The sequence below is a fragment of the Pseudomonas cichorii genome (genome assembly GCF_019719005.1).
In the GTDB taxonomy this organism is placed as follows: Bacteria; Pseudomonadota; Gammaproteobacteria; order Pseudomonadales; family Pseudomonadaceae; genus Aquipseudomonas; species Aquipseudomonas cichorii_E.
The window spans coordinates 1-57,671 of record NZ_JAIGPJ010000016.1; the positions used below are offsets into that span (position 1 = coordinate 1).

General features: G+C 59.4%; 46 protein-coding genes and 2 tRNA genes (1 of these 48 running past the window's edge). 12 read left to right on the forward strand and 36 right to left on the reverse strand.

Features of this window, described 5'->3' with window-relative positions; translation table 11 throughout:
- Positions 1-320: 320 nt before the first annotated feature.
- Positions 321-1,451 (forward strand): AGE family epimerase/isomerase, encoded by a 1,131-nt coding sequence (locus K5D32_RS13645; RefSeq protein WP_221593955.1) that lies wholly within the window; start codon positions 321-323, stop codon positions 1,449-1,451.
- Between the two features lie 131 nt (positions 1,452-1,582).
- Here K5D32_RS13645 and K5D32_RS13650 read toward each other — a convergent pair whose 3' ends face one another.
- The 6 genes from K5D32_RS13650 to K5D32_RS13675 all read right to left on the reverse strand — a co-directional run bounded on the left by K5D32_RS13650 (position 1,583) and on the right by K5D32_RS13675 (position 8,194).
- Positions 1,583-2,347 carry an SDR family oxidoreductase gene (locus K5D32_RS13650; protein ID WP_221593956.1) on the reverse strand — a complete coding sequence of 255 codons (765 nt, stop codon included), beginning with the start codon at positions 2,345-2,347 and terminating at the stop codon, positions 1,583-1,585.
- A 742-nt stretch (positions 2,348-3,089) separates the two neighbouring features.
- Complete coding sequence (locus tag K5D32_RS13655; RefSeq protein ID WP_221600615.1) at positions 3,090-3,806, reverse strand: ABC transporter ATP-binding protein; 717 nt, start codon at positions 3,804-3,806, stop codon at positions 3,090-3,092.
- Positions 3,803-4,678 carry an ABC transporter ATP-binding protein gene (locus K5D32_RS13660; RefSeq protein ID WP_221593958.1) on the reverse strand — a complete coding sequence of 292 codons (876 nt, stop codon included), beginning with the start codon at positions 4,676-4,678 and terminating at the stop codon, positions 3,803-3,805. Before K5D32_RS13660 ends, K5D32_RS13655 begins: the two co-directional genes overlap by 4 nt.
- A complete protein-coding gene (gene livM, locus K5D32_RS13665) occupies positions 4,675-5,976 on the reverse strand; it encodes a high-affinity branched-chain amino acid ABC transporter permease LivM (protein ID WP_221577925.1) in 1,302 nt (433 codons plus the stop codon). The genes K5D32_RS13660 and livM overlap by 4 nt, the downstream gene beginning before the upstream one ends.
- 2 nt (positions 5,977-5,978) lie before the next feature.
- The gene (locus tag K5D32_RS13670; protein ID WP_221577926.1) at positions 5,979-6,893 is read right to left on the reverse strand and encodes an ABC transporter permease subunit; all 915 of its coding nucleotides are present in this window, start codon (positions 6,891-6,893) and stop codon (positions 5,979-5,981) included.
- Positions 6,894-7,057: 164 nt separating this feature from the next.
- Positions 7,058-8,194 (reverse strand): branched-chain amino acid ABC transporter substrate-binding protein, encoded by a 1,137-nt coding sequence (locus tag K5D32_RS13675; RefSeq protein WP_221600617.1) that lies wholly within the window; start codon positions 8,192-8,194, stop codon positions 7,058-7,060.
- Positions 8,195-8,757: 563 nt separating this feature from the next.
- Here K5D32_RS13675 and pncB point away from each other — a divergent pair.
- The gene (pncB, locus tag K5D32_RS13680) at positions 8,758-9,981 is read left to right on the forward strand and encodes a nicotinate phosphoribosyltransferase (RefSeq protein WP_221600620.1); all 1,224 of its coding nucleotides are present in this window, start codon (positions 8,758-8,760) and stop codon (positions 9,979-9,981) included.
- Positions 9,982-10,008: 27 nt separating this feature from the next.
- The gene (gene nadE / locus K5D32_RS13685) at positions 10,009-10,836 is read left to right on the forward strand and encodes an ammonia-dependent NAD(+) synthetase (RefSeq protein ID WP_221577928.1); all 828 of its coding nucleotides are present in this window, start codon (positions 10,009-10,011) and stop codon (positions 10,834-10,836) included.
- Between the two features lie 106 nt (positions 10,837-10,942).
- On the opposite strand, the gene azu is transcribed toward nadE, so the two are convergent.
- The 13 genes from azu to rnr all read right to left on the reverse strand — a co-directional run bounded on the left by azu (position 10,943) and on the right by rnr (position 28,574).
- Positions 10,943-11,389, reverse strand: a complete 447-nt coding sequence (gene azu / locus K5D32_RS13690; protein WP_221577929.1) for an azurin — start codon at positions 11,387-11,389, stop codon at positions 10,943-10,945.
- A 107-nt stretch (positions 11,390-11,496) separates the two neighbouring features.
- On the reverse strand, positions 11,497-11,781 hold the full coding sequence (locus K5D32_RS13695) for a hypothetical protein (protein ID WP_221593961.1): 285 nt from the start codon (positions 11,779-11,781) through the stop codon (positions 11,497-11,499).
- Complete coding sequence (locus K5D32_RS13700; protein WP_221577930.1) at positions 11,747-12,667, reverse strand: transglutaminase family protein; 921 nt, start codon at positions 12,665-12,667, stop codon at positions 11,747-11,749. The genes K5D32_RS13695 and K5D32_RS13700 overlap by 35 nt, the downstream gene beginning before the upstream one ends.
- A complete protein-coding gene (locus tag K5D32_RS13705) occupies positions 12,667-15,165 on the reverse strand; it encodes a circularly permuted type 2 ATP-grasp protein (protein ID WP_221577931.1) in 2,499 nt (832 codons plus the stop codon). Before K5D32_RS13705 ends, K5D32_RS13700 begins: the two co-directional genes overlap by 1 nt.
- 101 nt (positions 15,166-15,266) lie before the next feature.
- Entirely contained in the window at positions 15,267-18,539 is a 3,273-nt protein-coding gene (locus tag K5D32_RS13710) for a DUF2126 domain-containing protein (RefSeq protein WP_221600622.1), read from the reverse strand.
- 247 nt (positions 18,540-18,786) lie between these two features.
- Complete coding sequence (locus K5D32_RS13715) at positions 18,787-21,096, reverse strand: YgiQ family radical SAM protein (RefSeq protein ID WP_221539499.1); 2,310 nt, start codon at positions 21,094-21,096, stop codon at positions 18,787-18,789.
- A 240-nt stretch (positions 21,097-21,336) separates the two neighbouring features.
- The gene (dnaB, locus tag K5D32_RS13720) at positions 21,337-22,731 is read right to left on the reverse strand and encodes a replicative DNA helicase (RefSeq protein WP_025258307.1); all 1,395 of its coding nucleotides are present in this window, start codon (positions 22,729-22,731) and stop codon (positions 21,337-21,339) included.
- A gap of 124 nt (positions 22,732-22,855) precedes the next feature.
- On the reverse strand, positions 22,856-23,302 hold the full coding sequence (rplI, locus tag K5D32_RS13725; RefSeq protein ID WP_025258306.1) for a 50S ribosomal protein L9: 447 nt from the start codon (positions 23,300-23,302) through the stop codon (positions 22,856-22,858).
- 20 nt (positions 23,303-23,322) lie between these two features.
- On the reverse strand, positions 23,323-24,219 hold the full coding sequence (locus K5D32_RS13730; RefSeq protein WP_198724389.1) for a hypothetical protein: 897 nt from the start codon (positions 24,217-24,219) through the stop codon (positions 23,323-23,325).
- Positions 24,220-24,258: 39 nt separating this feature from the next.
- Positions 24,259-24,489, reverse strand: coding sequence for a 30S ribosomal protein S18 (rpsR, locus tag K5D32_RS13735; protein ID WP_002551829.1), 231 nt, complete (start codon positions 24,487-24,489; stop codon positions 24,259-24,261).
- 28 nt (positions 24,490-24,517) lie between these two features.
- Positions 24,518-24,943: a 30S ribosomal protein S6 gene (rpsF, locus tag K5D32_RS13740; RefSeq protein WP_002551828.1), complete on the reverse strand. Its 426-nt coding sequence runs from the start codon at positions 24,941-24,943 to the stop codon at positions 24,518-24,520.
- Between the two features lie 257 nt (positions 24,944-25,200).
- The gene (gene rlmB, locus K5D32_RS13745; protein ID WP_201001774.1) at positions 25,201-25,962 is read right to left on the reverse strand and encodes a 23S rRNA (guanosine(2251)-2'-O)-methyltransferase RlmB; all 762 of its coding nucleotides are present in this window, start codon (positions 25,960-25,962) and stop codon (positions 25,201-25,203) included.
- Entirely contained in the window at positions 25,959-28,574 is a 2,616-nt protein-coding gene (gene rnr / locus K5D32_RS13750) for a ribonuclease R (RefSeq protein ID WP_221593962.1), read from the reverse strand. Before rnr ends, rlmB begins: the two co-directional genes overlap by 4 nt.
- 225 nt (positions 28,575-28,799) lie before the next feature.
- Between rnr and K5D32_RS13755 the strand changes: the two genes are divergently transcribed.
- Together K5D32_RS13755 and K5D32_RS13760 are read left to right on the forward strand one after the other, a co-directional pair.
- Positions 28,800-28,886, forward strand: a tRNA-Leu gene (locus tag K5D32_RS13755).
- Between the two features lie 165 nt (positions 28,887-29,051).
- Positions 29,052-29,138 (forward strand) — tRNA-Leu (locus tag K5D32_RS13760).
- Between the two features lie 138 nt (positions 29,139-29,276).
- Here the strand turns inward: K5D32_RS13760 and K5D32_RS13765 are convergent.
- The 12 genes from K5D32_RS13765 to K5D32_RS13820 form a co-directional block, all read right to left on the reverse strand.
- Positions 29,277-31,211, reverse strand: coding sequence for a methyl-accepting chemotaxis protein (locus K5D32_RS13765; protein ID WP_221593963.1), 1,935 nt, complete (start codon positions 31,209-31,211; stop codon positions 29,277-29,279).
- Between the two features lie 173 nt (positions 31,212-31,384).
- Complete coding sequence (locus K5D32_RS13770; protein WP_221600623.1) at positions 31,385-32,677, reverse strand: adenylosuccinate synthase; 1,293 nt, start codon at positions 32,675-32,677, stop codon at positions 31,385-31,387.
- A gap of 54 nt (positions 32,678-32,731) precedes the next feature.
- On the reverse strand, positions 32,732-33,919 hold the full coding sequence (locus K5D32_RS13775) for an ATP phosphoribosyltransferase regulatory subunit (protein ID WP_198724385.1): 1,188 nt from the start codon (positions 33,917-33,919) through the stop codon (positions 32,732-32,734).
- A 271-nt stretch (positions 33,920-34,190) separates the two neighbouring features.
- Complete coding sequence (gene hflC / locus K5D32_RS13780; RefSeq protein WP_221577934.1) at positions 34,191-35,060, reverse strand: protease modulator HflC; 870 nt, start codon at positions 35,058-35,060, stop codon at positions 34,191-34,193.
- Entirely contained in the window at positions 35,060-36,238 is a 1,179-nt protein-coding gene (gene hflK / locus K5D32_RS13785) for an FtsH protease activity modulator HflK (RefSeq protein ID WP_025258298.1), read from the reverse strand. The genes hflC and hflK overlap by 1 nt, the downstream gene beginning before the upstream one ends.
- Before the next feature lie 96 nt (positions 36,239-36,334).
- On the reverse strand, positions 36,335-37,636 hold the full coding sequence (hflX, locus tag K5D32_RS13790; protein WP_221577935.1) for a ribosome rescue GTPase HflX: 1,302 nt from the start codon (positions 37,634-37,636) through the stop codon (positions 36,335-36,337).
- Between the two features lie 12 nt (positions 37,637-37,648).
- On the reverse strand, positions 37,649-37,909 hold the full coding sequence (gene hfq, locus K5D32_RS13795) for an RNA chaperone Hfq (RefSeq protein ID WP_025258296.1): 261 nt from the start codon (positions 37,907-37,909) through the stop codon (positions 37,649-37,651).
- Between the two features lie 92 nt (positions 37,910-38,001).
- On the reverse strand, positions 38,002-38,973 hold the full coding sequence (gene miaA / locus K5D32_RS13800; protein ID WP_221600625.1) for a tRNA (adenosine(37)-N6)-dimethylallyltransferase MiaA: 972 nt from the start codon (positions 38,971-38,973) through the stop codon (positions 38,002-38,004).
- On the reverse strand, positions 38,974-40,914 hold the full coding sequence (gene mutL / locus K5D32_RS13805) for a DNA mismatch repair endonuclease MutL (RefSeq protein ID WP_260407382.1): 1,941 nt from the start codon (positions 40,912-40,914) through the stop codon (positions 38,974-38,976).
- The gene (locus K5D32_RS13810; protein ID WP_025258293.1) at positions 40,914-42,329 is read right to left on the reverse strand and encodes an N-acetylmuramoyl-L-alanine amidase; all 1,416 of its coding nucleotides are present in this window, start codon (positions 42,327-42,329) and stop codon (positions 40,914-40,916) included. The genes mutL and K5D32_RS13810 overlap by 1 nt, the downstream gene beginning before the upstream one ends.
- A 14-nt stretch (positions 42,330-42,343) precedes the next feature.
- On the reverse strand, positions 42,344-42,814 hold the full coding sequence (gene tsaE, locus K5D32_RS13815; RefSeq protein WP_025262626.1) for a tRNA (adenosine(37)-N6)-threonylcarbamoyltransferase complex ATPase subunit type 1 TsaE: 471 nt from the start codon (positions 42,812-42,814) through the stop codon (positions 42,344-42,346).
- The gene (locus tag K5D32_RS13820; protein ID WP_221600627.1) at positions 42,802-44,298 is read right to left on the reverse strand and encodes an NAD(P)H-hydrate dehydratase; all 1,497 of its coding nucleotides are present in this window, start codon (positions 44,296-44,298) and stop codon (positions 42,802-42,804) included. The genes tsaE and K5D32_RS13820 overlap by 13 nt, the downstream gene beginning before the upstream one ends.
- Positions 44,299-44,361: 63 nt before the next feature.
- Between K5D32_RS13820 and queG the strand changes: the two genes are divergently transcribed.
- Positions 44,362-45,468 (forward strand): tRNA epoxyqueuosine(34) reductase QueG, encoded by a 1,107-nt coding sequence (gene queG, locus K5D32_RS13825; RefSeq protein ID WP_221600630.1) that lies wholly within the window; start codon positions 44,362-44,364, stop codon positions 45,466-45,468.
- Between the two features lie 67 nt (positions 45,469-45,535).
- On the opposite strand, the gene K5D32_RS13830 is transcribed toward queG, so the two are convergent.
- Positions 45,536-46,144, reverse strand: a complete 609-nt coding sequence (locus tag K5D32_RS13830; protein ID WP_221593967.1) for a trimeric intracellular cation channel family protein — start codon at positions 46,142-46,144, stop codon at positions 45,536-45,538.
- 99 nt (positions 46,145-46,243) lie between these two features.
- The gene (gene orn, locus K5D32_RS13835) at positions 46,244-46,777 is read right to left on the reverse strand and encodes an oligoribonuclease (protein ID WP_221600632.1); all 534 of its coding nucleotides are present in this window, start codon (positions 46,775-46,777) and stop codon (positions 46,244-46,246) included.
- A 107-nt stretch (positions 46,778-46,884) separates the two neighbouring features.
- Between orn and rsgA the strand changes: the two genes are divergently transcribed.
- Positions 46,885-47,916, forward strand: a complete 1,032-nt coding sequence (rsgA, locus tag K5D32_RS13840; protein ID WP_025258289.1) for a small ribosomal subunit biogenesis GTPase RsgA — start codon at positions 46,885-46,887, stop codon at positions 47,914-47,916.
- 55 nt (positions 47,917-47,971) lie between these two features.
- Here rsgA and motB read toward each other — a convergent pair whose 3' ends face one another.
- Positions 47,972-48,988, reverse strand: coding sequence for a flagellar motor protein MotB (gene motB / locus K5D32_RS13845; RefSeq protein WP_221600634.1), 1,017 nt, complete (start codon positions 48,986-48,988; stop codon positions 47,972-47,974).
- Between the two features lie 3 nt (positions 48,989-48,991).
- On the reverse strand, positions 48,992-49,843 hold the full coding sequence (gene motA / locus K5D32_RS13850) for a flagellar motor stator protein MotA (RefSeq protein ID WP_025258287.1): 852 nt from the start codon (positions 49,841-49,843) through the stop codon (positions 48,992-48,994).
- A gap of 200 nt (positions 49,844-50,043) precedes the next feature.
- On the opposite strand from motA, the gene K5D32_RS13855 reads away from it, so the two are divergent.
- From K5D32_RS13855 to K5D32_RS13870, 4 genes are all read left to right on the forward strand, one after another.
- Entirely contained in the window at positions 50,044-51,579 is a 1,536-nt protein-coding gene (locus tag K5D32_RS13855; RefSeq protein ID WP_221600635.1) for an HDOD domain-containing protein, read from the forward strand.
- Positions 51,580-51,623: 44 nt separating this feature from the next.
- Entirely contained in the window at positions 51,624-52,439 is an 816-nt protein-coding gene (locus K5D32_RS13860; RefSeq protein ID WP_221600637.1) for a rhodanese-like domain-containing protein, read from the forward strand.
- A gap of 48 nt (positions 52,440-52,487) precedes the next feature.
- On the forward strand, positions 52,488-53,351 hold the full coding sequence (gene asd, locus K5D32_RS13865) for an archaetidylserine decarboxylase (RefSeq protein WP_025258284.1): 864 nt from the start codon (positions 52,488-52,490) through the stop codon (positions 53,349-53,351).
- Between the two features lie 259 nt (positions 53,352-53,610).
- Positions 53,611-55,395 (forward strand): molecular chaperone, encoded by a 1,785-nt coding sequence (locus K5D32_RS13870; protein WP_221593969.1) that lies wholly within the window; start codon positions 53,611-53,613, stop codon positions 55,393-55,395.
- A 48-nt stretch (positions 55,396-55,443) separates the two neighbouring features.
- Here the strand turns inward: K5D32_RS13870 and serB are convergent, their stop codons facing one another.
- Positions 55,444-56,658, reverse strand: a complete 1,215-nt coding sequence (serB, locus tag K5D32_RS13875) for a phosphoserine phosphatase SerB (RefSeq protein ID WP_221600639.1) — start codon at positions 56,656-56,658, stop codon at positions 55,444-55,446.
- Positions 56,659-56,787: 129 nt separating this feature from the next.
- Here serB and K5D32_RS13880 point away from each other — a divergent pair, with 129 nt between their 5' ends.
- A protein-coding gene (locus tag K5D32_RS13880; protein ID WP_221593970.1) for a histidine kinase crosses the window boundary here: on the forward strand, positions 56,788-57,671 show its 5' portion. Its footprint extends 661 nt past the window's final position; only the first 884 of its 1,545 coding nucleotides appear in the window; its start codon is at positions 56,788-56,790; its stop codon lies beyond the right edge, outside the window.

Here is a 57,671-nt window from a genome sequence, read left to right on the forward strand (position 1 = left end):
ACGGCGTGAGTCAGAGAGAACTGATCACAGGTTATCCACAGAAAAGTGCGCAACTTCTTGCGCATAATGGCCATATGAAATTACTCAAATAAAAAACACCTCCGGGTTGCGGGTTTTAAGGCCGGATTGAAGGCTGACTTAATCTATCAACCTGCTTTTATTAAGGGATTGGCAGCCTTACGATTCTCTCCAGCACAATTTCTGTCTATGGCAGCTTGTCCCGGAGAATTTCCGAGCGACAAAAGTCCCCCCGACTCACACACGTCCGAGCGCCTCCTGCTAACATGTCGCGCATCTCGACACTGCCGTGACGCCAGCCGATGCCCCATGCTTCCAGTTCTGCCTCAAGGTCTGAGTTGACCTCCAGCTTCACCCGCCTTCAGGAACACTTCTTCAAAGTCGTCGTGCCGCTCTGGCAAGGTCCTGGCTGGAATGCGCAACTGGCGTTGCCTTATGAAGCGCTGGATGCGCAGCACCATCCTCTGCCGCCACAACGCTACAGGGCCATGGCCTGCGCCCGGCAGTTGTTCCTGTTTTCCAGCCTGATCGGTCACCCGGACTTTCCGGATGCCGCGACTCGCGCTGGAGCGCTGTTTCGCTCCATGCAGCAACACTTTCATGATGCGGAACATGGCGGCTGGTTTTACAGCATCGATCCACAAGGCCAGCCGCTGGATCGCCGCAAGGATCTCTACACCCATGCCTTCATCATCTTTGCCTTCGCCCATTACTGGGCCAGGGTCAAAGCGCCGCTGGCCGAGTCGGCACTCAATGCGGCGCTGAACGTTGTCGCTGAGCGCTTCGACGATGGTGCCGGTCTTTACGAAGCGAGCCTGGATGAAGACTGGTCCACGCTGGGCTGCGGGCCTTTGCAGAACCCGTTGATGCATCTGGCTGAGGCGTTTCTGGCAACGCTGTCGGTACGCCCGGACCCCGATACCCAATCGGCCCTGAATGGGCTGGTCACTCACATGCAGCGCCGTTTCATCGATCCGGCGACGGGGGTGATGCTGGAGAAACCGCTGGGGGCTGTGGATAACTGGTACGAACCGGGACACCAGTTCGAGTGGTTCTTCTTGCTGCATACCTCTGCGGAGCTGCACAGCACTGAACTGTATGCCTCGTTGAACCGGGCATTCATGCTTGCAGAGGCTCAGGGTGTCGATCAGCAAACCGGTGCGGTGACCGCGATGCTGACCTGTGAGGGTGTGGTACGTGATGGCACCCAGCGAATCTGGGCACAGGCCGAATACCTGCGGGCTTTGGCGCTACGGCCAGATAGCGATAACCGCCTGGCCGGTCAGATGGTCGCGCTGCAGCAACGATTCCTGCACGCCGGTGGCTGGCATGAATGCCTGGACACCGAGGGCAAGGTCAGCCGCAGCGATATGCCCTCAACGACCCCGTATCACCTGGCTACCTGCTACATCGGCCTGGCCGAACATCTGTAGGAGCCTCCGCTTATTCGCGAGAGTCCCATACATCCGAAGAGAATGTATCGCCTTCAATGACGTCTCGCGGATAAATCCGCTCCTACGCAGCGACCGGGGTAGGAGCGAATTCATTCGCGAAGAGGTTTCGCTCAACCGCGATTGCGGTCGATCGCAAAGCCGGCCCAGGTCTGGCTGACGGGCATCAGCTCAAGGCTGTTGATGTTGACGTGCGCCGGGGTGTTCATGATCCAGAAGATCGTCTCGGCGATGTCCTGTGGCTGGATAGGCTCGGCACCGGCATAGGTCGCATCGTACTTGGCCTGATCACCACCGAAACGCACCAGCGAGAACTCGCTTTCGCACAGACCCGGCTCCAGATTGGTCACACGCACGCCAGTGCCGATCAAGTCGTTGCGCAGGTTCAGCGAGAACTGGCCCACAAATGCCTTGGTGCCGCCATAGACGTTGCCGCCCGGATACGGGTAGTTGCCCGCAACAGAACCCAGGTTGACGATACTGGCACCACGGCCGTGGCCGATCAGGCGCGGCAGCAGCAGGCGGGTCGTGTAGACCAGACCTTTGACGTTGGTGTCGATCATGGTGTCCCAGTCATCCAGATCGCACTTGGGTGCAGGGTCGATCCCCAGCGCCAGGCCTGCGTTGTTGATAAGTCCACGAATGGTCGAGAACTCTTCCGGCAGATCAGCGATGGCGCTTTCCATGGCGGCGCGATCACGCACATCCAGCACCAGTGTATGAACCTTGGTTTGCGCTGACAGCTCGGCGCTCAAGGCGTCCAGGCGCTCCTGGCGGCGACCGGTCAGCACCAGCGACCAGCCAGCCTCGGCAAAGCGACGAGCGCAAGCTTCGCCAAACCCGGAAGTAGCGCCCGTGATGAATACGGTGGAAGTCATTTCGTTCTCCTGACATGGCGCCCTGAAAGCGCAGCCTGTTAATAAGTATTGAGCAAGACCGGCAGGATGCCCGCCCCAGACCTGCTGGATCAAGCCTGTGGGTAAATCAGCGCCGAAAAAACCAAAACTGTACAAAAAACGAACAACACCAGCAAAGCCACGCATCACAAGGCCTGCAAGGGGTTTTGCCCACCTTATCCACAGTCAGGCCCACAATCTCTGGGGGCAAGTGTAAATCCCTTAATGGCTTGCATTTCAAGGGCTGCAGCGCATCGAGAGAAGTTTTCCCCTTGACTTTGTAACCAACCTCCAAGCCCTGTAACAGCAGGTAAAACCCTGTGTTTCCCTCCAGACCAATAACAATGCCGCTTACCCGACTATTTCCAACGCTTGCCCACAGACTTATCCACAGGCTTGCACACCACACGGACTGTATGAACAACCAGGTATCAAGGCGTTGACAAAAGCCTGTAGAGAACGTCCAAAAATGACTGATCAAAAAACAACCACTGCGCTATAGCCCTTATATCTAAAGGCCTCCAGCCAAATACTCCCAAGTTATTAACAGTCAGTTCCACAGTAAACCTGAACAAGTCAAAACCGTGACAAAACAACCGTTTGCAGCGGCTTTATGTCGCGCTCGAGTGGCCTGTCAAAATTGTTTTCCACAATTTGAAAAAACAGCGCCCCGAGTGAAAGACACCCGGGGCGCATGGATAAACGCTGCTGCTTTTTGACGGAATCAGTGCCCGCCCAGATAAGCGCTCCTGACCTCTTCATTGACCAGCAACTCCTGCCCGGTGCCTGACAGGCGGATCTCACCGTTGACCATCACATACGCACGGTCGGACAGCTTGAGTGCGTGGTTGGCATTCTGCTCGACCAGGAAGATCGTCATGCCGGTGGCCGCCAGTTCGCGCAGGGTCGAGAAGATCTGCTTGACGATGATCGGCGCCAGGCCGAGGCTCGGCTCGTCGAGCAGCAACAGTTTCGGGCGGCTCATCAGGGCTCGGGCGATGGCCAGCATCTGCTGCTCGCCACCGGACATGGTCATGGCGCGCTGGTTACGGCGCTCCTTGAGGCGCGGGAACAGGTCGAACATGCGCTGCATGTCTTCGGCAGAATGCTTGTCGCCGATGGGGATGGTGCCCATCAGCAGGTTTTCCTCGACCGACATGTCAGGGAATACCCTGCGCCCTTCCGGCGACTGCGCAATGCCGTTGGAAGCGATGTAGTGCGACGACTTCTGCGTGATGTCGGTGCCCTGATAGAGGATCTGCCCGCTGGCAGCACGCGGCTGGCCGAAGATCGACATCAGCAGCGTGGACTTACCCGCGCCGTTGGAGCCGATCAGGCTCACGGTTTCGCCTTCATTGATGTGCAGCGAGACTTTCTTGAGGGCCTGGATCGGCCCGTAATACACATCGATCTCTTTCATTTCGAGGATCGGCTTGCTCATACCAATTCCTCTTCATCAGCGCCCAGATACGCGGCGATCACTTTCGGATCGTTACGGATCTGCTCCGGCCCGCCAGCGGCAATCACGTTGCCGTGGTCCAGCACCACAATATCGTCGGAAATGTTCATGACCATGCCCATGTCGTGCTCGATCAGCACGATGGTCATGTCATGTTCGTCCCTCAGCAGGCGGATCATGCCGCTCAGGGCTTCGGTTTCCTGAGGGTTGAGGCCGGCGGCAGGCTCGTCGAGGCAGATCACCTGGGGCCGCGTACACATGGCCCGGGCAATTTCCAGGCGGCGCTGCTGACCGTAGGACAACTCACCCGCAAGGCGGTTGGCGCAGTCCACCAGATCCACCACTTCCAGCCAGTAGAACGCCGTGTTGAGCGCGTCTTCCTCGGCCTTGCGGTAGCCTTTGGTATTGAGAATGCCGCTGAGCAGGCTGCGATTGACCCACATGTGCTGGGCCACCAGCAGGTTTTCCACCACCGACATTTCCTTGAACAGCCGAATGTTCTGGAACGTGCGCGCCAGCCCGGCCCGGTTGACCAGATGGGTACCGCCGAACATCTTGTAGTACACGCGGCTTAAGAAGCTCTTGGGCGAGACGAAGTCTGTCGCGGCAAACGATTCGCCCAGCAGCTTGATCACATTGGTGGTCTTGCCACGGGTATGCAGCTCGATACGTCCGCCCGTGGCCTTGTAGAAACCGGTCAGGCAATTGAAGACCGTGGTCTTGCCAGCACCGTTCGGGCCGATCAGGGCGAAGATCGAGTTGCGACGAACTTGCAGGCTGACATCGCTCAACGCCTTGATGCCGCCAAAATGCATCATCAGATGCTCGACCGAGAGAATGACTTCATTGCTCATGACGCCACTCCTTCTTTAACCAGTGCGCCTTTGCGCGGCATCACACCGGTACGGCTGATACGAATCAGGCCACGTGGCCGCCAGATCATCATCAACACCATCAGGATTCCGAAAAGCAGTACCCGATACTCTGAGAAACTGCGCAGCAGCTCGGGCGCAACCGTCAGCACGAAGGCCGCGATCACCACACCCACCGTCGAGCCCATCCCGCCCAATACCACGATGGCCAGGATCAGCGCCGACTCGAAGAAGGTGAAGGAAGTCGGGTTGACGAAGCCCTGATAACTGGCGAAAAACACACCGGCCAGACCCGCCGTCGAAGCACCGATGGTGAACGCTGAAAGCTTGACGAGCACATGGTTGAGGCCCATGGAGCGGCAGGCAATCTCGTCTTCGCGAAGCGCTTCCCAGGCGCGACCGATAGGCATGCGGGTCAGGCGATGCTTGATGAACAGCACGGCCAGCACCACGATGAACAGCACGGTGTAGATGAACAGGAATTTCAGGTCCGGGTTGTAATCGAAGCCGAAATATTCGTGAATCGGAATACCGCCCTCTTTGGCACGACGTCCGAACTCCAGGCCAAAAAAAGTGGGCGCTGGCACGGGAACACCATTCGGGCCGCCGGTGAAGGACAGCCAGTTATTGAGCACCAGACGGATGATCTCACCGAAACCCAGGGTCACGATTGCCAGATAGTCGCCATGCATGCGCAACACCGGAAACCCCAGAATGCACCCGGCCAACGCCGCAGCAATCGCCGCCAGAGGCAGCGCCGACCAGAAACCCAGGCCCAGATACTGATAACCCAGAGCCAGACCATAGGCACCGATGGCATAGAACGCCACGTAACCCAGGTCCAACAGACCGGCCAGACCGACCACGATGTTCAGCCCCAGCCCGAGCAGGACGTAAATCAGCCCGAGGATGACCACGGTCAGCAGGTACTTGTTGGCAAAGATCGGAAACACGATGGCGATCACGATCAGCAGCGGGATGATCCAGTAGAGGTTCGACTTGTGATCGGGCTTGAGCACATGCACGCCCGAGCCGGAACTCTCGAAACGCTGGCTGATGCGAATGCCGTCGGGCGTTTGCAGGAACAGGCTCATGAGGAAACGACCCGCCATGACCACCGCCACCAGCACGGTGACCCGGGCCGGTTGCAGGTTGAAGCTGTAGCCGTCAAGCACGATGCCGACAATCGGGCCGAAGACAATCAGCGCCAGCAAACCGGCAACAACGGCGTCGATCAGGCTTTTCTTGATATCGATAGGTTTAGCGATAGGAGCAGACATACTTATACCTTCGCCACGAGTGGGCGACCCAGCAGGCCTTGGGGACGGAAAATCAGGATCACTACCAGCAGGCCGAAACTGAACACGTCTTTGTAATCGGAGTTGATCAGACCGGAGAACTGCGACTCGGCAACCCCCAGGATCAAGCCACCCAGCATCGCGCCCGGCAGCGAGCCGATCCCGCCAAGAACCGCAGCAGTGAATGCCTTGATGCCGATGACGAACCCGGCATAGAAATCGAAGGTGCCGTAGTTCATGGTGATCAGCACACCCGCCAGCGCAGCCATTGCAGCACCGATGATGAACACGTAGGAAATGACCCGATCCGTGTTGATGCCCAGGATCGACGCCATCTTGCGATCCTGTTGCGTGGCGCGGCACATACGGCCCAGCTTGGTGTACTTGATGATGTAGGTCAGCAGCGCCATGCCGGCGAAAGCGGCGATGAGGATGAAGATCTTGGTGTAGGTGATCTGCACGAAGCCGGTTCCGACCTCGAAGCGCCACGCGCCTTCAAGAAGCGTGGGCACACCCTGCTGCCGGGCGCCCTGACTGATCTGCGCGTAGTTCTGCAGGATCAGGGAAATACCGATGGCGCTGATCAACGGTGCCAGACGGGTCGAGTTGCGCAGCGGCTTGTAGGCCACCCGTTCGATGACAAAACCATAGACGCCTGTCACCACGACGGTGAAGACCAGTGTGCCCAGAATCAGGAATGGAAAGGACTCCAGACCGAAGAAAGAAAGGACCGCCAGGCCGATTGCGGCCAGGTAGGCGGAGATCATGTAAACATCGCCGTGGGCGAAGTTGATCATGCCGATAATGCCGTAGACCATCGTGTAGCCGATGGCAATGAGGCCGTAGACAGACCCGAGGGTCAGCCCGTTGACCATTTGCTGCAGGAAAATACCGTCCATCACGCACGCTCACACACTTGGAGGCCGCTCAAGGCACTGCTCGCCCTGCCCTGTGGGCAAAACGAGCAGGTCCTGCGGCAACAGAAGAGTCCAGGCCCGCCGAGGTGCGAGCCCGTTAGCATGCCTGTCCTGCCCGAAAAGGCAGGTCAGGCGCTGTATCTATCTCACTTCTGTTGTTCAAGCTGCTTGTATTTACCCGTCGCGTCCCACTGATACACCACATAGTCGGAGACCTTCAGGTCGCCCTTGGCATCCCAGGTTTTCTCGCCCATGACCGTCGTGACCGGGTTGGCCTTGAGCCATTTGGCCGCCGCATCGCCCTTGTTGGACTTGGCACCGTTGAAGCCGGCCGCCAGTGCCTGCACGGAAGCGTAGGCATACAGGGTGTAGCCTTCAGGCTCGTAACCGGACTTGCGGAACTCATCCACCACGGCCTTGCTTTCCGGCAGCAGGCGAGGGTCGGCACCGAAGGTCATGTACACGCCATCCACGTACTGAGGACCGCCTGCGGTCGTCACCAGTTCGTCGGTCACGACGCCATCATCGGACATGAACTTGACGTCCTTGAGGCCCTGCTCGCGCAGTTGACGAACCAGCGGGCCAGCCTCCGGGTGCAGACCACCGAAGTAGACGACATCGGCACCCACCGAGCGGATCTTGGTAACCACGGCACTGAAGTCTTTCTCGCCACGGGTCAGGCCTTCGTACAGAACCTCTTTCACGCCACGCTTGGCCAACTGGGCACGGGTCGCATCGGCGAGCCCCTGACCGTAAGTGTCCTTGTCGTGGATAACCGCGATTTTCTTGCCTTTGAGCACGTCGACGATGTAGTCGCCAGCGACTACGCCTTGCTGATCGTCACGACCGCACATGCGGAACATTTCTCCCAGACCGCGCTCGGTAACAGTCGGGTTGGTGGAACCTGGAGTGATGGCAATCACGCCCGCCTCGCTGTAAACCTCAGAAGCCGGGATGGTGGAAGAAGAACAGAAGTGCCCCACTACACCGACCACCTTGTCCTGATCGACCAGACGGTTGGCAACAGCCACGGCCTGCTTCGGCTCGCAGGCATCATCGCCGCGCACCAGGACAATCTTCTCCCCGTTGACGCCGCCTGCTGCGTTGATTGCATCCGCAGCCGCCTGAGCTCCTTTCATATATTGCTCGCCAAACGATGAGTTGGCGCCGGTCATCGGGCCTGCAACGCCAATCTTCACGTCAGCTTGAGCAAACGAAGACACGCCCAATGCAGTTGCCACTGCAATTGCCAGAAAGCCTTTCCTGTAAAACGTATGCGACATGAGTGGTGCTCCTGAGGTTTTTTTAATTAGCACTGCAACTACAAGAGTTGCTTAGAGCAAGGGGCGTGCCATCACTTTTCATTCGGCGAGCGGGAATCGTCGCGCAGCCCTCGCGCCAGTGATCGGCCCTTGAAAAAGGGCCGTGCAACCGTCTGGAATGCGCAAGGTGCAACCACCTTCAAAAATAGCGCAACCCTTGCACGAATAAACGGCAAACCACACACCGCCTGACGTGCAACCCGGCTGTAACCGGTCACGTCACCGAAGTGCACACCCCCAGTGCGAATGCGCTACGAGACGCACCATTTGAGGTTAGTGGACGCACAGGAAAACGCTGGCGATGATGCACAAACCCGGACTGCAAGCCCCGCCATGAGGCATGCCGACCTGTTACCCGCAGATGTCCGGCGTCCATCACTGTCCCGGTTTTTCTGCACGCAATGCGGGAACAATTGGATCATCCGGCAAGTTAAGGGTGACAATGGGAACCCAGCAGGCCGCGAGCACTCTGAACACGACATTCGCGAGCCCAACGTTATCGGCTGCTCTGGAGATCCAAATCAATGAGCGGGAGCGCCTTCTCGAATCGCATCGTGCAAAATCTGCTCGATACCGATTTCTACAAGCTCACCATGATGCAGGCGGTACTGCATAACTATCCCAATACCGATGTGGAGTGGGAGTTTCGCTGCCGAAACGGCGAAGACCTGCGGCCCTACCTGACCGAAATCAGGCATCAGATCGAATTGCTGTGCGAGCTGTCGCTGAGCAACGAGCACCTGGCATTCCTGGAGCGCATCACCTTTCTGAAACCGGACTTCCTCAGGTTCCTGGGGCTGTTCCGCTTCAATACCCGTTATGTAAAGACCAGCATCGAAAACGATGAGCTGTGCATTCGCCTGCACGGTCCGTGGCTGCATGTGATTCTGTTCGAAGTGCCGTTGCTGGCCATCGTCAGCGAAGTCCGCAATCGTCATCGTTACCCGGACATCATGCTCAGTCAGGCGCGGCAACGTCTCTACGACAAGTTCGAGTGGCTGACCAGCAACGCCAGCACGGATGAACTGGCCGAACTGAAAGTCGCCGACTTCGGCACCCGCCGTCGCTTCTCCTACGGCGTGCAGGAAGCAATCGTTCAAGTGCTCAAACGTGACTTCCCCGGCCAGTTCGTCGGCACCAGTAATGTGCACCTGGCCCGCGAGCTTGATCTCAAGCCGCTGGGCACCATGGCTCATGAATGGATCATGGCGCACCAGCAACTCGGCCCGCGCCTGATCGACAGCCAGATCGCCGCGCTGGACTGCTGGGTTCGCGAGTACCGCGGGCTGCTGGGTATCGCCCTGACCGACTGCATCACCACCGATGCCTTCCTGAGCGACTTCGATCTGTATTTCGCCAAGCTGTTCGACGGTCTGCGCCATGACTCGGGCGATCCGGTGAAGTGGGCTGAAAAATGCATTGCTCACTATCAGAGGCTGGGTATCGACCCGACGAGCAAGACTCTGGTGTTCTCCGACGGCCTGAGCCTGCCCAAGGCGCTGGAAATCTTTCGAGCCTTGCGCGGCCGCATCAATGTCAGCTTTGGCATCGGCACCAACCTCACGGCAGATATTCCAGGCATAGCGCCGATGAACATGGTGCTGAAAATGACCGCATGCGCCGGGCAACCCGTGGCAAAGATTTCCGATGAGCCAGGCAAGGCGCAATGCAAGGACCCGAACTTCGTCTCGTACCTGCGACACGTGTTCAAGGTGCCCGCTTTGACTGCCCCTGAAAAACCCGTTTGAATTGTCCCTACTTACGAGGAGTGACTCATGCACGCCGTACAACAGCAGATCGCTGAACAGCTCAATGTCCAGCCACCTTTCGCCGACCACAACGCTTTGCAGACCGAAGTGGCCCGCCGCGTGGACTTCATCAAGGAGTGCCTGCTCAATGCACGGCTCAAGACGCTGGTACTGGGGATCAGCGGCGGCGTCGACTCACTGACCGCCGGCCTGCTGTGCCAGCGCGCCGTCAAGGAACTGCGCAGCAGCACCGGCGACGACAGCTACCGCTTCGTTGCCGTGCGCCTGCCATATGTGGTGCAACATGACGAACACGAAGCCCAGGCTTCTGTGGATTTCATCGATCCGGACGAGCGTCATACCGTCAATATCGGCGAGAGCGTCAAGGCACTGGCCGCCGAAGTCAGGGCCTTCGATGGCAAACCGGCAGGCACGGTGGACTTCGTGCTCGGCAACACCAAGGCACGCATCCGCATGGTGGCGCAGTACACCATCGCCGGGGCTTATCAGGGGTTGGTGGTAGGTACCGATCATGCGGCCGAAGCAGTCATGGGCTTCTTTACCAAGTTCGGTGACGGCGCCTGCGACCTGGCACCGCTCAGCGGCCTGGTGAAAAACCAGGTACGCGCCATCGCCCGCCATTTCGGCGCACCGGAATCACTGGTGGAGAAAGTGCCAACGGCGGATCTGGAAGACCTGGTGCCAGGCAAGCCGGACGAGGCTTCTCATGGCGTGACCTATGCGGAAATCGATGCCTTCCTGCATGGCCAGCCGGTACGCGAAGAAGCGTTCAGGATCATTTGCGATACCTACTCCAAGACCCAGCACAAGCGTGAACTGCCTTACGCGCCCTGAGCAGGACCGGATTTATCCGGGAAGGCGGTGGAACTGGCGATATGGGTCACCTGCACTTCGCGAATGAATTCGCTCCTACGGGGAATTCATTCGCGAAAGCATCAACTTACTTCAGCGTCACCGTGCCTTTCATCATGCTGATGTGGCCCGGGAAGGTGCAGAAGAACTGGTATTGCCCGGCCGGGTCGAGCTTCGACACATCGAAGGTCACAGAATCAGTCTCACCTGCACCGATCAACTTGGTGTGAGCGATAATGCGAGGATCGCCTTCCTTCAGGTATCCCTTGTCGATACCCACGCTCAGACCATCCGTGGCGATAGCCTGCGAATCAGCCGTCTTGCTCAACACCCAGTTATGACCCATCACGTTCTTCGGCAGACTGCCGGAGTGAGTGAGGTTGACGGTGAAGGTCTTGCAGCTCTTGTCGATCTCGATGGCTTTGGTGCTGAACGACATCTGGTCGGTCGAGTCGACGGTGGTGGAGCATTCGGCAGCCAACAACTGACCACTGGCCAACGTCAACAGAGAAATAGCTACAAGCTTGCGAATCATATGAATCTCCAAGGCAGGGTGCTTCATTAGTGTGATGAGAGACTGCCCCATCCAGGGCCAGGTTCCAATGACCTGCGTCAACGTGACTCTCAAGGAAGGCTTATCGATCAGTGGCGCGCAATGATACCGGCTATCGCCGTCATCGAAACAATCAAACAGCCGGCCAGCGCAGGCGGCTCTACCATCGACGCATTGCCACCCATGGAATGCCTGTCATGCAGCTCAATAGCCTGTTTCGCAGTTTGCTTGCCGCTTACGCCTGTGGCGCCAGCGCCAGTTGTCCACACGATGCCTGCGACCAGGCGCGGCGCGCTGCCGGATAATCGAATGCGCCGCTTAAGGAACGATTCAAAGGCCTCAGGAATTAATGGCGATGCCTGAATACACTTCACCGATGGGCATCACCGTCACCCGGACTTCAGGGTCATGATTACCACCACCCAGAATCACGCCGCGCAAGGGCGAGACATCGGAGAAGTCCCGCCCCCAGGCCAGGCTGATGTGCTCCAGCGCCGGCTGAATGTTGTTGGTCGGATCGAAGTCGACCCAGCCCGACGCCGGGCAAAACACTGAAACCCAGGCGTGGGAAGCGTCAGCCCCGATCAGCCGAGGCTGGCCGGGCGGTGGCTGAGTCAGCAGGTAACCGCTGACATAACGTGCTGCCAACCCCCGCGAGCGCAGACACGCCAGCATCAGATGGGCAAAGTCCTGACAGACCCCGCGACGCCGCTCCAGCACTTCCACCAGTGGTGTCGCCACCTGGGTGGCTTCGCCGTCAAAGGTGAATTCCTCGAAGATCTTTTCCATCAAGGCCTGCACGCACAGCAGCAAAGGCCGCCCCGGCGGGAAGCAATCCTGAGAGAACTCGGCGAACGAGCGCTTGAGATGCACATAAGGCGACTCGAAGCGATACCGACAGGCCTCAAGAACATCGGCGGTCATTCGTTGCGCGCTGTAGGTCAGGGCGCTGCGCGTCACCTCCCACTCGGGCGAGAGGTTGAAGTCCAGTTCAGGTCGCTTCAGCACTTCCACTCGCAAACGGGCATTGACCTGCAGTTCGTCATGAGGACGTTCGAAAGCCAGACGAGTCAGCGGATTGCCGAATACATCCAGCTCGTCCCGGCGCGTGGTGGGCGTCGGCAGGATTTCCAGATGCTGCTCGCTGCAACGCTGCCACGGACTGCTGCGCGGCCACAGGTGAGCCAGTTGCTGCGCCAGGGAAACCGGGCTGTCGTACTTGTAATGGGTGTCGTGAAGAATCTGGTAATGGGCACTCATCAAACGGATACCGTACGTTGGCTGACATCATCGACATGGGCGAAGTGGCGCAGGGCCAGGCGGTCGGATACCTGCCCGCTGGTATCGCCAATGGTTTGCAGCAGATCCGCCAGACCTTCCAGCACAGCCTTGAGGCTGCTTTCACCGAACAGTGGATTCTCCAGACTGCCAAGATCGAAGCTGGACAGACGCTGGATCAGGATTGCGAGGCTTCTGTCGCACGGCGCACCGAAGTCGTCGTTCAAACGTCGCAAGGAGCGCTCCACCTGCTTGAGCTGGAACAACACGGCATGAGGGTTCTGCTCGTCGAGCAGCAACAGGTCCAGCACCGGAATCAGATGCGGCACGGCCATGTAACGTGAACGGTAGGTAATGCTGCTGTTGCCCAGTTCCAGCAACCAGTCCAGCCCCGAGTGATCGGACACCGCCGCAGCCCTCAGGAAAGCGGCCAGGCTGGAGCTGAGAAACTTCAGGCGTTCGATACGCCGCCCGATCATCAGAAAGCTCCAGCCTTCGTCACGGGTCATGTCGTCCAAAGCAAACCCGGACAAGGCGGCCAGAGACATCACCAGCCGGTTGAGGAAATCCAGCAGTTCGCCGAAATCCGGCTCCTTGGTTTCCAGGCTTGCGGCTTCGCGCTGCAACTCCACCAGCGCCTGCCAGTTTTCCCGGGAAAGCTTGCCCCGCACCTGGGACGCAGCCCATTGCAAACGCTGCAGATTGGAACGCAGGCTGAATACCCATTCCTCCCCCAGCAACGCCGTGAGCAGACGATCGGGCAACTCTTCGCCCTCCTCGGCTTCGGGCAACAGGTTCAGGCTTTCGGCCAGTTCCACGGAAGCCTGCAAGGCCAGAGGATCATCGCCATCGATATAGCGCGCCAGCATGATCCGCAATAACCGGGCGCTGTCATCGCAGCGCTCGCAATAACGTCCGAACCAGTACAGGTTTTCCACCACCCGCGACGGCAGGTACGGATCGCGACGAATCAGGTCGTAGACACCCAGCGGGCGCTGCCCTTTCCACGGTTCGCCCAGATGCGAGTAGTGCTCGCCCAACACCCAGGTGTCCTTGCTGGCACCGCCGCGCTGCATGGAAATCACATCCGCATCGGCTTCGGCAGCCACACGGGTCAGACCACCCGGCAGCACGCGATAACCCTCCATGCCCGCCACCGCATACACCCGCATGCCAATGGCACGAGGTTGCAACCCCTTGCCGTCAGGCTGAAGGACTGGTGCATGGGACAGTTGCGCCAGCTCTTGCGCGACATAAGCGTAAGGCCGTGCCTGCATGCGAGCCGCCAGTGCCTTGCGTTGTTCTTCGTTCAAGTCGCGCCCGAAGACCGGTGCGAATCGCTGCGACGGAAACGCCGGCTTGATCAGCAATTCGGGAAGCTTCTCCAGCGCCTGAGCCAGCACCGGAGGCTCTCCGCACCACCAGGTCGCAACCGAGGGCAGGATCAGGTCTTCGCCAAACAGGTACTGGCTGATTTTCGGCAGGAAACCCAGCAACCCCGGCGACTCCAGAACACCGCTGCCCAAGGCGTTGGCCACCAGCACATTGCCCTGACGCACAGCTTCCAGCAGACCGGGCACGCCCAGCGCAGAGTCGGTGCGCAACTCCAGCGGATCGCAGAAGTCATCGTCCAGACGCCGCATGATCGCGTGAACCCGGCGCAGACCGCTGAGGGTTTTCAGATAAACCGTGGCATCGCGCACGGTCAGATCGCCGCCTTCCACCAGCGGATAGCCCAACTGGCGTGCCAGGTACAAATGCTCGAAATAGCTTTCATTGAAACGGCCAGGAGTCAGCAGCACGATCAACGGCGCTTCGCTGCTGGTCGGCGCCTGACGGGCCAGAGTCTGTTGCAGGGCACCAAAGAACCCCGACAAGTGCCTGACCTGCAGATCACGGTAGGCTTCTGGCAGCGCACGCGCGACGATCTGCCGGTTCTCCAGCGCATAACCGGCACCCGAAGGCGCCTGCGTGCGGTCGGCAGTGACCCACCAGCGTCCGTCCGGCGTTCGCGCCAGATCAACGGCGTACATGTGCAGGAACGTCCCTTCAGGCGGTTTGACACCCTGGCAAGGCCACAGAAAATTGTTATGCCCGAATACCAGCTCGGCAGGCAGCAAGCCATTGGCGATGAGGTCTTGCGGACCATACAGATCAGCCAGCACGGCATTGAGCAGGCGGGCACGCTGGGCGATGCCTGCCGCAAGATGCTGCCACTCCTCGGCCGGGATGACATGCGGCAGCAGATCCAGCTCCCACGGGCGATCGGCGCCCTTGGGGTCGGCATAGACGTTATAGGTCACGCCGTTTTCCTGGATCTGCCGGGTCAACAGCGCCTGGCGCTGGGTCAACTGGGTGGAAGTACTGCGCTGCATATGCTCGTACAGGCGCTGCCAGTGCGGCCGTACAGCACCGCTGGCATCGAGCATCTCGTGATAGGTCCCCTCGGAAAGCGGGTAACGGTCAAGCAGATCAGGCATGGAAGGCTCGGCAAACAGCATAAGGGCTTCAGGTTAGCGCAGTCAGATGTCACACCGATGTGGACACGTCCGTGTGCATCCAACTGACTGAGCCGTTTTTATTAATGCAGGCGCATATCCAGCGTCATCGGCAATTCATCGCTAATGTTGAGCGACGGAATCTCCAGCTTGCCTGCGGTATGCCCCACACGGAAGAACCGTGAGAGGCGCCGGCTTTCCGCTTCGTTGGCGTTGACCGGCAATGTTTCATAGTTGCGACCGCCCGGATGGGCGACATGATACTCGCAGCCGCCCAGCGAGCGCTGCATCCAGGTATCCAGCAGATCGAAGACCAGCGGTGCATGAACGCCGATGGTCGGTTGCAGGCAATTGGCAGGCTGCCAGGCCCGATAGCGCACAGCCGCGACGAACTCGCCCACTCGCCCGGTGGGCTGCAAAGGCACCGCAATGCCGTTGCAGGTCAACATGTAGCGCTGCGGCGGCAAACCATTGATCCGTACCTGCAAGCGCTCCAGAGACGAGTCCACATAACGCACCGCGCCGCCGCCCGAGCCTTCCTCGCCCAGTACATGCCAGGGCTCCAGCGCCTGCCGCAACTCCAGCTCGATGCCGTTGACCGCGTAGTCGCCCACTTTCGGGAAGCGGAACTCCAGATGCGCGGCGAACCATTCGGCCCGCAGTGGATAACCCACGTCATTGAGTTCGGCAATCACATCAGCGAAATCCTGCTCGATGAAATACGGCAGCATGAAACGGTCATGCAGCTCCGTCCCCCAGCGCGCCAGCTTGGCCGGTGCATAAGGCTCGCGCCAGAAACGGGCGACCAGCGCCCGCAACAGCAATTGCTGGGCAAGGCTCATGCGCGCATGGGGCGGCATTTCAAAGGCGCGCAGTTCCAGCAGACCCAGGCGCCCGGTCGCACCATCCGGCGAATACAGCTTGTCGATACAGAACTCGGCGCGATGGGTATTGCCAGTGACATCAATCAGCAGATTGCGCAGCAGCCGGTCGATCAACCAGGGCGCAACTTCCTCGCCCGGCTTGGGCATTTGCGCAAAGGCGACTTCCATTTCATAGAGCGAATCGTTGCGCGCCTCATCAATGCGCGGTGCCTGAGACGTCGGGCCGACGAACAGACCGGAAAACAGATACGACAGGGACGGATGGTTGTGCCAGTAGCTGATCAGGCTGCGCAGCAGATCGGGACGGCGCAGAAATGGCGAGTCCGCAGGGGTCGCACCGCCGAGCACGAAGTGGTTGCCACCGCCTGTACCGGTATGGCGGCCATCGATCATGAATTTTTCAGTGGTCAGGCGCGTAAGGCGTGCCTGCTCATAAAGAAACTCGGTGCGCTCCACCAGTTGGTCCCAGGTGGAAGAAGGTTGCACGTTGACCTCGATCACACCCGGATCCGGCGTAATCCGGAAATTGCTCAGGCGCGGATCGCTCGGCGGCTCGTAGCCTTCCAGCAGCACCGGGCACTGCAATTCTTCGGCGGTGGCTTCGATCACCGCCACCAGCTCAAGGTATTCCTCAAGCTTTTGCAGCGGCGGCATGAACAGGTACAAACGCCCGCCACGCGCTTCTGCGCACAAGGCCGTTCGGGTCAGCCAGTCGGCGGACTGATCGATGACCGGCTGAGGCTGATCAGTATCGAGCAGCGTTTCTGAATGTAATTCGTCACGTTCAGGCAGCTCGGGGAAATCCTGGTTGTGGTCGGTCGGATGAATGAACGGGTACTCCGCCGCCTTGACCCACGGCTGCGAAGCCAGAGGCAAGCGATAGCCGAGCGCGGAATCACCCGGCACCAGACGGCAATGGGTATCGCGTAAATACCAGCGCCCGCTCTGCCAGCGGTCACCCGCAGCGGTGCGCGCCAATGGCAGCACCTGGCCAATCACCTTGTCCAGCCCTTGCTCGAACACCTTGCGCAAGCGTGCCCGCTCAAGCTCGTCGCTCAGACGGGAATCCTCGGCAGTGACGTTCACCGGCAATGCGCCTTCGCGCCACAGGTAATAGAGATTGTCTTCGTAGGCCGGGAAAACGAAACGGGTCGGCAGTTTCAGGCGCTCGGCGACGCTGCTCAGAAAACGTCCGGCCAGTTCGCCGGTCACGCCGTAGTCACGGGTTTCATCGGCAATCAGCGCATCATTGTTCCAGACCGGCTTGCCGTCCTTGCGCCAGAAGCTGTTGAGCGACCAGCGCGGTAGTTGCTCACCGGGATACCACTTGCCCTGGCCAAAATGCACGATGCCCTTGGGGGAATAATGTCCGCGCATCCGCTGAAACAGCTCGGCCGACAGCGCCCGTTTGTTCGGCCCGAGGGCGGCGATGTTCCACTCGCTGCCATCACGGTCATCGATAGAGACGAACGTCGGCTCGCCGCCCATGGTCAGGCGCACGTCATCGCGGGCCAGATCAGCGTCGATCTGATGCCCGAGGGCCTGAATCTCCTGCCATTGCTCTTCGGTGTAGGGCTTGGTGACGCGAGGCGCTTCCCAGATCCGCTCCACCGACATTTCATGGCTGAACTCGGTTTCACACGGCTCGACCAGCCCGCTGATCGGCGCTGCGGAAGAAGGCTCGGGGCTGCACGCCAGAGGAATATGCCCTTCCCCGGCAAACAGGCCCGACGTCGCATCCAGCCCGACCCAACCGGCGCCCGGCAGATAGACCTCGCACCAGGCGTGCAGGTCAGTGAAATCCACGTCAGTGCCGGACGGCCCGTCCAGCGCCTCGACATCGGCCTTGAGCTGAATCAGATATCCCGACACGAAACGCGCTGCCAGCCCCAGATGACGCAGCAATTGCACCAGCAACCAGGCGGAGTCGCGGCATGAACCTGAAGCGTTCTCCAGGGTGAACTCAGGGGTCTGCACACCCGGTTCCATACGGATCAGGTAATCGATGTCCTGACTCAGGCGCTGGTTGAGCCCCACCAGAAAGTCGATGGCGGGCACCGGCTCACGGCTGATGCTTTCAAGATAAGCGGTAAAACGCGGCGTGAGCGGCAGTTTTTCCAGATACGGCGCCAGCTCGCGCTGTTCCTCACTGGCATAAGAAAACGGAATATTTTCCGCGTAGGGCTCAAGAAAAAAGTCGAAGGGGTTGAACACTGCCATCTCGGCAACCAGATCGACCTCGACCCGCAGCTCTTTGGTCTTCTCGGGGAACACCAGACGCGCCAGATAATTACCCTGCGGGTCCTGTTGCCAGTTGATGAAGTGGTTTTCGGGCAAGACTTTCAGCGAGTACGACAACACGCGGGTTCGGCTATGAGCGGCCGGGCGCAGGCGAACAATCTGAGGACCCAGTTCAACCGCGCGTTCGTAGCGGTAATGCGTGACATGGTGCAAGGCAATATGAATCGACACGGCGTGCCTCCTGCGGCCTGGACGGTCATTGAACCGCGCAAGACTTATGCCATGCGGAACAAAGCCTGCGCCAGCGATATTGAAGTGACTGGATCAGCTAAGCACAGCACCAGAATCGCGCCAATTCAGATTAGCGGTGCAAGGGTCGCACAGAAATGAGGCAGTAGGAGTACAACTCCGTAGGAGCGAATTCATTCGCGAAGCCTTTCGCGAATGAATTCGCTCCTACGAGGAGGGGGACGAACCGTTAGCGGGGCACCACTGGCTTGCGCGCAGGCTTCTTGCCCTTTCCGCCCTTGGCGGCTTCCATACGCTCTTTGGCAGCCTGCTTGTTGCGAGCCAGCGCGGCGGCCTTGGCTTCTTCGCGCTTGTCCCAGGGCTTGCTGCCGTCGCTGCCACGTGGCGGCAGGCCGGTGTGCTGGGTCTGGATCAGGTTGGTCTTGCCACCCTTGCCCACCTTGTGACTGCCAGCCGGTGTCGAGTTCTTGCGACGGGCGCTCTGGTAGCTGTCGGTCGCCGGTTGATGCAACGGGATCAGTTGATGCTTGCCAGGGCCGATCAGGTCAGCACGGCCCATCCGCTCCAGCGCTTCACGCAGCATCGGCCAACCCTTCGGGTCGTGATAGCGCAGGAATGCCTTGTGCAGACGACGCTGGGCCTCGCTCTTGACGATGGTGACGCCGTCGCTCTTGTACGTGACCTTGCGCAGCGGGTTCTTGCCCGAGTGATACATGGCAGTTGCCGAAGCCATTGGCGACGGATAGAACGCCTGCACCTGATCGGCGCGGAAACCATTGCCCTTGAGCCACAGTGCCAGATTCATCATGTCTTCATCGGTGGTGCCCGGGTGGGCGGCGATGAAGTAAGGAATCAGGTACTGCTCCTTGCCTGCCTCTTTGGAATACTTCTCGAACATGCGCTTGAATTTTTCATAGCTGCCGATGCCCGGTTTCATCATCTGGTTGAGCGGACCTTCCTCGGTGTGTTCCGGGGCGATCTTCAGGTAACCACCCACGTGGTGGGTCACCAGCTCTTTGACGTACTCCGGCGACTCGACCGCAAGGTCGTAACGCAGGCCGGAAGCGATCAGGATCTTTTTCACGCCCGGCAAGGCGCGGGCACTGCGATACAACTGAATCAGTGCCGAATGGTCGGTGTTCAGGTTCGGGCAGATGCCAGGGAAAACACAGGACGGCTTGCGGCACGCCGATTCGATTTCCGGGCTTTTGCAGGCGATGCGATACATGTTCGCGGTAGGGCCGCCCATATCGGAAATAACGCCAGTAAAGCCTGGGACCTTGTCGCGAATCTCTTCGATTTCGCGAATGATCGAATCTTCGGAACGGTTCTGGATGATCCGCCCTTCGTGCTCGGTGATCGAACAGAAGGTGCAGCCACCAAAACAGCCGCGCATGATGTTGACCGAAAAACGGATCATGTCGTAGGCCGGAATCTTCTCCTTGCCATACGCCGGGTGCGGAACGCGCGCATAGGGCATGCCGAACACGTAGTCCATTTCTTCGGTAGTCATTGGAATGGGCGGCGGGTTGAACCAGACGTCCACATCGCCATGCTTCTGAACCAGCGCACGGGCGTTGCCCGGGTTGGTTTCCAGGTGCAGCACGCGGTTGGCGTGGGCATAGAGCACGGCGTCGTTACGGACTTTCTCGACCGAAGGCAGGCGGATGACCGTCTTGTCGCGGGTCATGCGCGGGCTGGCCAGGATCTGCACGACCTTGGCTTCGTTCGGATCTTCTACCGGGCCTTTTTCCTGCTCGATGGCGCAGGCCTGGGTGTCTTGAGTGTTCACGTACGGGTTGATGATCTTGTCGATCTTGCCCGGACGGTCGATACGCGTGGAGTCGACTTCATACCAGCCAGCAGGCGTATCGCGACGGATGAACGCCGTACCGCGCACATCGGTGATCTCTTCGATCTTGTGGCCGTAGGACAGACGCTGGGCGACTTCGACAATCGCACGCTCGGCATTGCCGTAGAGCAGGATGTCGGCGCTGGCGTCGATCAGGATCGAGTTGCGAACCTTGTCCTGCCAGTAATCGTAATGCGCGATGCGGCGCAGCGAGGCTTCGATACCGCCCAGCACGATCGGGACATGCTTGTAGGCTTCCTTGCAGCGCTGGCTGTAGACCAGACTCGCACGGTCAGGACGCTTCCCGGCCAGACCGCCCGGTGTATAGGCGTCGTCGGAACGGATCTTCTTGTCCGCGGTATAGCGGTTGATCATCGAGTCCATGTTGCCAGCAGCGACACCGAAGAACAGGTTCGGCTCGCCGAGCTTCATGAAGTCGTCTTTGGACTGCCAGTCAGGCTGGGCAATGATCCCGACGCGGAAACCCTGGGATTCCAGCAGGCGACCAATGATCGCCATGCCGAAAGACGGGTGATCCACATAGGCATCGCCGGTGACGATGATGATATCGCAGGAATCCCAGCCAAGCTGATCCATTTCTTCCCGGCTCATCGGCAGGAAAGGCGCCGGTCCGAAACATTCGGCCCAGTACTTGGGATAGTCAAATAACGGCTTGGCTGCTTGCATGTCAGGACCTACGTTTGCACGTTGGAAAAATCGCGGGCGCGGAATATAGCACAAAAAATGATCAAATCCGACGATAGTGGTCGGATTAGTTAAGGCACAAACAAAACTTGCGGGAGGCAGCTTGCTGGCGAAAAGACCTCAAAACCGACAGATATTCTGCGTCTGTACGCTGAAGTCGCCAGCAAGCTGCCTCCCACAAAGTGATTTATGACCTTAACTGATCGGCATTACACCTACACATCACTCGTCATCGAAGTTGTAACTGCCCGGCGCGAGATTCTCGAAGCGGGTGTACTTGCCGATGAACGCCAGACGGGACGTACCGATCGGGCCGTTACGCTGCTTGCCGATGATGATCTCGGCAATGCCCTTATGCTCGGTTTCCGGGTGATACACCTCGTCGCGATACACGAACATGATGACGTCGGCGTCCTGCTCGATCGCTCCGGATTCCCGCAAGTCGGAGTTGATCGGGCGCTTGTTGGGGCGCTGCTCCAGGGAACGGTTGAGCTGCGAGAGGGCAATGACCGGGCAGTTGAATTCCTTGGCCAGGGCTTTCAACGAGCGGGAAATCTCGGAAATCTCGTTGGTCCGGTTGTCACCGGCAGAACCCGGAATCTGCATCAGTTGCAAGTAGTCGATCATGATCATGGCGATGTCGCCATGCTCGCGGGCAACACGACGGGTACGGGCACGCATCTCGGACGGACTGATACCGGCCGTATCGTCGATGAACAGCTTGCGGTCATTGAGCAGATTGACCGCCGAAGTCAGACGCGGCCAGTCATCATCTTCCAGCTGGCCGGCACGAACCTTGGTCTGGTCGATACGCCCCAGCGAGGAAAGCATACGCATGATCAGCGATTCGCCTGGCATCTCCAGCGAGTAGACCAGTACGACCTTGTCGCTGCGCAGTACCGCGTTTTCTACCAGGTTCATGGCGAACGTGGTCTTACCCATGGACGGACGACCGGCAACGATGATCAGGTCGGCCGGTTGCAGGCCGCTGGTCTTGTCGTCCAGGTCGGTATAGCCCGTGGACAGGCCGGTAATCGCGTTATCGCTGTTGAACAGCGTGTCGATACGGTCGATGGCCTTGGTCAACAGGTCATTGACGCCCACCGGGCCGCCAGTCTTGGGCCGCGCCTCGGCGATCTGGAAGATCTGCCGCTCGGCCTCGTCGAGAATTTCTTCGGCGGTACGACCTTCGGGGTTGAAAGCGCTGTCGGCAATCTCGTTACTGATGCCGATCAACTGGCGCAGGGTCGCCCGCTGGCGAACGATCTGGGCATAAGCCTTGATGTTGGCGACAGACGGCGTGTTTTTCGCCAGCTCACTAAGGTACGCCAGACCACCCACCTGAGACGTCTGACCCTCCTTGTCCAGTTGTTCGGACAGGGTCACAACGTCAATCGGGCTGTTCTGATCGGCCAGCCGGGCAATCGCGCGGAAGATCAGGCGGTGGTCATGCCGATAGAAATCGCCATCGGATACTTGATCAAGCACACGCTCCCAGGCGTTGTTGTCCAGCATCAAACCACCGAGCACAGCCTGTTCGGCCTCGATGGAATGCGGCGGCACCTTGAGGGCAGCAGTTTGCAGATCGTATTGCTCGGGGGCGGAAATATCGTTCATGGCCACTTGAATTCGAGGTTTACAGAATAGGGGCTAGCAGAAAGACAAAAGGCACGACCTGTAAACAGGATCGTGCCCGATGTTAATCCTCTAACGGCAAAGCCGCCAGACGATTGCGTACTGCTTAAGCTGCTACCACGACAACGCGAACGGTCGCTTCAACGTCGCTGTGCAGGTGCACGGCAACGTCGTATTCGCCGACGTTACGGATAGTGCCGTTCGGCAGACGAACTTCGCTTTTTGCAACTTCAACGCCAGAGGCGGTCAGTGCATCAGCGATGTCGTGAGTACCGATCGAACCGAACAGCTTGCCTTCGTCGCCAGCGGTGGCAGTGATGGTCACTTCCAGCTCAGCCAGTTGGGCAGCGCGAGTTTCGGCAGAAGCCTTTTTCTCTGCAGCCAGTTTTTCCAGCTCTGCACGACGCTCTTCAAACGCAGCCAGGTTGGCAGCGGTTGCAGCGGTTGCTTTGCCGTATGGCAGCAGGTAGTTACGACCGTAGCCGGCCTTAACGTTTACTTTGTCGCCCAGGTTGCCCAGGTTCGCGACTTTTTCCAGAAGGATCAGTTGCATGTGGAAAATCCTCTTAACTTTTAACCTTCACCGTTCGCAGGGCCTTCTCCGGAGTCTTTCGGCTTCCGGCGACCGCGAAAATCAATCAGGCTGTCGACAATGGCTATCACCACGAGCAACGGATAGATCAGCTGCATGAATACCAGCAGCGTTATGTACATCCCCACCAGCCAGAACTTGGCCAGTCGCTTTTCAGCCACCATCCCATGCATCAGGGCCAGCCCGGCGAACAACAACGGTACGCTGCACAGCGGTGTAAGCATCGCCATCTGCGGACCGAAGTTCGGCCCCAGCAGCATGCACACCAACAGCACCGATGTTGGTATCAGCGGGAGTCTCAGGGCGCGAAATTCGCGTCCGAAACCACCCGGGTTGTACAACAACGCTTGCCAGTAACGCCCCAGGATCAGGGTCAGCACTGTAACGATTTGCAGCAACGACGCTATCAGGCCATTGAGTACCGGTGTAATCAGTGCTCCAAGACGCGCTCGCTCTTCTACGTTCAATTGCTCGTAGAGCCCCGTGAGCATTGCCGGCAGGTGTTTCTGCAACTCCTGCGACATCGCTTCAATGGGTTCGCGGAAAACCGTGCCCAGAATCACTGCATACAACATACCCAACGCCACGCTGACCAGCAGCACGCGGACCCAGGACTCGCTGGCACGCAAAACCATTGCCAAACTCAGCGAACCGAACAGCACCATGGCTGTACGCGGCTCACCGAAATACCACCAGGCCAAAGCCGGCAGCAGAGCCCAGGCCAGGACACCAACGGCATCACTGAACCCGCGTCGCAGGAGCACAAGGCAACCTGCGGCAGCACTTAACCAGAACAACAGCGGCAATGCCGCACATCCAGCCACTAACAAAGTGGCCTGCATACGGCCGCGCATGATGAATTCAGCCAGGGCGCGCATGCTATCTATCCCTTGTTACGTTTTGTCGACTACCTGGTCTCAGCGGCCGTGGCTGTCGGTGTAGGCCAGCAAGGCCAGGAAGCGGGCGCGCTTGATAGCGGTGGCCAGCTGACGCTGATAACGAGCTTTGGTACCGGTGATGCGGCTTGGAACGATTTTGCCGGTCTCGGATACATAAGCTTTCAGAGTGTTGAGATCTTTGTAATCGATCTCTTTCACGTCTTCAGCGGTGAAGCGGCAGAATTTACGACGACGGAAGAAACGTGCCATGTAATAGGCTCCTCAAAAGGTCCGTGGATTACTCGTCAGCGTTATCGCTAACGTCGCTGTTGTCACCGTCATCGCCATCGGCGCTGTCGGAGTGCTCAGGACGGTCACGACGCTCACGGCGCTCACTGCGGTTCTCTTCAGCCTTGAGCATCTCGGACTGGCCAGTTACGGCTTCGTCGCGACGGATGACCAGGTTACGGATCACAGCATCGTTGTAACGGAAGTTGTCTTCCAGCTCGGCCAGGGCCTTGCCAGTGCACTCAACGTTCAGCATCACGTAGTGAGCCTTGTGAACATTGTTGATTGCGTAGGCCAGTTGACGACGGCCCCAATCTTCCAGGCGGTGGATTTTGCCGCCGTCTTCTTCGATCAGCTTGGTGTAACGCTCAACCATGCCGCCGACTTGCTCGCTTTGATCCGGGTGGACCAAAAAGATAATTTCGTAATGACGCATGAATGCTCCTTACGGGTTGTAGCCTGCCGCCAAAGCGGTCAGACAAGGAGTGAATGACACTGTTAGTCTTGCTCAGGGACAGACACAAAAGCGCCTGCCGTGACAGCAAGGGGCGCAATTGTAGAGAAGGGGGAAAGAAGCTGCAAGGGAAAGAAGCAGAGGGGAAGAGACAGCTACAAGCTTCAAGCGGCAAGCTATAAGCCGCAAGCAGAACTCGGACCGCTTGTAGCTTGTAGCTTACCGCTTGCAGCTAACGCCTACTTCCGCGTAGCGGCCGCTTTCACGCTGCGCTGACGCATCGCTTCAAACAGACAGACGCCGGTTGCGACCGAGACGTTCAGGCTGCTGACGCTACCGGCCATCGGCAGGCGTACCAGATAGTCGCAGTGCTCGCGGGTCAGGCGGCGCATGCCTTTGCCTTCGGCACCCATGATCAGGATGGTCGGGCCGGTGAGGTCCTGCTGATACAGCTCCTGCTCGGCCTCGCCAGCCGTGCCGACCACCCACAGACCGCGCTGCTGGAGTTTTTCCAGGCTGCGGGCCAGGTTGGTCACGGCCACCAGCGGAATGACTTCCGCCGCGCCACACGCCACTTTACGCACCGCAGGCGTCAGGGTCGCCGACTTATCCTTGGGCACAATCACTGCCAGCGCGCCGGCTGCATCGGCGGTACGCAAACATGCGCCGAGGTTATGCGGATCGGTAACGCCATCGAGCACCAGAATCAGCGGCGCACCTTCGGTACGATCCAGCAGCTCATCGAGCATCGCCTCGCCCCAGACCTGGCTCGGGCTGACATCGGCAACCACGCCCTGGTGTACGCCCTCGACCCAGGCGTCCATTTCGCGACGCTCAGCCTGACCGATAGTGACGCGGTTCTGGCCAGCCAGCTCGACAAGCACCTGGACACGAGGATCGTTCCGGCCTTCAGCCAGCCAGATGTGTTTGACCCGCTTTGGATGGTGACGCAGCAACGCTTCTACAGCGTGCACGCCGTAGATTTTTTCCAACTGACTCATGACTTGGCCTTGGGTTTACGCGCCCCGCCACTTTTCGCAGCTGGAGCAGAGCCCGACTTGGACGGACCCTTACGATGTTTACTGGGTTTCGACGCAGCAGAGCCAGACTTATCGGATTTACCCGAGGAAGTCTTGCCGCTGGTCTTGGCCTGATCCAGAAGAGCCTTCTTCATTTCCCGGCTTTTGCGCACTTCGGCGTTTTTCGCCGCGGCATCGCTGGGACGATAGGCTTCGGATACGGCTTCCTTGGCTGAAGAACCACGACGCCCGGCAGGCTTGGCCGCCGGCTTGTCCTTCTCGGCAGCAGGTGCAGGCGCAGTTTCCTGGCCGCGACGCTTGCGACCGACCGGCGCGCTGGCCGTCTTCTCGGACACTTCGAAGTCGATCTTGCGCTCATCCAGATCGACACGCATGACGCGCACTTCGACCGTATCACCCAGGCGGAAGCTGCGACCGCTGCGCTCACCCGCGAGACGGTGATGCACAGGATCGAAGTGGTAGTAATCGCCCGGCAAAGCAGTCACGTGAACCAGACCCTCGACGTAGATATCGGTCAGCTCGACGAACAGACCAAAACCGGTCACGGCTGTGATCACACCCGGGAACGACTCGCCTACGCGATCCTTCATGAACTCGCACTTGAGCCAGTTCACCACATCACGCGTAGCTTCGTCGGCACGGCGCTCGCTCATGGAGCACTGCTCGCCCAACTGCTCCAGAATGGCTTCGTCGTAAGGGTAGATACGCGCCTTCGGAATCGTTGCAGCACCGGCACGACGAACGTGCGGCGTATCCTGCTTCGAGCGGATCACGCTGCGGATGGCCCGGTGCGTGAGCAGGTCGGGATAACGACGGATCGGCGAAGTGAAGTGCGTATACGCCTCGTAATTCAGGCCGAAGTGACCGTTGTTGTCCGAGCTGTAGACCGCCTGACTCAACGAACGCAGCATCACGGTCTGGATCAGGTGGTAATCCGGACGATCACGCACGGTTTCCAGCAACGCCTGGTAATCCTTCGGCGTAGGACCTTCCTTGCCTTTATGCAGCGACAGACCCAGCTCGCCCAGGAAAGCGCGCAGCTTTTCCAGACGCTCCGGCGGCGGACCATCGTGAACACGATAGAGCGCAGGTATTTCATGCTTCTTCAGGAATTCGGCAGTGGCCACGTTCGCAGCCAGCATGCACTCTTCGATGAGTTTGTGAGCATCGTTGCGGGTCGTCGGGCGGATTTCGGCAATCTTGCGCTCGGAACCGAAAATGATCCGGGTTTCCTGAGTCTCGAAATCGATTGCGCCACGCACATGACGCGCGCCCAGCAGCACTTTATACATCGCATAAAGCTGCTTGAGGTGCGGCACCACTTCAGCGTATTCGCCGCGCAACGCCTTGGCCTCGGAAGTCTTCGGCTGCTCCAGGATCGTGCTGACCTTGTTGTAGGTCAGGCGAGCATGGGAGTGGATGACAGCTTCGTAGAAGACGTAGTCGGTCATCTCGCCGGTCTTGGAGATGGTCATCTCACAGACCATGGCCAGACGATCAACAAGCGGGTTCAGCGAGCACAGGCCGTTGGAGAGCTGCTCAGGCAGCATCGGCACCACACGCTCGGGGAAATACACCGAGTTGCCGCGCACCTGGGACTCTGCATCCAGCGCCGAGCCGATCTTCACGTAGCTCGATACGTCGGCAATCGCCACGTAGAGCTTCCAGCCACCGGAGAACAGACGCAGCTTGCCCGGCCTGGCTTCACAGTAGACCGCATCGTCGAAGTCGCGAGCGTCTTCACCGTCGATGGTCACGAAAGGCAAGTGACGCAGGTCGACGCGGTTTTCCTTGTCCTTCTCTTCGACTTCCGGCTTGAGCTTCGCCGCTTCCTTGAGCACGGCCTCAGGCCATACATGGGGAATGTCGTAGGTGCGCAACGCGACATCGATTTCCATGCCGGGCGCCATGTAGTTGCCCACCACTTCAATCACATCACCCTGCGGCTGGAAGCGCGGCGTCGGCCAGTGGGTGATTTTCACCTCGACGAACTGACCGATCTTCGCACTGCTGTTGCGCCCGGGCGTCACCAGCACTTCCTGCTGGATCTTCGGGTTGTCCGGGATAACGAAACCGATGCCGCTCTCTTCAAAGTAGCGACCGACAATGGTTTCGTGAGCACGGGAAACGACTTCGACAATGACACCTTCACGGCGGCCACGGCGGTCGAGGCCAGAAACGCGTGCCAGGGCACGGTCGCCGTCGAACACCAGACGCATCTGCGCCGGACTCATGAACAGGTCGTCGGAGCCATCGTCGGGAACCAGAAAACCGAAACCGTCACGGTGCCCGGTGATGCGGCCCAGGATCAGGTCCAGCTTGTCCACCGGCGCGTAGGTTCCGCGGCGGGTGTAGATCAACTGAGCGTCGCGTTCCATCGCCCGCAGACGACGACGCAAGGCTTCGAATTGATCCTCGGTGGACAGGCCGAACTCTTCGACCAGTTGCTCGCGACTTGCCGGCGAACCGCGCTCGGCAAGGTGCTGCAGAATCAGCTCACGGCTGGGAATAGGGTTTTCGTATTTTTCCGCTTCACGAGCGGCCTCGGGATCGAGGGACTGCCAATCGGCCATTAGAGAGTTTTCACCTTGTCTATATGTGGGTTAGTTTGGCATACACCTATTGAAACGGGAAATTTCAGACTCACCTGCCCCTCTAAAAACCCTTCCAGAGGGCGCAAAAAACCGTACTGGACGCCGCCTGCGAAATTTTCCAAATATTTTTGACAACAGGGGTTTACAGCTCAAAAGGCGCTCCGTATAGTGCGCGCCATCGACAGGCAAACACTTGTTGATACTGCCCAGATGGTGAAATTGGTAGACACGCCAGCTTCAGGTGCTGGTGACCGCAAGGTCGTGGAAGTTCGAGTCTTCTTCTGGGCACCAATTCAGAGCTGCAGATTACATCAATCTTCAGGCTCAAACAAAAACCCGCGAAAGCGGGTTTTTGCATTTCAGGGTTTCGATTATTAAAACCAAAACAGGGGTTTACAGATCGAAACTCCCTCCGTATAGTGCGCCCCATCAACGGCGTACAGCGCTGAAGATGCTGCCCAGATGGTGAAATTGGTAGACACGCCAGCTTCAGGTGCTGGTGACCGCAAGGTCGTGGAAGTTCGAGTCTTCTTCTGGGCACCAATTCAAACAAAACCGAGCCTGTGCTCGGTTTTGTGCTTTTCGGGGTTTGGAATTTTTCAGGCTCACGAATGCATTCAAGGGCTTCGCGAATAAATTCGCTCCTACGGGCCGGTAGGAGCGAACTCATTCGCGAAATGATCAGGCCCTGAACTGCCCCAGACTCGCCTTCAACTGCGCAGCCAGGCTATTGAGCACCTTGCCGCTGGCCGTAGTTTCAACAACAGCCTTGGCAGCCTGCTCGGCCTGAGCATGAATCACTTCCACACGACCGCGTACCGCCTGGGCACCTTCGGCCTGATGCTCTGCCGCCCTGGTCGCGAGACCGATTGCCGCATGCACCTGCTCGACCGACTCCTGGACTGTCTGTTGCAACTTGGCGCTGTCTCGCAGAACCGCCAGCCCCTCTTTGGCCTGCCGCCCGGCAAGACCGATGGCAGCCACCGCTTCCTTGGCACCTCGCTGCAAGGCACCGATATGCTCCTGGATATCTCCGGTGGAGCTTTGGGTCTTGCTGGCCAGCGCACGCACCTCATCGGCAACCACCGCAAAACCACGCCCGGTCTCGCCAGCGCGAGCCGCTTCGATGGCGGCGTTCAGGGCCAACAGGTTGGTCTGCTCGGCAATCCCGTGAATCACCTCAAGCACGACTTCGATCTGCTCGCTTTGCTGCGCCAGACGCTCGATGACTTTCGCTCCGGTTTCCACCTGCCCGGCCAGCGCCTCGATCAACCCGCCCACCTGATTCGAAGTGCGAGTGTTCTCGTCGGTCGCCTGCTTGATGCCGACCACCTGCTGCAGAGCAGCCTGCATGGCATTGCTTTCCGACTGCGCCTCATCAGCCATCTGCTCAAGAGCCTTCAGGCTGGCCGCCACTTCGTCACGCTGCCGCTCAGCCGCCGCATCGGCGCCAGCGTTACGCTGGCTCATCACACCGATTTCAACGCCGGTACGCTGAGCCACTTCGCCCGCCTCGCGCACGATCGGCTGCAGTTTGTCGATGAAGCGGTTGACCGCCGCCGACATATCGCCAATCTCGTCATTGCTGTCGAGTTTGACACGCTTGGTCAGATCGCCCTCGCCTGCCGCCAGGTCATTGAGGGCCGCAATCAGCAGATGCAGCTTGCTGACCACCCGACGCCCCAACACCACAGCCAGCAGCAGCAACACTCCCAGGCCAACCAGCGCCAGACCGAGACCGATCCTCCAGCGCAGGTCTTCGGCCGCGCCTTGAACGGCCAGGCTGGTATTGCTGGTCATCGCCGTCGCAGCGCTCTGGGCAGACTGCAAACGAGTGCGCAGCGCAGCCGAGCTATCTTTCGATGCACTCACCAGACTTTCCGAAACCAGTTGCTCACCATTGGTGATCAGAGATGCGAAGCGCTTGTCCAGAGCCACCAGGTTTTCCTCGACCGCGGCCGTGGAAACCCCCATGCGCACCTTGCCGATCTCGACACCATTAGGGCTGATCGAGGCTTCGATGTAGTAAACCGACGGATCGTTTTTCGCGGCATTCAGGACCTTGTCCATGGCGCGCTCGCCTTCACCCTTGGCGAGCAGCGACTTGATCAAGGCATTGTCACGATTCAGATAACGGGTCAGGTGCTCACCGGCAGCATCGTCGTAGACGACAAACAGAACATTGGGATTGCGCTGCGCACGACGGGCGAATTCGGACAATGTGGGCGTATCGTTATCCCACATGGCTCGCGGTGCCACCGCCGCCAGCAACTCGGCCATATCGGTAGCCGAATCCTTGAGACTCTTTTCCAGCGTAGCGCGCAATTGCGCCTGCTCGTCCTTGAGACGTGTAGACAAGCCGGCACTCAAGCGTTGACGGGTGCTGGCAGAAAGCGCATCAAGACTTGATGTCACCTCGCTACTCGCACGCTCCAGTTCAGAAGACAAATGTTGCGAATCTACCCCCAACCGGCTGGCAAGATCCGCTTCCAGCGCCGTGACGGTGCTCCGGGTAAGAGCGACTGCAACAAGCACCTGCACCAGAATGGCAATACCAAGCGCGATGAAAACCGGACGCAGCAAGCGGCTGCGTAAAAGAGAGAGCACTGCTGACACGGGAGAATCCCTCCACCATGGGTGACATTAAAATAATGGCACCTTTTCTGACGCTTCTATGTAGCAAGCGCCGTGCCGTACAGCAAGTACAATCCCGCACTTGGCATACCAAACAGCCAAAAACAAAAAAGGGCCGCAAGATGCGACCCCTTTTTACACCACAACAAGCTCAATCAAGCAAACGGATGACGCAGAACGATGGTTTCGTTGCGGTCAGGGCCGGTGGAGATGATATCGATAGGCGCGCCTACCAATTCTTCAACACGCTTGATGTAGGCACGAGCATTCTCAGGCAGCTCTGCCAGAGTTTTGGCGCCCAGAGTGGATTCGCTCCAGCCTGGCATCTGCTCGTAGACCGGACGCAGACCGTTGTAGCTGTCGGCATCGGTAGGCGCGTCGATGACAGCACCCTCATCATTCTCGTAGCCGACACAGATGTTGATGGTTTCCAGACCATCGAGAACGTCCAGCTTGGTCAGGCACAGGCCCGAGATGCTGTTGATCTCGATAGCACGACGCAGGATGACCGCATCGAACCAGCCACAACGACGGGCACGGCCGGTGGTAGCACCGAACTCGTGGCCACGCTTGGCCAGGAAAGCACCTACATCATCAAACAGCTCGGTAGGGAAAGGACCCGAACCGACGCGAGTGGTGTAGGCCTTGGTGATGCCCAGGATGTAATCCAGGTACATCGGACCGAAACCCGAACCGGTAGCGATGCCGCCAGCGGTGGTGTTGGAGCTGGTGACGTACGGATAAGTACCGTGGTCGATATCCAGCAGCGAACCCTGGGCACCCTCGAACATGATGTCTTTACCGTCGCGACGCATTTCATGCAGCGCAGCGGTGACGTCGAGCATCATCGGCTTGAGCAGGTCAGCGTATTCCATGCACTCGTCGAGCGTCTTCTGGAAGTCGATGACAGGCTCTTTGTAGTAATTGACCAGCACGAAGTTGTGGTAGTCGAGCAGCTCACCCAGCTTGGCTGCGAAACGCTCGCGATGGAACAGGTCGCCAATGCGCAGACCGCGACGCGCGACCTTGTCTTCGTAAGCCGGGCCGATACCGCGACCGGTCGTACCGATCTTCAGTTCGCCACGCGCTTTTTCACGCGCCTGATCAAGCGCAACGTGATACGACAGGATCAGCGGGCAGGAAGGGCTGATGCGCAGACGCTCGCGCACCGGAATGCCTTTCTCTTCAAGCTTGACGATTTCGCGCAGCAGCGCGTCGGGTGCAACCACTACACCGTTACCGATCAGGCACTGTACGCCTTCGCGCAGTACACCGGACGGAATCAGGTGCAGGACGGTCTTCTCGCCATCGATCACCAGTGTGTGACCTGCGTTGTGGCCACCCTGATAGCGAACCACAGCGGTCGCATGTTCGGTCAGCAGATCAACGATCTTGCCTTTGCCCTCATCACCCCATTGGGTGCCCAGGACTACGACATTCTTACCCATAACACTTGTCCTCATTCACGCAAACTTGGTGCCGGCGGCGGCCGGCAGGAATACTCAAGAAGCCAGCGGCATTACCTGCCAACGCTCGCCATGCTGAATCAATTGCCGATCGCAATCGGCTTCACGCGCTGCACTCACCTGCTGCCCAGGCAAAGCCTGAACCACACGCTGCCCTTCGCTGCGCAACTGGCAAACCTGCTGCCAGAGTGCTGCATCCGTGCTGTCCGGCATCCATATACCACCCGATGGCAGCTCGATTTCTGCACGACCCAGTGTCACCAGGGTTTTCAGGTCCGTGGAGAAACCGGTTGCCGGACGGGCGCGACCGAAGTCGGCGCCGATATCATCATAACGACCGCCCTGGGCAATCGATTGACCTACGCCCGGCACGAACACCGCGAAGACCACACCGGTATGGTAGTGGTAGCCGCGCAGCTCACCGAGATCGAAATACAAAGGCAACTGCGGGAAGCGCGCAGACAGGCGATCGGCGATGCTCAGCAGATCGTCCAGCGCAGCCAGCACGGGCGCAGGCGCATTCGCCAGACGGTCACGCGCAGCAGCCAGGACTTCACGACCGCCACACAGGTCGACCAGAGCGCGCAGCATCGTGGCCAGCTCTTGCGGCAGATCGGCCGTCAGGGCAATGACTTCATCGATGGCCTTGCGCTGCAGGGCATCGAACAACTGCTGCTCGACCTCGCCCGACAGACCGGCCGCACGGGCCAGCCCACGATAAATACCCACATGCCCAAGGTCCATGTGGACATCAGGTACGTCGGCCAGTTGCAGCATCGCCAGCATCAGGCTGATGACTTCGACATCGCTGCTCGGGCTCGCATCGCCATACAACTCGGCGCCCAGTTGAATCGGGCTGCGCGAGGATGACAAGGCACGCGGCTGGGCATGCAGGACGCTGCCCGCGTAGCAAAGACGGCTTGGCCCTTCACGCTTGAGGGTGTGCGCATCGATACGCGCCACCTGCGGCGTGATATCGGCACGAAAGCCCATTTGCCGTCCCGACTGCGGATCGATCACCTTGAAGGTGCGCAGATCCAGATCCGAGCCTGCTCCGGTGAGCAGAGACTCCAGATATTCGATATGCGGGGTGACGACAAACTCATAGCCCCAGCTCTGGAACAGATCCAACACCTGACGACGCGCTACTTCGATACGCGCCGCTTCTGGTGGCAGTACTTCTTCGATGCCATCTGGTAGCAGCCAGCGGTCAACCGTTGCCATTACGCCATTCCCCTGTGATCCGGGTGGCCAGCCGTGAGGCAAGCCTTGAGTGAAGCAGAAAGTGGTCGCCCGTATGACGGGCACGACAAACGCCCGAGACAGGCCTTGCTGACCACTCTCCTCGAAAAATCTTGCCGCCCGCCAAGTCGGCTGCGGCCAATCAATCGTGCAGACGCAAAAAAGCCGGGAATTTCCCGGCTGCCGCATCATACACACGTTTTACCGTACGATCACCCCACCGGGCGGTTTTGCCGCCCGGCGGGTTGATGAATTACGGCTTGGCTTTTTCCAGGAAGCGGAAGAACTCGCTGCCCGGATCAAGCACCATCACGTCACTCTTGCTCGTGAAGCTCTCGCGGTAGGCGCGCAGGCTACGGTAGAACGCGTAGAACTCCTGGTCCTGGCCGTAAGCCTTGGAGTAGATCGCAGCAGCCTGGGCATCACCGTCACCGCGCGCCTCTTCAGACTCGCGATAGGCTTCAGCCAGCAGCACACGGCGCTGACGATCGGCATCGGCACGAATACCTTCAGCCAGCTCGTTACCCTTGGCACGGTGCTCACGCGCTTCACGCTCACGCTCGGTGCTCATGCGCTCGAATACGCTGCGGTTGACTTCCTTGGGCAGGTCGATGGCCTTGACCCGGACATCGATCACTTCGATACCCAGCTCTTTCTCGGCCATGCGGTTCAGGGAGCCCGTGATGTCAGCCATCAGCGCGTCACGCTCACCCGACACGACTTCGTGCAGGGTGCGCTTGCCGAACTGGTCACGCAGGCCGGATTCCAGACGACGCGACAGGCGCTCGTCGGCAATCTGCTTGAGGCCGGAAGTCGCGGTGTAGAAACGCTCCGCATCCTTCACGCGCCATTTGGCGTAGGCATCGACCATGACCGCTTTCTTTTCCAGCGTCAGGAAACGCTGGGTAGGCGCATCGAGCGTCAGCAGGCGGCCATCGAACTTGCGCACCTGGTTCATGTAAGGAATCTTCACATGAAGGCCCGGCGGCACATCAGCCTTGACCACACGACCGAATTGCAGCAGAACCGCACGCTCGGTCTGGGACACGATATAGAGGCTGTTCCAGGCAACGATTGCCAGCACCACGCCCAAAATAAGGGTGATCAGCGATTTATTGCTCATCAGCGACTCTCCCTGGTACGTACATCGCGCTGCTGGGTATCGGGCGCTCGCGCACCGGTATCCGTTCCAGTTGCGGACGCACTACCGGAACCCGAAGTGTTTCCGGTGCTACCACCACGACTGCTTTCGATCATCTTGTCGAGCGGCAGATAAAGCAGATTGTTCTGACCCTTGTCGCCGGTCACGAGAACCTTGCTGGTATTGCTGAAGACTTCCTGCATGGTGTCCAGATACAGACGCTGGCGGGTAACTTCAGGAGCCTTGCGGTATTCGGCAACCAGTTTGGTAAAGCGGTCAGCCTCACCCTTGGCGCGGGAAACCACTTCATCGCGATAGCCGTTGGCGTCTTCGATGATGCGCTGGGCCTGACCACGGGCTTCAGGAATCACGCCATTGGCGTAGCTCTCGGCCTGGTTGCGGGCACGCTGCTCGTCTTCACGGGCACGGATCACGTCATCGAAGGCTTCCTGCACTTCACGCGGCGCAGCTGCGCTCTGTACGTTCACCTGGGTGATGGTGATACCGGTGCGATAGGTATCGAGGAAGCGTTGCAGACGCTCCTTGATTTCGCTCGCCATCAACTCACGACCTTCAGTCAGTACCTGATCCATCGCCGTGGAACCCACGACATGGCGCAGCGCACTTTCGGTCGCGTGCTGCAGGCTGATTTCAGGCTGATCGACGTTCAGCACGAAATCCTGCAGGTTGCTGATCTTGTACTGCACGGTCAGCGGCACTTCGACGATGTTCTCGTCTTCGGTCAGCATCTGGCCCTGCTTGCTGTAGGCACGTTCGCGAGTCACGTTTTCCATGTACTTGCGATCGAACGGCGGGAAATAGATATTCAGACCCGAACCTACGGTTTCGTAGTATTGGCCGAAACGCAGAACGACAGCCTGCTCCTGCTCGTCAACGACGTAAACGGCGTTGTAAAGCCAGAAAGCGAAAAGCACGACAAGGCCGATGCCCAGCAGGCCGAAGCCACCGCCGCCACCCGAACCGCCGCCATTACCGTCACCGCTGCGTTTCTTACCGCCGCCGAACAACCCATTCAGGCTTTCCTGCAGCTTACGGAAGGCCTCGTCGAGATCAGGTGGTCCCTTGCGGTCGCCGCCACGGCGTTTTCCACCCCAGGGATCTTGATTATTCGAGTTGCCACCCGGCTCATTCCAAGCCATAGCGCTCTCCATCTGATAAAGCAAAGACGCGCCCACGGCGCGCCAACCAATGCTACAGAATGCCCGTTAAAGCCGTACAATGGCTTTACCGCGCTTTTATTGCAAAGTGTGTTGCTCAATGAACTCCAGCGGCTGCAGTCCTTCGCGACTCACCAGGCGATTGAATTCGACTCGCGGCAGACGAACTGCCAACAGGCTGGCACCTTCTTCGTCATGGTTTTCACTCTGCACCGCGCCCAACTCAAAAAACTGTGCGCGCAGTCGAGCAAAACGCTGAGGCAAACGCAAGGTGCCGACAAACAAATCGTCACCCAGCAATTCGGCCACAGCCTGCTTGAGCAGGTCCAGCCCTCGACCGTCATGGGCAGACACCCAGACACGCTGCGGCTTGCCATCGGCATCGCGTTGTATCTGAGGATCCACACCTTCCAGCAAATCGAGTTTGTTATACACCTCAAGGATCGGCAAGCCCTCGGCGCCGATCTCTCCCAGCACCGCCATGACCTGTTCGATCTGCGACATGCGGTCAGGCTCATGGGAGTCGATGACATGCAGCAGCAGGTCCGAGTTGCTCGACTCTTCGAGCGTTGCCCGGAAAGCCTCGACCAGCTTGTGCGGCAGGTGACGGATGAAACCCACGGTATCGGCCAGAACGATCGGCCCCAGATCGTCGAGCTGCAGACGGCGCAGGGTCGGATCGAGGGTTGCGAACAACTGGTCGGCCGCGAACACCTCAGAGTCCGTCACCGCATTGAACAGTGTCGATTTGCCGGCGTTGGTATAGCCCACCAGTGAAACCGAAGGAATATCGGCGCGTTTGCGCCCTCTGCGGGCCTGATCGCGCTGACTGCGAACCTTTTCCAGGCGCGCCTTGATCTGCCGCAGGCGAACCCGAAGCAGGCGACGGTCCGTTTCCAGCTGGGTTTCACCCGGCCCACGCAAACCGATACCACCTTTCTGACGCTCAAGGTGAGTCCAGCCACGAACAAGACGGGTACTCATATGCTCAAGCTGGGCCAGTTCGACCTGCAGCTTGCCTTCGTGAGTGCGCGCACGTTGCGCGAAGATGTCCAGAATCAGACCGGTGCGATCCAGCACGCGACACTCGAATGCACGCTCGAGGTTACGTTCCTGGCTGGGCGAGAGAGTGTGATTGAAGATAACCAGATCGGCCTGCTCGGTCCTGACCTGGTCGCGAAGCTCTTCGACCTTGCCAGTGCCAATCAGGTATTTGGCCGATGGCCGATGACGCGGCACGTTGATAAACGCGACGGTATCGGCACCCGCCGATATGGCCAGCTCCTGAAACTCCTGCGGATCTTCGCGCGCCTCAGGGTCCTGACCATCCAGGTGAACGAGAATTGCCCGCTCACCACCACTGTGGCGCTCAAAGAACAAGGCAGACTCCTATCAGGCGTTACCTGGCTCAGCGTCACCCGAATCGGAATCGGTAGCGCTAGGCAGGCGAATCGGACGAACAGGAACAACAGTGGAGATTGCGTGCTTGTAGACCATCTGGCTGACAGTGTTTTTCAGCAGGATGACGAACTGGTCAAAAGACTCGATGGTGCCTTGCAGCTTGATGCCGTTAACCAGATAGATCGAAACCCCGACCTTCTCTTTACGCAAGGTATTCAGGTAAGGGTCTTGTAGCGAATGCCCTTTTGACATGTGCCGCACTCCTTTAAGGATCAATAATAATAAAACGAATTCGATTCGCTCGAACCGGCCACCCCCCAAGGATAGACGGCAATTGCAAGGACTCAGCCCAATATGGAGGCCGATCCCAGGTATTTCAAGGTGCGTGGCAGATTGTCGCGTGCCAGGCTGTCCAACCAGTGCAAATTCTCCCAACTGCGTAGCCAGGTGAACTGCCTTTTGGCCAGCTGGCGCGTGGCAATGATGCCCCGCTCCTGCATTTCTTCCCGTGTCAGCTTCCCATCCAGGTGATCCCAGACCTGGCGATAACCGACAGCTCTTATCGATGGCAAACCCGAATGCAGGTCTCCTCTTGAGCGCAAAGCCAGTACTTCGTCCAGAAACCCCTGATCCAGCATTTGCAAAAAGCGTAGTGCGATGCGGTCATGTAACACCTTGCGATCAGCCGGAGCTATCGCGAGACTGGCCACAGTATAGGGCAATTGCTGACGCCCGGACGCTGTGGCTTGAGCAGTTTGCTCAGATTGTTGCTCGCGATGCGCCGTCATGCTCATCCCGCTGACCCGATACACCTCCAGTGCCCTGATCAGGCGCTGGGGATCGTTGGGATGGATACGTGCCGCAGACACCGGGTCCACGGCAGCCAACTGATCATGCAACGCCTGCCAGCCATGGGCCTTTGCGTGGGCTTCAAGCTCGGCTCGAACCTGTGCATCGGCGGCAGGCATATCCGCAAGCCCGTCCAATAGAGCCTTGAAATACAACATAGTGCCGCCCACCAGCAAAGGAATATTTCCCCGTGCGGTAATTTCGGCCATGGCGGCCAGGGCGTCAGTACGGAAATCGGAGGCGCTGTAGCTTTCGGACGGGTCGAGAATATCGATCAGACGATGGGGAAATTCGGCCAGTTGCTCCCGTGAAGGCTTGGCCGTTCCGATATCCATGCCGCGATAGACCAGCGCCGAATCTACGCTGATCAGCTCGCAAGGCAGGAGTTTGGTCAGTTCGATGGCAAGATCGGTCTTGCCAGCGGCAGTTGGCCCCATGAGAAAGATGGCCGGTGGTAAAGCATTCATTCAACGACCGCGCAGGAATAATTTGTCCAGGTCGTCCAGGCCCATCTGGGTCCAGGTGGGTCGACCATGGTTGCATTGGCCGCTGCGCTCGGTGTTTTCCATATCGCGCAGCAAGGCGTTCATTTCCGGGATGGCCAGACGGCGATTGGCCCGAACCGCGCCATGACACGCCATGGTGCCCAGCAGTTCGTTGATATGCGCCTGCACCCGGTCGCTGGTGCCGTACTCCATCAGATCGGCCAGCACATCGCTGACCAGACGGTTCGCCTCGGCCTGCTTGAGCAGTGCCGGAATCTGCCGGATGGCCAGGGTTTCCGGGCCAAGGCGCTGCAATTCAAAACCCAGGCGCTGGAAGGTCGCGATGTGCTCTTCGGCACAATCGGCCTCGCGCTGACTCACCGCCAGTGACTCGGGCACCAACAACGGCTGCCCGCTGAGGCCTTCGCTGGCCATGGCGATTTTCAGACGCTCATACATGATGCGCTCATGGGCGGCATGCATGTCCACCAGCACCAGCCCGTGGGCGTTTTCGGACAGGATATAAATACCCTTGAGCTGCGCCAGCGCGTAACCCAGTGGCGGAATATCGCTTTGCGACTCCGGCAGCGAAGCCGGTGCAGCCTCGGGCAGCGGCGCGAAAAACTCCCGATAGGCACTTTGCGCTTCGGCAGCTGGCAATGCGGAAGTCGGACGTGGCGAGTACTGATACTGATAGCCGCCGCCCGAACCGCCCGATGCCGGTCGTGCATAAGGCTCGCCCTGAGGCTGCTCCAGCACATTGTTCGCCAGACGCATTTCACCTTGCGGCCCGAACTCACCGGCCTGCGGCCCGCTTGGGCGCTCGACCACGGGTATCGGCGCACTGGTCAACTGATCGTCGGGCCGCACATCACCCAGGGAACGATGCAGAGTGCCGTACAGGAAATCATGCACCATGCGCCCGTCACGGAAGCGCACTTCATGCTTGGTCGGGTGAACGTTGACGTCCACGGCAGCCGGATCCAGCTCGAAAAACAGCACGAATGTCGGGTGCCGACCATTGAACAGCACGTCGCGATACGCCTGACGGACCGCATGGGCCACCAGCTTGTCGCGCACCGCACGGCCATTGACGAAGAAATACTGAAGATCCGCCTGACTGCGCGAGAACGTCGGCAAACCGACCCAACCCCACAGATGCAGGCCATTGCGCTCGATTTCTATCGGCAGCGCCTGCTCCAGGAAGCCCGGCCCGCAGATCGCACCGACACGACGCGCTCGCGCAGCATCGTCATGGGCTTCGTGCAGGCTGAGCACGGTTTTACCGTTGTGGCGAAGATGAAAAGCGACGTCGAAACGCGCCAGCGCCATGCGCTTGATGACTTCCTGCAGGTGGTCGAATTCAGTCTTCTCGGCCTTGAGGAACTTGCGACGCGCCGGCGTATTGAAAAACAGATCGCGAACTTCCACCGAAGTACCGACCGGATGCGCGGCGGGCTGCACACGCGGCGCCATGTCGCGACCTTCGGTTTCGACCTGCCAGGCCTTGTCGGCATCGCGGGTGCGAGACGTCAGGGTCAGGCGCGCCACGGAACTGATCGACGCCAGAGCCTCACCCCGAAACCCCAGGCTCATGACCCGTTCAAGGTCTTCCAGCTCGCGAATCTTGCTGGTGGCATGTCGCGCCAGTGCAAGAGGCAGGTCATCGGAAGAAATGCCACTGCCATCATCACGGACTTTCAGCAGCTTGATACCGGCCTGCTCGACATCGACATCAATGCGCCGGGCACCGGAATCCAGGCTGTTTTCCAGCAGTTCCTTGATGACCGAAGCTGGACGCTCGACCACTTCGCCCGCAGCAATCTGGTTGGCCAGTCGCGGGCTGAGCAGTTCGATTCGGGCTGCATTCAGGGCAGCATTCGCAGCATCGGTCTGATCGCCGTCGAGAAGAAGGTCACTCATTATTGCGCCGCAACCTCCGTGCTCGGGATGCTCAGGTCCTGGCCGATGCGCAAGGCATCGGTCTTCAGGTTGTTGGCATTGCGCAGGGTCGCCACGCTCATGTCATAACGGGCCGCCACCATCGCCAGGGTTTCCCCCGAGCGCACGACATGGGTCCGAGGCCCTTGCGCCAGCTTGCCGTTATCCCGCAGCCAGGCGATGTAAGTGCCTTGAGGCGGGTTCTGCTGGAAGAACTGTTTGACGCCCGAATTGATCGAGCGAGCCAACGCTTGCTGGTGAGAAGAGGTCGTCAGCTTGTTCGCTTCGTTGGCGTTGGAAATGAAGCCGGTTTCCACCAGGATCGACGGAATGTCAGGGGACTTGAGTACCATGAACCCGGCCTGTTCGACACGGGATTTGTGCAGCGAAGTCACCCGTCCGATATTGCTCAACACCTTCTGCCCAACGTTCAGGCTCGACGACAGCGAGGCCGTCATGGACAGGTCCAGCAGCACGCCCGCCAGCATCCGGTCCTTGTCATCCAGGCTGACCGCACCGGCACCACCGATCAGGTCGGAACGGTTTTCACTGTCCGCCAGCCAGCGTGCGGTTTCGGAGGTTGCGCCCTTGTCGGACAAGGCAAACACCGAAGCACCAAAGGCTGCTTTTGAAGGTGCGGCGTCGGCGTGAATGGACACAAACAGGTCTGCGCCCTTGGCACGAGCGATTTCCGTACGCTTGCGCAACGGAATGAAATAGTCGCCAGTGCGCGTCAGCTCGGCACGGTAGCCCTTTTCACCATTGATCTGGCGCTGCAACTCCTTGGCGATGGACAACACCACATGTTTCTCTTGCTGGCCTCTGCCGCCAGAGGCGCCGGGGTCTTCGCCGCCATGGCCGGCGTCGATGACGACCACGATGTCGCGCTTGCCGTTGGGCACAGGCGTCAGCTTGATTTCGGGCTTGGCCGGGCTCACAGGGACAGCGGGCGCAGTATTGGCCACGTTGTCCGGGATAGTCGGCGCAGGATTGGCGTCGGCGGCGTTGTCGAACAGGTCCACCACCAGACGGTTACCGTACTGCTGGTTGGGCGCCAGGGTGAAGCTCTTGGGCGTGACCACCTTTTTCAGGTCGATGACCACCCGAAGATCCGTCGGAGTACGTTGGGCCGAACGCATGCTGGTGATCGGCGTATTGGCCGTTGCCACATTCAGCGGCCCGGCGAGGGTCGCGCCATTGATATCGATGACCAGACGATCAGGCGATGTCAGCGTGAAAACACTGTGCTGGACAGGCCCGGACAGATCGAAAACCAGCCGGGTGTTATCCGGTGCACGCCATAAGCGGACACTTCGTACTTGGGTAGCGGCCAGCGCTTCGACGGCCACAGCCATCACCAGCAGGCCCACTACAGTAACCAGCGCGCGCATGCGCATACCTAACCCCATATCTATTTGAATTCCAAAGCCAAAGCGGCACACCAGGTTTCGCCACGCGAGCCTTGAGGGCTCAATGTTACAGACCGCCCCTGCTCATGCGGCCTAATGGTAATGGTCAGGTCGGGCTTTGGCAAAAAGCCTGTGCCGCGCTGAGGCCATTCGATAAGGCAGAGCACATCCCCGTCGAAGTAATCCCGCACGCCCATGAACTCCAGCTCCTCGGGATCCACCAGACGATACAGATCAAAGTGAAAGGCGCGTATCGAACCGATTTCATAGGGCTCGACCAGAGTAAACGTCGGGCTCTTGACCGCGCCCACATGCCCGAGCCCACGGATCAGGCCACGGGAAAGCGTGGTCTTGCCCGCCCCGAGATCACCTTCGAGAAAAATGACGCCGACACCCTGAGTGACCTGACCCAGGCGCGAGCCAAAACCCATCATGGCCTCTTCGCCAGTCAAATGCAGCGTTAACTCAGACACGGTTGTAGCTCCTCCAATAACTGACGAATGGCTGGAATTGTATCGCTGGCCGCCAGCCCGCGACCTGAAGCACCCGCCTGCTCTCCGGCGCGGGCATGCAGCCAGACACCGAGGCAGGCCGCATCGAATGGCGTCATGTGTTGCGCCAGCAGCGCGCCGATCAACCCGGCCAGCACATCGCCCAGACCAGCCGTGGCCATCGCCGGATGACCGCGATCACACACGGCAAGACGCCCGTCGGGATCAGCAATCAGGCTGCCGCTGCCCTTGAGCACACAGACGGTATTGAATTTACGGGCCAGCGCACGCGCCGCAGCCGGGCGATCGGCCTGGATTTCACCAGTGCTGACGCCCAACAGCCGCGCAGCTTCACCGGGGTGCGGAGTGATAACGCTGCCTGGCGGCATGTTCACAAAGCCACCGGCCAGTTGATTCAAGGCATCGGCATCCCAGACCTGAGGTCGCCGGGCAACCGCGGCTGCCGACAACAGACTGCGACCCCAACTCGCCTGCCCCAACCCAGGCCCCACCACCAGCACAGCAGCCGGCTCGATCAGGGCCAGCAACTGATTGGCAGAATGAATCGCCGCGCTCATGACTTCCGGCATCCGTACCAATGCCGCAGGCACATGCTCACTACGGGTCGCCAGAGTGACCATGCCGGCACCGCTACGCAATGCGCTTTCGGCACTCAACAGGGCCGCACCGCCAAAACCATGATCGCCGCCAATCACCAGAACCCGCCCATACAGCCCTTTGTGAGCGGCCCTGGGACGTGACGCCAGCGCTGGCAGGTTAAATGTATCCAGGCGTTTCGCACTGACCGGCGTCTGCGCAACCAGACTCGAATCCGCCTGCAAATCATCAAAGACCAGCTCACCGACCCGATCCGCCGCATCACCGGTCAGCAGCCCAAGCTTCAGGCCGATAAAGGTCACGGTCAGTTCGGCACGTACGGCGACACCCTGCACTCGTCCGGTATCGGCACTCAGGCCCGACGGAATATCCACCGCCACAACCGGCAAGCCACTGGCGTTGATTGCCTTGATCGCCGACAGATAAGGCTCGCGCACTTCGCCGTTCAAGCCCGTACCCAGCAAAGCATCCAGCACCACACCAGACAATGGCTGAGCGGACCATGGCTGAATATCGACACCCGTTGCGACAGCCTCACGGTGGGCCGCGACTGCATCGCCCGTCAGCGCAGCCGGATCACCCACAGCCAACACCGTCACCCGCCAACCGGCCTTCTGGGCCAGTGACGCCACCAGATAACCATCCCCGGCGTTGTTGCCGCGCCCGGCCAGCACGCTCAACTCGCCCGCCTGCGACCACTTGCGACGTATCGCCCGCCAGGTCGCATGAGCGGCGCGCTGCATCAATTCCAGGCCCGGCGTACCCGCTGCGATCAGCCGGGAATCGAGATCCCGCACCTGAGCGGCGCTGTACAGCGCGTCGGGTAAATGAGGTTTAGTGTCGAACATGCGTATCCGGGCTCCGATGTCTGGCAGAATTATACGCACCTTGGACCCGGTTTCTCTCTGCGCATGCCTGCTATTACTGCTGAACTTCCAACTTCCGATGACCTCACCCGCCTTGCGCAATCGATCAAGGAGTGGGGTCGTGAGCTGGGCTTTCAACAGGTCGGCATATCAGGGCTCGATCTGGCAGAGCATGAACAGCACCTGGAACGCTGGCTCGAGGCGGGTTATCACGGCGAAATGGACTATATGGCAGCCCATGGCAGCAAACGTTCCCATCCAGACGAATTGGTACCGGGCACGTTGCGTGTCGTGTCATTACGCATGGATTATCTGCCAGGCGATACCGAAATGGCACAGCGCCTGACAGAACCGGAAAAGGCCTACGTCTCGCGTTACGCTCTGGGTCGCGATTACCACAAACTGGTACGCAAACGTCTCCAGCAACTGGCCGAGCGTATCCAGCAAGCTATCGGGCCATTCGGTTTCAGGGCCTTCGTCGACAGCGCGCCGGTACTGGAAAAAGCCATCGCCGAACAGGCCGGGCTGGGCTGGATCGGCAAGAACACACTGGTGCTCAACCGCAAGGCGGGCAGCTTTTTCTTTCTTGGCGAACTGTTCGTGGATTTGCCGCTGCCGGTGGACGCGCCGCACGCAACCGAACATTGCGGACGCTGCACGGCCTGTCTGGACATCTGCCCTACAGCCGCCTTCGTCGACCCTTACGTGCTGGATGCCCGGCGTTGTATTTCCTACCTGACCATCGAACTCAAGACCTCGATCCCCGAAGAACTGCGCTCCTTGATCGGCAACCGGGTGTTCGGCTGTGACGATTGTCAGATCGTCTGCCCCTGGAACCGCTTCGCCCGACCGACCGATCAGAGCGACTTCAAACCACGCCACAACCTGGACAATGCGGGACTGGCCGAACTCTTCCTGTGGGATGAAGAAAAATTCCTCAGCAGCACCGAAGGCTCGCCACTGCGACGCGCCGGTTACGAGCGCTGGCTGCGCAATCTGGCAGTAGGCCTGGGCAACGCCCCCTCCACCATCCCCGTCCTCCAGGCCCTGGAAGCACGCCGCGATTACCCGTCAGAGATGGTGCGCGAGCATGTGGAATGGGCGCTTGGAAGGCACAAAGCTTCAAGCGGCAAGTTACAAGCTCCAAGCTGAGACGCTTCTGGCTTGTCGCTTGTCGCTTGAAGCTTGAAGCTTGAAGCTTAAAACTTGCAGCTCACAGCTACTGATCCTTATAGATGAACTTCGGCATTTCCCATTTGAAGCGGATCGCCAGCAGGCGCAGCAGGAGGCCGCCGAACAGGGTGATCAGGATGCTCTGCTCGGTGGGCAGCTCCAGGTATTGGCACAGCAAAAAGCACCATGCGGCGAGGAAGGACACGCTGGCATAGAGTTCTCGGCGGAAGATCAAGGGGATGTCGTTGCAGAAGATATCCCGCAGGATGCCGCCGAACACTCCGGTGATGACACCGCATACCGAGGCGATCAGCATGCCGTGCCCGGCTTCGAGTGCGGTCATGCAGCCAATGAGGGTGAAAGCCACCAACCCCAGAGCATCGAGGACCAGGAACAGCGAGCGCAGGTGGCGCATCAAGGGGGCGATGAAGATGGTCACCAGTGCAGCCACGCTGGTCAGGACCAGGTATTCCGGGTGTTTGACCCAGGTCAGCGGGTAATGGCCGATCAGCACATCGCGCACCGAACCGCCGCCAAGCGCAGTGACACACGCGATCAGCACCACACCGAACCAGTCCATGCCGCGACGCCCGGCAGACAGGGCACCGGTCATGGCTTCAGCAGTGATGGCAATCAGATAAAGCATCAGCAACATGGCGACTACACCTGCGACAAAGGCGCGCAGTCTAACCAGCGGATCAACGCACTGAAAGAGTGCGGCGAGGTTTATTCGCCACACTCAGGCAGCAACCCATTACTTGATGAAATGCTCGCGATAGAAACGCAGCTCGGCAATCGACTCCCGAATGTCGTCCAGCGCCAGATGGGTGTTGCCTTTCTTGAAGCGCAACTCCGGCGACCAGCGGGCAGCCAGCTCCTTGAGCGTCGAAACGTCAAGGTTGCGGTAATGGAAGTAGCTTTCCAGTGCCGACATGTGTCGATACAGGAAGCGGCGATCCTGGCAGATGCTGTTGCCACAGATCGGCGAGCTGCGCTCCGGTACCCACTGCTTGATGAAGTCCAGGGTCTGCGCCTCGGCTTCAGCCATGCTGATGGTGCTTTCGCGAACCCGCTGGGTCAGGCCCGAGCCGCCATGTTGACGGGTATTCCACTCGTCCATCCTGGCCAGCGTTTCGTCGCTCTGGTGGATGGCGATCACCGGCCCTTCGGCCAGGGTGTTGAGCTCACTGTCGGTGATGATCGTGGCCATTTCGATGATGACATCGGTGTCCGGGTCCAGGCCGGTCATTTCCAGATCGATCCAGATCAGGTTTTGCTTGTTCTGCATGTGACGACTCCTTGGCTAGGCTTCGCAGTTTAGCTCACCCCGGCGTGCTAGACTCCGCCGGATTCAATGTACGACCCAATCATTCGCTTTATCGACTCGGAACACCCATGGCCAAACGCCAACTCAATCGCCGCCAGAACTGGCGCATCGAAAAGATCCAGGGCGAGCGCGCTGCCCGCGCTGCAAAACGCGAGACGCAGGCTCTGGAAACCCTGGAGGGCGGCGACCTGGGCCCCGAGCAGACCGGGCTTGTGATCGCTCACTTCGGTGTGCAGGTTGAAGTCGAAGCCCAGGACGGCGAACAGCGTGGCCAGGTCTTCCGCTGCCACTTGCGCGCCAACCTGCCCGCGCTGGTTACCGGCGACCAGGTGGTCTGGCGTGCCGGCAACCAGGGCATTGGCGTTATCGTTGCACAACTGCCCCGCACCACCGAACTCTGCCGCCCGGACACCCGCGGCCAGCTCAAGCCGGTAGCAGCCAACGTCGACCTGATCGTGATTGTCTTCGCGCCGATGCCCGAGCCTCACGCCAACCTGATCGACCGCTATCTGGTTGCCGCCGAACACGCCGGCATTCACCCGTTGCTGCTGCTCAACAAAGCCGATCTGATCGACGAGCAGAACGCTCCGGCGCTCAACGCCCTGCTGGCGGTGTACCGCACACTGGGTTATCCGGTCATGGAAGTGTCGGCACATCATGGCGATGGCATGCAACAGTTGCAGAACCGCCTCGATGGCCATATCAGCGTATTCGTGGGCCAGTCGGGCGTGGGCAAGTCTTCGCTGGTCAACAGCCTGCTGCCGGAAGTCGAGACACGTGTCGGCCCGCTGTCGGAGCTGTCCGGCCAGGGTACGCACACCACGACCACCGCACGCCTGTTCCACTTCCCCCGCGGCGGCGACCTGATCGACTCGCCGGGTATTCGCGAGTTCGGCCTGGGCCATGTCAGCCGTGCCGATGTAGAAGCCGGTTTCATCGAGTTCAACGACCTGATCGGCACCTGCCGTTTCCGCGACTGCAAGCATGACCGTGAACCGGGCTGTGCCTTGCTCAAGGCTCTGGAAGATGGCCGGGTTCAGCAGCAGCGCATGAACAGTTATCGCTCGATCATCGCCAGTCTGCCGCAAGACAGTTACTGATACGCACACAAAAACGCCGCGATGATCGCGGCGTTTTTGTATCGGTTGTCATCACTCAGTTTTTGGCGGGTTCAGCCCGCAACTGGCCTTCCTCGAAGATATTCAGCTTTTGCCGAATCTCGTGAGGCTGGGCATAGGCCTGCGGATCGACCGGTACCGTACTGGACGCTCCCGGAGCACCTGGCGCTGCCGGGGCAGGCGGGGTCTGCGGCGCACCACCGCCACCCTGATCGCCTTCGATACGCTGCTGGGCCTTTTTGGTCAACACGACGATATCGATACGACGGTTCACCGGATTGAAAGGATGCTCACGGTCATACAGCGACGAAGAAGCATACCCGACCACCCGGGCGACCTGCGAATCAGGGTAACCGCCTGCAACCAGCGCACGACGTGCAGCGTTGGCGCGGTTTGCCGACAGTTCCCAGTTACCGAACTCACCACTGCCCACATAAGGCTTGGCGTCGGTGTGGCCGCTGATGCTGGTCTTGTTCGGCACCGTGCGAATGGTGTCGGCCATGGCCAGCAGAATGTCCTCGAAGTACGGTTTCAGACGGGCGCTGCCGGAGTCGAACATGGGCCGGTTATCAGCGTCCATGATCTGGATCCGCAGGCCATCCTGAGTAATCTCGAACAGGATCTGATCCTTGAACTTCAGCAGTTGCGGGTTCTCTTCAACCTTGTTCTGCAGTTCCTGCAACAGCATCTCAAGACGCTCCTGCTCAACCTGCTCAGCCTTGGATTCAGAGGTGTCAGACTCGATAGGCACGGTATCCGGGGACGGCGTGGTCTTGACCTCGGGGTTGAGGGTCTGGTTAGGCGACATCTCGGGCGAGCCGCCCAGGTCGATCACATAAGGCGAGCCACTGTCAGTGAAGCCGACCGGGTCCTTGAAGTAACCTGCGACCGCGATCAACTGCTCGGGTGTGGCAGCAGACAACAGCCACAGCACCAGGAAGAACGCCATCATCGCTGTCGCAAAGTCAGCGAAGGCAATCTTCCAGGCGCCACCGTGGTGTCCGCCACCAAAGCGCTTTACGCGCTTGATGATTATCGGCTGATTATTTTCCATGACTTAACGACCGCGAACCGCTTGTTCCAGCTCGCTGAAGCTGGGCCGATGCGCTGGATACAGAACCTTGCGACCGAACTCCACGGCCAGTGAAGGTGGCATGCCGGAAGCCGAAGCCACCAGGGAAGCCTTGATGCATTCGTAGACGTTCATCTCTTCCTTGGCGTCGTGAGCCAGGGAAGTGGCCAGCGGGCCGAAGAAGCCGTAGGCCGCCAGAATACCGAAGAAGGTACCTACCAGAGCCGCACCTACGTGCATACCGATAGCGGCCTTGTCGCCAGAACCCAGGGAAGCCATGGTGATCACGATACCCAGTACCGCTGCCACGATACCGAAACCGGGCATACCGTCGGCGATACCGGTAACGGCGTGAGAAGGATGCTCAAGCTCTTCCTTCATGCTCAACAGTTCCATGTCGAACAGGCCTTCAAGCTCATGGGGCGCCATGTTGCCCGACGACATGATCCGCAGGTAATCGCAGATATAGGCCGTCATGCGTGCATCCTTGAGCACGCCAGGGTACTTGGCAAAGATCGGGCTGGAAGCCGGTTCCTCGATATCCCCTTCAATCGCCATCATGCCTTCGCGGCGGCTCTTGTTAAGGATCTCGTAGACCAGACCAAGCACTTCCAGATAGTAGGCGTGAGTAAAACGCGTACCGAACATCTGCAAGGACTTCTTGAAGACGTGCATGGTCATATAGCCAGGGTTGGCCTGGAGGAATGCACCCAGGGCTGCACCACCGATAATCAGCACTTCATAGGGCTGAAACAGCGCTGCGACCTGGCCGTGGGATAGAACGTATCCGCCGAGCACGCTCGCGAAAACGACAATGATGCCGATAATTTTAGCCATAGGTAGAAAATACTTATCGAGTCGGGTTCAGGGGCAAGTGCGGAAACTCTTGTTCTACGTATCGGCCTCCTTGGTCCAGACTATAGTCAGTTATTGTGAAAAACCAGTTCGCCACTAGAACAAAGGCTTGAAAACAGCTGTCCAGCCCTGAAGAATCGCAGCCTGCGCTGCATAAAAAAATCAGCTGTAAAGGCCTTCCAATGTCGACCGCAAGCTCTGTGAAGCACTCGATACCCAAGACACTCGATGCCTGGATCAAGCATCTGGACGCCGTGGACTTGCCTATCCCCTCGGTGAACCACAATCATGTTCGCGACGCGCTGAAAGACAGCCGCCGCTCGCTGCGCGACATCGCCGACATGATGCAGGAAAGCCCGGAGCTGGTATTGAGCGTGCTGCGTGAAGCCAACCATAAAAGCCATGGCATGGTGGAACCGGCGGAAAGCCTGGAGATTGCAATCAACCGACTGGGGCTGGCCCGCACCGAAATACTGCTCGGTCGCCTGCCTGCCAAAGACCCCAAGGACATACCGGCCGCTTTCCGCCAGTTGATCCTTATCAGCCAGCATGCCACGCAACAGGCCAATGGGCTGTTCGCCAGTCGCCTCGCCCGCCTGTGGCAGGACATCCATCTGGGCAGCCTGTTGTTTCTGTCGCCGCTGTGGCCCATGGCACTCGCGCATCCCAAGCTTCTGGAGGACTGGGAAGTGCGGGTCATTCACAAGGGCGAGTCCAGCAGCGTGGTCGAGAAAGAGCTGTTCGGCGTCTGCCTGCTGGAGCTGTGCCTGGCGCTGGCCGAGTTCTGGCGTCTGCCGGTCTGGGTCACCCGCGGCTATAAAGTGCTGATCAACGAGCGACGCGAACTGGTCAAGGCCCTGCACATCGCCCGGGAGGATCAAGACCCGTTGCGCCAGCAGCAACTCATGGATGCCGACCCGAACCTGCGTCGCTGGCTGAATCAGCCAGCCAATACCGTGCTGCTGGGCAATGGCCTGGCGCTGTCGGCCCAACAAGCCTGGAACAGCCCGCATTGCCTGCGCTGGGAGCGGCTCGCCAGCCTTTATCTGCAACAGACACTGGCGGAAGTCCAGCAACAGGCTCACCAGAACGCCGCCAGCAGCGCTCGCATCCATGCCGAAACAGATTTGTGGCATCCGGCCGAATCCCTGATCTGGCCCTGGGACGCCCGACGCATCAGACGCGACAACGATGTCGCTCCCCCGCCCTCCGCCGACGCCCTGCAACAGTGGCGCAAGCAGTGCGCCGAATTGCTGGTCGAACCCACGCCGTTCATCAATTCCATGCACCTGACCACGACCGCTCGCGACGCTTTGATGGCCTGCGGTATGGAACGGGTCATGCTGCTGATGGCGGACAAGACGGCCAGCGTAGTGCGCGTGCATCTGGCCGGCGGGCTGCCACCAGAAGTTTCGGGGCTCCAATTCTCTATAAAGGAAAGTACGGTCCTGCAGCGCCTGCTGACCCAACCAACCCAACTGCGCATCACCCCCACCAACCACGCACAATTTGCGGCGCTGCTGCCTGCTGCCCTGAAAGGCATCTTCAAGGGCGAGCACTGGCTGATCCGCTCACTGGGCAATAACGGCAGGGTCCTGCTGCTGGTGGTCGCGGATCAGGGTGGAGGTCCATTGTCGGAAATATCCGTTCAGGCATTCGGAAAAACCGCGCAATGTATTGAGCGATCACTGGCTATCTTTAGCCAACGCAAAGCCTGAGGCCTGGCGTACAATTCGCACTTTCCCTTTATCGGAGGCTGCAAATGTCCGTCTTCACTGGTTTGCCGTTGGTCATCGAGCCACAAGATCTGCTTGAGCGCCTTGACGCCCCGCAACTGATCCTCGTCGATCTGACCAGCAGCGCCCGTTACGAGGCTGGTCATATCCGCGGCGCCCGCTTCGTCGATCCGAAACGCACGCAACTGGGCCAGCCTCCCGCGCCCGGCCTGCTGCCTGCCCATGGGGATCTGGAAAAACTGTTCAGCGAACTCGGCCACAACCCGGATGCCGTCTATGTGGTCTATGACGACGAAGGCGGCGGCTGGGCCGGACGCTTCATCTGGCTGCTGGATGTCATCGGCCACACGGGCTACCACTATCTGGATGGCGGCGTGCTGGCATGGGAAGCGCAATCCTTGCCGCTGACCACCGATGTTCCGGCTGCTGCGACCACTCCCGTGGCCCTCACCCTGCATGGCGAGCCCACCGCGACCCGCGAATATGTCCAGTCCCGTCTCGGCGCTGCCGACCTGGCGATCTGGGATGCCCGCGGCCCGACCGAGTATTCGGGGGAAAAAGTCGTGGCGGCCCGAGGCGGCCATATCCCTGGCGCAGTCAACTTCGAGTGGACTGCCGGCATGGATAAAGCCCGCAACCTGCGTATTCGCCAGGACATGCCACAGATCCTGGAAAACCTGGGCATCACTCCCGACAAGGAAGTGATCACCCACTGCCAGACCCACCACCGCTCCGGCTTTACTTATCTGGTGGCCAAGGCTCTCGGCTATCCACGGGTCAAGGCTTACGCCGGGTCATGGGGGGAATGGGGCAATCACCCGGACACCCAGATCGAGAAGTGACATCAGCTCCAAACGAGTCGGCTCCTCCCTCAAGCTTTAGGAATATAAATGAAAGAGCGTCTGTTCATCCTTAGTCAGCACCTGCTGCCACACCATCTTCTATCCCGTCTGGCAGGCTGCGTTGCCGAATGCCGCGTGCGCTGGTTCAAGAATGCCTTCACCGCCTGGTTCGCACGCCGCTATCAGGTGGACATGTCTCAGGCCCAGGTCGAAGACCTCACTGCCTACGAGCACTTCAACGACTTCTTCACCCGCGCCCTGAAACCGGACGCACGCCCACTGGACACCACTCCCGGCGCCATCCTGTGCCCGGCTGACGGCGCCATCAGCCAGTTGGGTCCTATCGAGCACGGCCGTATCTTCCAGGCCAAGGGCCACAGCTTCAGCGCACTCGAGCTGCTGGGCGGCGATCCAAAACTCTCGGCTCCGTTCATGGGCGGCCAGTTTGCGACTGTCTACCTGTCACCAAAGGACTACCACCGCGTCCACATGCCTCTTGCCGGGACCTTGCGCGAAATGGTTTACGTGCCAGGCCGTCTCTTTTCGGTCAACCAGACCACCGCCGAAAACGTTCCAGAGCTGTTCGCCCGCAATGAGCGCGTGGTCTGCCTGTTCGACACCGAGCGCGGCCCGATGGCCGTAGTACTGGTCGGTGCCATGATCGTCGCTTCGGTGGAAACCGTCTGGGCCGGGCTGGTCACGCCGCCCAAGCGCGAACTGAAAACCGTGAGCTATGACGAAGCCGCACGCGCACCAATCCACCTGGAGAAAGGCGCGGAAATGGGCCGCTTCAAGCTGGGTTCCACCGCTATCGTGCTGTTTGGCCCGGATCAGGTTAAATGGGCCGAGGAGCTGACCGCAGGCTCCAAGGTCCAGATGGGGCAAGCCATGGCAGCACCTGCCCAGGCCTGAAACATCTCCTGACTTGAAATGCACAGGTTCTCAGGAACCTGTGCTCAAGCCAGTGCTCCAAGGGAAGCAGACAGGTACTGGCATGAGGCCATAAAAGCTGCGAGAACGTGTCGATGCTGTTAAAGTCGCCTTATCGGTGCTGTAGGAAGCAGCGCACTTTAATTGACGCATGCACGATAAATTCACTGCAAAAATGCGTGAAATTCGTCAATCAAAGCCACCGTTCTGGCCTTTGAAGTAGCTGGAGTCTGCCTGTCACATGAGTAATTTGAGCTTACCTCTGTTGTTGCGTGCCCCCACGCCAACACAGTCGAGCCTGTCATTCTGTGAACCCAATCCCCGCGACCTGAAACGCTGGATCTCCAGCCTGCCCAAAGCAAACATCGGCGAAATGGCCCGCCAGCTCTATCAAGGGCTGTCCGAACTCAACCAGCTGATGACTCCCAGCGAGAACCGTCTCCAACTGCTGGAGCTGCTGCGCCCTGAAGTCTATTTCGTTTGCAGCCACCTGGAGCGGCACTTCCTCAATCAGGCCATCGTGCTGGATGAGCGTCCGCGCAAGGTCGCCAATCTTTGCCAGGCGCTGCAAAACCACCTGGCAACCGGCTACAAACAGATCATCCAGAATGTGGCGACGCGCTACAGCAAGGAACAGGGCGCTCTGCTCACCACCGCCTTGCAACGCGCCATGCACGCACTCAACGGCCCCTTGATCCGCGCCAGTCAATTGTATTGCCCAGTGCAGGACGGCCTCTGGCTTGAGCTGCACAACATCTATCAGATTGCCCGCCAGTACCAGTTGCACAGCACGCCGGTGAATGAGCCGCTGGGCACCCATACTCGCACCCTGAGCGTAGAGCAGACCTATGCCATCGCGCTGCTGATGGGTTGCTCACGCAGCAATCAGATGCGCCAGTTGAATATCGGCAAGATGGCCGAAGCTCTGGAAGCCTGGAGTGCGCTGGTCACACTGCAATCGCCAGCCAATGAAAACAGCCTGTTTGCCCTGGACCCCACGTCCGACAAACCGCCGCTTTATCGCACGCTGTTTACCGACGAGCAGTTGCCCAAGCTGCTGGGGATCAACTCCCTGGCACTGGCCGACGCCCTCAATAAATACCTGGAACTGCCCGCCGATCAGCGCTCGCAGTCCAGATTACTGGTCCCGCCTCGTACCACCACCGACCTGCTGCAACATCTGGCAGCAGCCTGGGGCGATGTGGCCGAACGAACCTTTCAGCGCACCGCAGGACAGGGCACGCTCAAACTGTGCATCGGCATGAGCGCCCTGCACTATTACGTCGGCGGCCAAAAGTCCTTCACCGAACAGTTACTGCTGCCGGCCGCGAGCAGCGTGGCAGATTTCAGCCTCAAAGTGGTCAACGACAATACCGACGACCCTTGGTCCAACGCCTTCGATACCCATCGCGGCAACACCTCGTCGGTCTTGCTGCCTTTCGAGGAAATCGAATACCAGTCCGCCGATGGCGACAACGAGTCGGCTTCCAACGCCCAGAACATCTTTGCGACCTTCGAACTGAATATCGTCAACCACAGCCCCGGCGGCTATTGTCTGGCGTGGCCCAAAGAGGTCCCGCCACAATTACAGGCCGGTGAACTGGTGGGTATTCAGGATGACGCCGGTCAGGGCTGGAGCATCGCCATCGTGCGCTGGGTCAGACAGGTACGCAGCGGCGGCACCCAGATGGGCATCGAACTGATTGCCCCATTCGCGCAGCCCTGCGGCATGCAATTGATACGTGAAGGACAAAACAGCCAGTACCTGCGCACCCTGATGCTTCCGGAGGTCCGCGCCATGGGCAAGCCACCGACCGTACTCGCCCCGCGCCTGCCCTTTCAGGAAAACAGCCAGGTCATGATCAACGTCAATGGCGAAGAACGCCGGGCAGCGCTGAGCAACCGGCACATCAGCAGCGCCAGCTACAACCAGTTCGAGTACAAGATCTACGATGCGCCCAAGGCCACGGAAAGTGAAAAGCCGAAGCCGGGGCAGGAATTCGATTCGTTGTGGAGTTCGCTGTAGCAGCCGCAAGCCTTCAGAAGATTGCGACAGCTACACAGACCGGGCGTGTCAGCCGCGACCCTCGCGGTCCCGGAAGCCCAGCAGGTACAGAACTCCGTCCAGACCCAGTGTCGAAATCGCCTGTTTTGCAGACTGCTTCACCAGTGGCTTGGCGCGGAACGCGACCCCAAGACCGGCAATCGCCAGCATCGGCAAGTCATTGGCGCCGTCGCCCACCGCGATAGTCTGCTCCAGACTCAAACCTTCCTTGTTCGCCAGCTCGCGCAGCAGATCGGCCTTGCGTTGCGCATCGACAATCGGCTCGACTGCCACACCGGTCACTTTGCCGTCGACCACTTCCAGCTCGTTGGCGAACACATAGTCGATGCCCAGCTTCGCCTGCAACTGCTTGGCAAAGTAAGTAAAGCCGCCGGAGAGAATGGCGGTCTTGTAGCCCAGGCGCTTGAGTTCGGCAAACAGGGTTTCAGCACCTTCGGTCAGGCGCAGGGAAGCACCGATTTCATCCAGCACCTTCACATCCAGCCCCTTGAGCAGCGACAGACGCTCCTTGAAGCTGGCGCGGAAATCCAGTTCGCCGCGCATGGCGCGCTCGGTGATTTCCGACACCTGCTCACCGACGCCGGCCGCCTTGGCCAGCTCATCGATGACTTCGGCTTCGATCAGGGTCGAGTCCATGTCGAACACGGCCAGGCGACGGTTGCGGCGGAACAGCGAATCCTGCTGGAACGCGATATCGACGTTCAGGTCCTGAGCCACGCTGAGGAATTCGGCCTGCATGGCTTTCGGGTCAGCAGGCTCGCCGCGCACGGAAAACTCGATGCAGCCCTTGCCCTTGTCGGCTGGCGTGTCGAGGGGCATGCGCCCGGACAGACGATCTATATGGTCGATATTCAGGCCGTATTTTGCGGTGATGGAGCTGACACACTGCAATTGCTCGGCCGTGACCTTGCGGGTCAGCAGGGTCACGATATGCCGTGCCTTGCCTTGTCCGTCGACCCATTGCTGGTAATCCGCTTCGGACACCGCTGTGAAACGCACCTGCTGATCAAGCTTGTAGGCCGTGAACAGGATGTCCTTGAGGACGGAAGAACCCTGTTCGGTATCCGGGATTTCAACCAGGATGCCGAACGACAAGGTGTCATGGATCACCGCCTGACCAATATCGAGGATGTTCACGCCACCCTGGGCAAGAACGCCGGTGATGGCCGCAGTGAGACCCGGACGGTCGACACCAGTGATGTTAATCAGGACGATTTCGCGCAAGGCACACCCCAGCAGTGGAAAAAAACCGCATTCTAACCACTTTCTGTGACCGTCGGGCACAGCCAGCGCTTTGCCGCTACTGGGACGGTCGTTATACTGCGCGCAACTTCACCGAAAGAGCCGTGCTCTGTGAACCGGCCCACGCCCGTTAAAACCGATAATTTCTTCCTGCTTATCTTTCGTGCATTGCGCCACCGCCGTGTACCGATAGCTTTGCGTATTGCCAGCCATAACGTGATCCTGGTCGCCTTGGCGTTGGTGATCTACGCCGGCGTCATGGGCCTGCAATTCAAGCAGGCCATGCACGAACAGGCTGACGCACTGGGGCAGGCCCTGACCACACAGACTGCAACCTCGGCCACCGAGCTGCTGGTGTCCAACGACATCCTCAGCCTCAACGTGCTGCTGGGCAATCTGGTCAAGAACCCGTTGGTGGCCCACGCGGCTATCTATAGCGTCGACAACCGCATCCTTGCGGAGGCCGGACAGCGTCCGAAAAACAGCCTGCTGGGTGAAGCCCAGGGTCTTTATGAAATAAAGATCACTTTCCAGGATGTCATGGCCGGACACCTGCGCATCAGCCTGGACATGACGCAATTCCAGCAGCCCATGACCATCAGCCTGCAAAGCATGGGCATTCTGGCGGGCATCCTGCTCGCACTGGCGTTGACCTTGAGCCTGCGCCTGGGCCGCCATATCTCCACGCCACTGCTGCAACTGCGGATCTGGCTGCGTGATATCGATCCTTACACCCCCGCCACCGACCGCCAGGATGAAATCGGCGATCTGGCGCGGCAACTACGCGCCTCCTTCGCACCACCGGTTCCAGAGCCGCAAACGCCGCCGGAACCCGAGTACAGCGAAGAGGACGATGCGTACCTGGAGCCTGAAGACGAGAAGCCAGCGCCTTCATTTTCGGCACGAGACACAAGCTTCGATGAAACGCCCAAGCCTCGCGTGATCGCGCCTCCCGCGCAACATCGCTTCGTGGCGCAAGAAGATGAAGAGGACGA

Bases quoted from the DNA above. Each gene is read 5' to 3' on its own strand.
- rsgA (WP_025258289.1), top strand. From the start codon at position 46,885: ATGGCCAAACGCCAACTCAATCGCCGCCAGAACTGGCGCATCGAAAAG.
- livM (WP_221577925.1), bottom strand. From the start codon at position 5,976: ATGTCTGCTCCTATCGCTAAACCTATCGATATCAAGAAAAGCCTGATC.
- K5D32_RS13730 (WP_198724389.1), bottom strand. From the start codon at position 24,219: ATGCGCGCCCTGGCTGAATTCATCATGCGCGGCCGTATGCAGGCCACT.
- K5D32_RS13645 (WP_221593955.1), top strand. From the start codon at position 321: ATGCCCCATGCTTCCAGTTCTGCCTCAAGGTCTGAGTTGACCTCCAGC.
- hfq (WP_025258296.1), bottom strand. From the start codon at position 37,909: ATGTCAAAAGGGCATTCGCTACAAGACCCTTACCTGAATACCTTGCGT.
- rnr (WP_221593962.1), bottom strand. From the start codon at position 28,574: ATGGCCGATTGGCAGTCCCTCGATCCCGAGGCCGCTCGTGAAGCGGAA.
- dnaB (WP_025258307.1), bottom strand. From the start codon at position 22,731: ATGAACGATATTTCCGCCCCCGAGCAATACGATCTGCAAACTGCTGCC.
- queG (WP_221600630.1), top strand. From the start codon at position 44,362: ATGCCTGCTATTACTGCTGAACTTCCAACTTCCGATGACCTCACCCGC.
- K5D32_RS13810 (WP_025258293.1), bottom strand. From the start codon at position 42,329: ATGCGCATGCGCGCGCTGGTTACTGTAGTGGGCCTGCTGGTGATGGCT.
- K5D32_RS13655 (WP_221600615.1), bottom strand. From the start codon at position 3,806: ATGAGCAAGCCGATCCTCGAAATGAAAGAGATCGATGTGTATTACGGG.
- K5D32_RS13870 (WP_221593969.1), top strand. From the start codon at position 53,611: ATGAGTAATTTGAGCTTACCTCTGTTGTTGCGTGCCCCCACGCCAACA.
- hflK (WP_025258298.1), bottom strand. From the start codon at position 36,238: ATGGCTTGGAATGAGCCGGGTGGCAACTCGAATAATCAAGATCCCTGG.
- miaA (WP_221600625.1), bottom strand. From the start codon at position 38,973: ATGAATGCTTTACCACCGGCCATCTTTCTCATGGGGCCAACTGCCGCT.
- azu (WP_221577929.1), bottom strand. From the start codon at position 11,389: ATGATTCGCAAGCTTGTAGCTATTTCTCTGTTGACGTTGGCCAGTGGT.
- asd (WP_025258284.1), top strand. From the start codon at position 52,488: ATGAAAGAGCGTCTGTTCATCCTTAGTCAGCACCTGCTGCCACACCAT.
- K5D32_RS13855 (WP_221600635.1), top strand. From the start codon at position 50,044: ATGTCGACCGCAAGCTCTGTGAAGCACTCGATACCCAAGACACTCGAT.
- rlmB (WP_201001774.1), bottom strand. From the start codon at position 25,962: ATGAGTCAGTTGGAAAAAATCTACGGCGTGCACGCTGTAGAAGCGTTG.
- K5D32_RS13770 (WP_221600623.1), bottom strand. From the start codon at position 32,677: ATGGGTAAGAATGTCGTAGTCCTGGGCACCCAATGGGGTGATGAGGGC.
- K5D32_RS13705 (WP_221577931.1), bottom strand. From the start codon at position 15,165: ATGCCTGATCTGCTTGACCGTTACCCGCTTTCCGAGGGGACCTATCAC.
- K5D32_RS13650 (WP_221593956.1), bottom strand. From the start codon at position 2,347: ATGACTTCCACCGTATTCATCACGGGCGCTACTTCCGGGTTTGGCGAA.
- motA (WP_025258287.1), bottom strand. From the start codon at position 49,843: ATGGCTAAAATTATCGGCATCATTGTCGTTTTCGCGAGCGTGCTCGGC.
- motB (WP_221600634.1), bottom strand. From the start codon at position 48,988: ATGGAAAATAATCAGCCGATAATCATCAAGCGCGTAAAGCGCTTTGGT.
- rpsF (WP_002551828.1), bottom strand. From the start codon at position 24,943: ATGCGTCATTACGAAATTATCTTTTTGGTCCACCCGGATCAAAGCGAG.
- K5D32_RS13700 (WP_221577930.1), bottom strand. From the start codon at position 12,667: ATGAGTGCCCATTACCAGATTCTTCACGACACCCATTACAAGTACGAC.
- rplI (WP_025258306.1), bottom strand. From the start codon at position 23,302: ATGCAACTGATCCTTCTGGAAAAAGTCGCGAACCTGGGCAACCTGGGC.
- K5D32_RS13820 (WP_221600627.1), bottom strand. From the start codon at position 44,298: ATGTTCGACACTAAACCTCATTTACCCGACGCGCTGTACAGCGCCGCT.
- mutL (WP_260407382.1), bottom strand. From the start codon at position 40,914: ATGAGTGACCTTCTTCTCGACGGCGATCAGACCGATGCTGCGAATGCT.
- K5D32_RS13830 (WP_221593967.1), bottom strand. From the start codon at position 46,144: ATGTTGCTGATGCTTTATCTGATTGCCATCACTGCTGAAGCCATGACC.
- K5D32_RS13675 (WP_221600617.1), bottom strand. From the start codon at position 8,194: ATGTCGCATACGTTTTACAGGAAAGGCTTTCTGGCAATTGCAGTGGCA.
- hflC (WP_221577934.1), bottom strand. From the start codon at position 35,060: ATGAGCAATAAATCGCTGATCACCCTTATTTTGGGCGTGGTGCTGGCA.
- nadE (WP_221577928.1), top strand. From the start codon at position 10,009: ATGCACGCCGTACAACAGCAGATCGCTGAACAGCTCAATGTCCAGCCA.
- K5D32_RS13660 (WP_221593958.1), bottom strand. From the start codon at position 4,678: ATGAGCAATGAAGTCATTCTCTCGGTCGAGCATCTGATGATGCATTTT.
- orn (WP_221600632.1), bottom strand. From the start codon at position 46,777: ATGCAGAACAAGCAAAACCTGATCTGGATCGATCTGGAAATGACCGGC.
- K5D32_RS13860 (WP_221600637.1), top strand. From the start codon at position 51,624: ATGTCCGTCTTCACTGGTTTGCCGTTGGTCATCGAGCCACAAGATCTG.
- K5D32_RS13670 (WP_221577926.1), bottom strand. From the start codon at position 6,893: ATGGACGGTATTTTCCTGCAGCAAATGGTCAACGGGCTGACCCTCGGG.
- pncB (WP_221600620.1), top strand. From the start codon at position 8,758: ATGAGCGGGAGCGCCTTCTCGAATCGCATCGTGCAAAATCTGCTCGAT.
- rpsR (WP_002551829.1), bottom strand. From the start codon at position 24,489: ATGGCACGTTTCTTCCGTCGTCGTAAATTCTGCCGCTTCACCGCTGAA.
- K5D32_RS13775 (WP_198724385.1), bottom strand. From the start codon at position 33,919: ATGGCAACGGTTGACCGCTGGCTGCTACCAGATGGCATCGAAGAAGTA.
- K5D32_RS13715 (WP_221539499.1), bottom strand. From the start codon at position 21,096: ATGCAAGCAGCCAAGCCGTTATTTGACTATCCCAAGTACTGGGCCGAA.